58 protein-coding genes and 1 pseudogene (2 of these 59 cut by a window edge) are annotated in these 57,428 nt (G+C 64.0%); 34 read left to right on the top strand and 25 right to left on the bottom strand.

Features of this window, described 5'->3' with window-relative positions; all coding sequences use genetic code 11:
- Nucleotides 1-172: pseudogene (locus MKK62_RS09810) on the top strand (IS3 family transposase) (its annotated part extends 719 nt beyond the left edge of the window); the annotation flags it as partial.
- Here the strand turns inward: MKK62_RS09810 and MKK62_RS09805 are convergent.
- Entirely contained in the window at nt 143-769 is a 627-nt protein-coding gene (locus tag MKK62_RS09805; RefSeq protein WP_240261258.1) for a TetR/AcrR family transcriptional regulator, read from the bottom strand. The pseudogene MKK62_RS09810 and the gene MKK62_RS09805 overlap by 30 nt on opposite strands.
- A gap of 168 nt (nt 770-937) precedes the next feature.
- Between MKK62_RS09805 and MKK62_RS09800 the strand changes: the two genes are divergently transcribed.
- From MKK62_RS09800 to MKK62_RS09740, 13 genes are all read left to right on the top strand, one after another.
- On the top strand, nt 938-1,663 hold the full coding sequence (locus tag MKK62_RS09800; RefSeq protein ID WP_240261259.1) for an alpha/beta hydrolase: 726 nt from the start codon (nt 938-940) through the stop codon (nt 1,661-1,663).
- A gap of 132 nt (nt 1,664-1,795) precedes the next feature.
- Nucleotides 1,796-2,281 carry a peroxiredoxin family protein gene (locus tag MKK62_RS09795; RefSeq protein ID WP_240261260.1) on the top strand — a complete coding sequence of 162 codons (486 nt, stop codon included), beginning with the start codon at nt 1,796-1,798 and terminating at the stop codon, nt 2,279-2,281.
- A gap of 93 nt (nt 2,282-2,374) precedes the next feature.
- Entirely contained in the window at nt 2,375-3,406 is a 1,032-nt protein-coding gene (locus tag MKK62_RS09790; protein WP_240261261.1) for an NADH:flavin oxidoreductase, read from the top strand.
- Nucleotides 3,407-3,446: 40 nt separating this feature from the next.
- Nucleotides 3,447-4,892 (top strand): dihydrolipoyl dehydrogenase family protein, encoded by a 1,446-nt coding sequence (locus MKK62_RS09785; protein WP_240261262.1) that lies wholly within the window; start codon nt 3,447-3,449, stop codon nt 4,890-4,892.
- A gap of 187 nt (nt 4,893-5,079) precedes the next feature.
- On the top strand, nt 5,080-6,018 hold the full coding sequence (locus tag MKK62_RS09780) for an NADP-dependent oxidoreductase (RefSeq protein WP_240261263.1): 939 nt from the start codon (nt 5,080-5,082) through the stop codon (nt 6,016-6,018).
- Between the two features lie 283 nt (nt 6,019-6,301).
- Nucleotides 6,302-7,465 carry a glutathione-independent formaldehyde dehydrogenase gene (locus MKK62_RS09775; RefSeq protein WP_240261264.1) on the top strand — a complete coding sequence of 388 codons (1,164 nt, stop codon included), beginning with the start codon at nt 6,302-6,304 and terminating at the stop codon, nt 7,463-7,465.
- Nucleotides 7,466-7,564: 99 nt separating this feature from the next.
- On the top strand, nt 7,565-8,128 hold the full coding sequence (locus MKK62_RS09770; RefSeq protein WP_240261265.1) for a type 1 glutamine amidotransferase domain-containing protein: 564 nt from the start codon (nt 7,565-7,567) through the stop codon (nt 8,126-8,128).
- Nucleotides 8,125-8,619, top strand: coding sequence for a hypothetical protein (locus MKK62_RS09765; protein WP_240261266.1), 495 nt, complete (start codon nt 8,125-8,127; stop codon nt 8,617-8,619). The genes MKK62_RS09770 and MKK62_RS09765 overlap by 4 nt, the downstream gene beginning before the upstream one ends.
- Nucleotides 8,616-9,791 (top strand): zinc-dependent alcohol dehydrogenase, encoded by a 1,176-nt coding sequence (locus MKK62_RS09760; RefSeq protein WP_240261267.1) that lies wholly within the window; start codon nt 8,616-8,618, stop codon nt 9,789-9,791. The genes MKK62_RS09765 and MKK62_RS09760 overlap by 4 nt, the downstream gene beginning before the upstream one ends.
- A 62-nt stretch (nt 9,792-9,853) precedes the next feature.
- Nucleotides 9,854-10,273 (top strand): GlcG/HbpS family heme-binding protein, encoded by a 420-nt coding sequence (locus MKK62_RS09755; protein WP_240261268.1) that lies wholly within the window; start codon nt 9,854-9,856, stop codon nt 10,271-10,273.
- A gap of 289 nt (nt 10,274-10,562) precedes the next feature.
- The gene (locus MKK62_RS09750; RefSeq protein ID WP_240261269.1) at nt 10,563-11,576 is read left to right on the top strand and encodes a helix-turn-helix domain-containing protein; all 1,014 of its coding nucleotides are present in this window, start codon (nt 10,563-10,565) and stop codon (nt 11,574-11,576) included.
- Nucleotides 11,577-11,708: 132 nt separating this feature from the next.
- Nucleotides 11,709-12,539, top strand: a complete 831-nt coding sequence (locus MKK62_RS09745) for an MBL fold metallo-hydrolase (RefSeq protein WP_240261270.1) — start codon at nt 11,709-11,711, stop codon at nt 12,537-12,539.
- A 153-nt stretch (nt 12,540-12,692) separates the two neighbouring features.
- The gene (locus MKK62_RS09740) at nt 12,693-13,460 is read left to right on the top strand and encodes an enoyl-CoA hydratase/isomerase family protein (RefSeq protein WP_240261271.1); all 768 of its coding nucleotides are present in this window, start codon (nt 12,693-12,695) and stop codon (nt 13,458-13,460) included.
- Between the two features lie 28 nt (nt 13,461-13,488).
- Here MKK62_RS09740 and MKK62_RS09735 read toward each other — a convergent pair whose 3' ends face one another.
- Nucleotides 13,489-14,154: an NIPSNAP family protein gene (locus MKK62_RS09735; RefSeq protein ID WP_240261272.1), complete on the bottom strand. Its 666-nt coding sequence runs from the start codon at nt 14,152-14,154 to the stop codon at nt 13,489-13,491.
- Nucleotides 14,155-14,162: 8 nt separating this feature from the next.
- Nucleotides 14,163-14,735 (bottom strand): carboxymuconolactone decarboxylase family protein, encoded by a 573-nt coding sequence (locus tag MKK62_RS09730; protein ID WP_240261273.1) that lies wholly within the window; start codon nt 14,733-14,735, stop codon nt 14,163-14,165.
- 78 nt (nt 14,736-14,813) lie between these two features.
- Between MKK62_RS09730 and MKK62_RS09725 the strand changes: the two genes are divergently transcribed.
- The gene (locus tag MKK62_RS09725; RefSeq protein ID WP_240261274.1) at nt 14,814-15,488 is read left to right on the top strand and encodes a GntR family transcriptional regulator; all 675 of its coding nucleotides are present in this window, start codon (nt 14,814-14,816) and stop codon (nt 15,486-15,488) included.
- Nucleotides 15,489-15,537: 49 nt separating this feature from the next.
- On the opposite strand, the gene MKK62_RS09720 is transcribed toward MKK62_RS09725, so the two are convergent.
- From MKK62_RS09720 to MKK62_RS09680, 8 genes are all read right to left on the bottom strand, one after another.
- On the bottom strand, nt 15,538-16,272 hold the full coding sequence (locus MKK62_RS09720; RefSeq protein WP_240261275.1) for an SDR family oxidoreductase: 735 nt from the start codon (nt 16,270-16,272) through the stop codon (nt 15,538-15,540).
- 54 nt (nt 16,273-16,326) lie between these two features.
- On the bottom strand, nt 16,327-17,328 hold the full coding sequence (locus MKK62_RS09715) for a nitronate monooxygenase (protein WP_240261276.1): 1,002 nt from the start codon (nt 17,326-17,328) through the stop codon (nt 16,327-16,329).
- A gap of 66 nt (nt 17,329-17,394) precedes the next feature.
- Nucleotides 17,395-17,787 (bottom strand): tautomerase family protein, encoded by a 393-nt coding sequence (locus MKK62_RS09710; protein ID WP_240261277.1) that lies wholly within the window; start codon nt 17,785-17,787, stop codon nt 17,395-17,397.
- A gap of 17 nt (nt 17,788-17,804) precedes the next feature.
- Complete coding sequence (locus tag MKK62_RS09705) at nt 17,805-18,788, bottom strand: NAD(P)H-dependent flavin oxidoreductase (RefSeq protein WP_240261278.1); 984 nt, start codon at nt 18,786-18,788, stop codon at nt 17,805-17,807.
- A gap of 30 nt (nt 18,789-18,818) precedes the next feature.
- Nucleotides 18,819-20,228: an MmgE/PrpD family protein gene (locus MKK62_RS09700; RefSeq protein ID WP_240261279.1), complete on the bottom strand. Its 1,410-nt coding sequence runs from the start codon at nt 20,226-20,228 to the stop codon at nt 18,819-18,821.
- Nucleotides 20,229-20,490: 262 nt separating this feature from the next.
- Nucleotides 20,491-21,660 (bottom strand): YceI family protein, encoded by a 1,170-nt coding sequence (locus MKK62_RS26520; RefSeq protein ID WP_350355753.1) that lies wholly within the window; start codon nt 21,658-21,660, stop codon nt 20,491-20,493.
- 177 nt (nt 21,661-21,837) lie between these two features.
- A complete protein-coding gene (locus MKK62_RS09685; protein ID WP_240261280.1) occupies nt 21,838-22,374 on the bottom strand; it encodes an RrF2 family transcriptional regulator in 537 nt (178 codons plus the stop codon).
- A 78-nt stretch (nt 22,375-22,452) separates the two neighbouring features.
- Nucleotides 22,453-22,833 (bottom strand): DoxX family protein, encoded by a 381-nt coding sequence (locus MKK62_RS09680; protein WP_240261281.1) that lies wholly within the window; start codon nt 22,831-22,833, stop codon nt 22,453-22,455.
- A 281-nt stretch (nt 22,834-23,114) separates the two neighbouring features.
- On the opposite strand from MKK62_RS09680, the gene MKK62_RS09675 reads away from it, so the two are divergent.
- Both MKK62_RS09675 and MKK62_RS09670 read left to right on the top strand, forming a co-directional pair.
- Nucleotides 23,115-23,600 carry a MarR family winged helix-turn-helix transcriptional regulator gene (locus MKK62_RS09675; RefSeq protein ID WP_240261282.1) on the top strand — a complete coding sequence of 162 codons (486 nt, stop codon included), beginning with the start codon at nt 23,115-23,117 and terminating at the stop codon, nt 23,598-23,600.
- Between the two features lie 164 nt (nt 23,601-23,764).
- The gene (locus MKK62_RS09670) at nt 23,765-24,457 is read left to right on the top strand and encodes a histidine phosphatase family protein (protein ID WP_434085080.1); all 693 of its coding nucleotides are present in this window, start codon (nt 23,765-23,767) and stop codon (nt 24,455-24,457) included.
- A gap of 88 nt (nt 24,458-24,545) precedes the next feature.
- Here MKK62_RS09670 and MKK62_RS09665 read toward each other — a convergent pair whose 3' ends face one another.
- Nucleotides 24,546-25,163, bottom strand: coding sequence for a TetR/AcrR family transcriptional regulator (locus MKK62_RS09665; RefSeq protein WP_240261284.1), 618 nt, complete (start codon nt 25,161-25,163; stop codon nt 24,546-24,548).
- 101 nt (nt 25,164-25,264) lie between these two features.
- Between MKK62_RS09665 and MKK62_RS09660 the strand changes: the two genes are divergently transcribed.
- The 7 genes from MKK62_RS09660 to MKK62_RS09630 all read left to right on the top strand — a co-directional run bounded on the left by MKK62_RS09660 (nt 25,265) and on the right by MKK62_RS09630 (nt 34,615).
- Entirely contained in the window at nt 25,265-26,596 is a 1,332-nt protein-coding gene (locus MKK62_RS09660; protein WP_350355751.1) for a cytochrome P450, read from the top strand.
- Nucleotides 26,586-27,917, top strand: coding sequence for a PucR family transcriptional regulator (locus tag MKK62_RS09655; protein ID WP_260060478.1), 1,332 nt, complete (start codon nt 26,586-26,588; stop codon nt 27,915-27,917). Before MKK62_RS09660 ends, MKK62_RS09655 begins: the two co-directional genes overlap by 11 nt.
- Nucleotides 27,918-28,027: 110 nt before the next feature.
- Nucleotides 28,028-28,987, top strand: coding sequence for a fumarylacetoacetate hydrolase family protein (locus MKK62_RS09650; protein ID WP_240261287.1), 960 nt, complete (start codon nt 28,028-28,030; stop codon nt 28,985-28,987).
- A 12-nt stretch (nt 28,988-28,999) separates the two neighbouring features.
- The gene (locus tag MKK62_RS09645) at nt 29,000-29,692 is read left to right on the top strand and encodes a VOC family protein (RefSeq protein ID WP_240261288.1); all 693 of its coding nucleotides are present in this window, start codon (nt 29,000-29,002) and stop codon (nt 29,690-29,692) included.
- A 3-nt stretch (nt 29,693-29,695) separates the two neighbouring features.
- Nucleotides 29,696-31,492 carry an FAD-dependent monooxygenase gene (locus MKK62_RS09640; RefSeq protein WP_240261289.1) on the top strand — a complete coding sequence of 599 codons (1,797 nt, stop codon included), beginning with the start codon at nt 29,696-29,698 and terminating at the stop codon, nt 31,490-31,492.
- Nucleotides 31,489-33,825, top strand: coding sequence for a thiamine pyrophosphate-binding protein (locus MKK62_RS09635; RefSeq protein ID WP_434085046.1), 2,337 nt, complete (start codon nt 31,489-31,491; stop codon nt 33,823-33,825). Before MKK62_RS09640 ends, MKK62_RS09635 begins: the two co-directional genes overlap by 4 nt.
- A 31-nt stretch (nt 33,826-33,856) precedes the next feature.
- Entirely contained in the window at nt 33,857-34,615 is a 759-nt protein-coding gene (locus MKK62_RS09630) for an SDR family NAD(P)-dependent oxidoreductase (protein ID WP_240261290.1), read from the top strand.
- Nucleotides 34,616-34,638: 23 nt separating this feature from the next.
- Here the strand turns inward: MKK62_RS09630 and MKK62_RS09625 are convergent, their stop codons facing one another.
- The 4 genes from MKK62_RS09625 to MKK62_RS09610 are packed head-to-tail and all read right to left on the bottom strand — an operon-like array spanning nt 34,639 to nt 39,477.
- Nucleotides 34,639-35,829, bottom strand: a complete 1,191-nt coding sequence (locus MKK62_RS09625) for a cytochrome P450 (protein WP_240261291.1) — start codon at nt 35,827-35,829, stop codon at nt 34,639-34,641.
- Between the two features lie 17 nt (nt 35,830-35,846).
- A complete protein-coding gene (mhpA, locus tag MKK62_RS09620; RefSeq protein ID WP_240261292.1) occupies nt 35,847-37,424 on the bottom strand; it encodes a bifunctional 3-(3-hydroxy-phenyl)propionate/3-hydroxycinnamic acid hydroxylase MhpA in 1,578 nt (525 codons plus the stop codon).
- Nucleotides 37,421-38,359 carry a fumarylacetoacetate hydrolase family protein gene (locus tag MKK62_RS09615; RefSeq protein ID WP_240261293.1) on the bottom strand — a complete coding sequence of 313 codons (939 nt, stop codon included), beginning with the start codon at nt 38,357-38,359 and terminating at the stop codon, nt 37,421-37,423. The genes mhpA and MKK62_RS09615 overlap by 4 nt, the downstream gene beginning before the upstream one ends.
- The gene (locus tag MKK62_RS09610; protein ID WP_240264226.1) at nt 38,356-39,477 is read right to left on the bottom strand and encodes a VOC family protein; all 1,122 of its coding nucleotides are present in this window, start codon (nt 39,475-39,477) and stop codon (nt 38,356-38,358) included. Before MKK62_RS09610 ends, MKK62_RS09615 begins: the two co-directional genes overlap by 4 nt.
- 131 nt (nt 39,478-39,608) lie before the next feature.
- Here MKK62_RS09610 and MKK62_RS09605 point away from each other — a divergent pair, with 131 nt between their 5' ends.
- Both MKK62_RS09605 and MKK62_RS09600 read left to right on the top strand, forming a co-directional pair.
- On the top strand, nt 39,609-40,328 hold the full coding sequence (locus MKK62_RS09605; RefSeq protein ID WP_240261294.1) for a TetR/AcrR family transcriptional regulator: 720 nt from the start codon (nt 39,609-39,611) through the stop codon (nt 40,326-40,328).
- Nucleotides 40,329-40,377: 49 nt separating this feature from the next.
- A complete protein-coding gene (locus MKK62_RS09600; RefSeq protein WP_240261295.1) occupies nt 40,378-41,148 on the top strand; it encodes a 1-acyl-sn-glycerol-3-phosphate acyltransferase in 771 nt (256 codons plus the stop codon).
- 60 nt (nt 41,149-41,208) lie between these two features.
- Here the strand turns inward: MKK62_RS09600 and MKK62_RS09595 are convergent, their stop codons facing one another.
- From MKK62_RS09595 to MKK62_RS09585, 3 genes are all read right to left on the bottom strand, one after another.
- Nucleotides 41,209-41,586, bottom strand: a complete 378-nt coding sequence (locus MKK62_RS09595; RefSeq protein WP_240261296.1) for a hypothetical protein — start codon at nt 41,584-41,586, stop codon at nt 41,209-41,211.
- A gap of 80 nt (nt 41,587-41,666) precedes the next feature.
- Complete coding sequence (locus MKK62_RS09590; RefSeq protein ID WP_240261297.1) at nt 41,667-42,242, bottom strand: DUF308 domain-containing protein; 576 nt, start codon at nt 42,240-42,242, stop codon at nt 41,667-41,669.
- Between the two features lie 111 nt (nt 42,243-42,353).
- On the bottom strand, nt 42,354-42,971 hold the full coding sequence (locus MKK62_RS09585) for a TetR/AcrR family transcriptional regulator (protein WP_240261298.1): 618 nt from the start codon (nt 42,969-42,971) through the stop codon (nt 42,354-42,356).
- A 389-nt stretch (nt 42,972-43,360) separates the two neighbouring features.
- Between MKK62_RS09585 and MKK62_RS09580 the strand changes: the two genes are divergently transcribed.
- Both MKK62_RS09580 and MKK62_RS09575 read left to right on the top strand, forming a co-directional pair.
- The gene (locus tag MKK62_RS09580) at nt 43,361-44,710 is read left to right on the top strand and encodes a SulP family inorganic anion transporter (protein ID WP_240261299.1); all 1,350 of its coding nucleotides are present in this window, start codon (nt 43,361-43,363) and stop codon (nt 44,708-44,710) included.
- A gap of 4 nt (nt 44,711-44,714) precedes the next feature.
- A complete protein-coding gene (locus MKK62_RS09575) occupies nt 44,715-45,488 on the top strand; it encodes a pyridoxamine 5'-phosphate oxidase family protein (RefSeq protein WP_240261300.1) in 774 nt (257 codons plus the stop codon).
- 30 nt (nt 45,489-45,518) lie between these two features.
- On the opposite strand, the gene MKK62_RS09570 is transcribed toward MKK62_RS09575, so the two are convergent.
- Entirely contained in the window at nt 45,519-46,796 is a 1,278-nt protein-coding gene (locus MKK62_RS09570) for a PPE family protein, SVP subgroup (protein WP_240261301.1), read from the bottom strand.
- Between the two features lie 454 nt (nt 46,797-47,250).
- Here MKK62_RS09570 and MKK62_RS09565 point away from each other — a divergent pair, with 454 nt between their 5' ends.
- Nucleotides 47,251-48,639, top strand: a complete 1,389-nt coding sequence (locus tag MKK62_RS09565) for an FAD-dependent oxidoreductase (RefSeq protein WP_240261302.1) — start codon at nt 47,251-47,253, stop codon at nt 48,637-48,639.
- An 83-nt stretch (nt 48,640-48,722) separates the two neighbouring features.
- On the opposite strand, the gene MKK62_RS09560 is transcribed toward MKK62_RS09565, so the two are convergent.
- Both MKK62_RS09560 and MKK62_RS09555 read right to left on the bottom strand, forming a co-directional pair.
- Nucleotides 48,723-49,598: an alpha/beta fold hydrolase gene (locus MKK62_RS09560; RefSeq protein ID WP_240261303.1), complete on the bottom strand. Its 876-nt coding sequence runs from the start codon at nt 49,596-49,598 to the stop codon at nt 48,723-48,725.
- Nucleotides 49,599-49,845: 247 nt separating this feature from the next.
- Complete coding sequence (locus MKK62_RS09555) at nt 49,846-50,805, bottom strand: LysR family transcriptional regulator (protein ID WP_240261304.1); 960 nt, start codon at nt 50,803-50,805, stop codon at nt 49,846-49,848.
- 110 nt (nt 50,806-50,915) lie between these two features.
- Here MKK62_RS09555 and MKK62_RS09550 point away from each other — a divergent pair, with 110 nt between their 5' ends.
- Nucleotides 50,916-51,431, top strand: a complete 516-nt coding sequence (locus MKK62_RS09550) for a TetR/AcrR family transcriptional regulator (RefSeq protein WP_240261305.1) — start codon at nt 50,916-50,918, stop codon at nt 51,429-51,431.
- A gap of 41 nt (nt 51,432-51,472) precedes the next feature.
- Here MKK62_RS09550 and MKK62_RS09545 read toward each other — a convergent pair whose 3' ends face one another.
- The 3 genes from MKK62_RS09545 to istA all read right to left on the bottom strand — a co-directional run bounded on the left by MKK62_RS09545 (nt 51,473) and on the right by istA (nt 54,793).
- Complete coding sequence (locus MKK62_RS09545) at nt 51,473-52,078, bottom strand: carbonic anhydrase (RefSeq protein WP_240261306.1); 606 nt, start codon at nt 52,076-52,078, stop codon at nt 51,473-51,475.
- 424 nt (nt 52,079-52,502) lie between these two features.
- Nucleotides 52,503-53,228 (bottom strand): ATP-binding protein, encoded by a 726-nt coding sequence (locus MKK62_RS09540; protein WP_240263800.1) that lies wholly within the window; start codon nt 53,226-53,228, stop codon nt 52,503-52,505.
- Between the two features lie 47 nt (nt 53,229-53,275).
- The gene (gene istA / locus MKK62_RS09535) at nt 53,276-54,793 is read right to left on the bottom strand and encodes an IS21 family transposase (protein WP_240258325.1); all 1,518 of its coding nucleotides are present in this window, start codon (nt 54,791-54,793) and stop codon (nt 53,276-53,278) included.
- Between the two features lie 377 nt (nt 54,794-55,170).
- Between istA and MKK62_RS09530 the strand changes: the two genes are divergently transcribed.
- From MKK62_RS09530 to MKK62_RS09515, 4 genes are all read left to right on the top strand, one after another.
- Nucleotides 55,171-55,638 (top strand): nuclear transport factor 2 family protein, encoded by a 468-nt coding sequence (locus tag MKK62_RS09530; protein WP_240261307.1) that lies wholly within the window; start codon nt 55,171-55,173, stop codon nt 55,636-55,638.
- A gap of 183 nt (nt 55,639-55,821) precedes the next feature.
- On the top strand, nt 55,822-56,652 hold the full coding sequence (locus tag MKK62_RS09525) for an alpha/beta fold hydrolase (RefSeq protein WP_240261308.1): 831 nt from the start codon (nt 55,822-55,824) through the stop codon (nt 56,650-56,652).
- An 8-nt stretch (nt 56,653-56,660) separates the two neighbouring features.
- Entirely contained in the window at nt 56,661-57,347 is a 687-nt protein-coding gene (locus MKK62_RS09520; RefSeq protein WP_240261309.1) for a cysteine hydrolase family protein, read from the top strand.
- A 13-nt stretch (nt 57,348-57,360) separates the two neighbouring features.
- Nucleotides 57,361-57,428, top strand: the start of a protein-coding gene (locus tag MKK62_RS09515; protein WP_240261310.1) for an MBL fold metallo-hydrolase. The gene runs 775 nt beyond the window's last position; 68 of the gene's 843 nt are visible here — the first part of the coding sequence; the start codon lies at nt 57,361-57,363; its stop codon lies off the right edge, out of view.

The raw sequence follows: 57,428 nt of genomic DNA, 5'->3' as shown, positions 1-57,428 counted from the left end.
GTTCAAACACGAATACTATTACCGGCATGTGTTCGCAACGAGGGCGGAACTCGTTGCAGCAGTTGACAAATGGATGAACTACTACAATAATCAGAGGCGTCATTCGGCGATTGGAATGCTCAGTCCGGTCGCCTACGAACAATCACTCAAGGCAGCCACGCAAGCTGCATAACCCCTGTCCACTTTTCGGGGGGAACCTCAGTCGGGAACTGCGTGTCGTTTGCGCCATCAGCAGTCCGCCTTGCAAGGCGGTCATCATCGTCAAGGCCAGCTCATCGGCATCAGCCTCCGCGGCAATTTCACCGTTCTCGCGCATCGCGGTGAAGCCGCGGGACAGAAACGACTGCCAGGTCGAGAAGGAGCGTACGAGCTCTTGCCGAGCCGACTCTGACCGATCGGCGAGCTCGCTGACGAGCGAACCTAGTGGACACCCGCCGATGCCGTGGGTTTCGCGGACCATGCTCACCAGGTGAGCGCACCAGCGTTGCAGCCCTTCCCACGATGTGAGTTCTTCCAGTTCTGGCTCCTGCGCCGAGATGACCTGGCCCAGTTGGGTCCTGATGACTTCACCGATGAGCGCGTCTTTGTTGGCGAAGTAGTGGTACAGCTGCGACCTGCTAGTACCGGTCGCGGTCATCACGGCGTCGAGACTTGTCCCGGCAACGCCGTGCTCCCGGACCAGCGCTGCCGCGCCTTCCACGATCCGGGCTCTAGTTGCCGCGCCGCGCGACGTCAACTTCGCGGCAGGACGAGGCTGCTTCGATGCCACCGCAGCACACTATCCGGAATTGGAATTGTCAGTCCAGTTTTCCTTGAGGATGCTGTTGGCATGCAAGCGCGGCAATCCATTTTGCGCCGGTCACATTCGGCCCGGCACAATGCATTTCGCACATACGGGCAGCTAGTGAGTCGCCGCGCTGGTGGTTGGGGAGCTTGAGTGGCTACCAAGATATCGACGCCTACGATCGTGCTCGTCCACGGCGCCTTCGAGGACGGTTCGATATGGAACAAGGTGATCGAGCGGCTGTGGGATGACGGTTTTACACCTGTCGTGTTCGCCAACCCTCTGCAGGGTGTGGCGGTCGATGCCGCGTACCTTCGGAGCGCTATCGCGGGGATCGATACCGCTCTGGTGTTAGTGGCTCACTCCTACGGTGGAGCGGTGATCACCCAGGCCGGTGACGATGCAAGGGTGAAGGGCCTGGTGTATGCGGCCTCTATCATGCCCGCCGCGGGTGAGGCGGCCAGCGATTTGCTCGGCCGGTTCCCAGGAAGTTCATTCCTCACTTCGGTGCACGAGGTTCCCTTCATGTTGCCAGACGGAACAAGCGGTTCTTACCTGCTCTATCAGTCCGACAAGTTCCACAGTCAGGTCGCTGCCGATGTCCCAGAAAGGGATGCTGCATTGATGTGTGCCACTCAGCGACCGATGAATTTGGCAGCGTTGACCGAGAAGCTGTCCTCCGCCGCGTGGACCACGAAACCTACCTGGCAAATCAGAACCCTGCGGGATCTCGCTATCCCGCTGCCGGAACAGGAGTTCGAAGCCGAACGTGCCAAATGTTCTGTCAAGGAAGTGGATTCGTCACACGCGGTGACGGTGTCGAATCCAGACGTGGTGGCAAATGTCATAAGAGAAGCCGCACACCTCGCGAGCCGGTGACGACGCCGCCGCCCCACAAGGGCGCCCTCCGTGGGAGGGGCGATTAATGCCGTTAAGGCTGAAAATGGGATTGCCAGTCCAATCCTGTGTTTGCATCATGGCTAACAGTTGCGCCCGCCTGGAGGGAATTCGATGTCGCGATTGCATTACGGCCAGCCGTTTCCTGAGCTCGCCCTTCCGGCCGTGGGGGGTGGCACCATCTCGTTGCCGAGCGATCTCGCCGGATCCTATGGCGTCGTCCTGATCTACCGAGGTGCATGGTGTCCGTACTGCAACGCCCAACTGAGCGCGTTTTCTCGTGCACTCGATGCCCTTCACGAGGTCGACGCGAAGGTGGTGGCCTTGTCGGTCGACGACGAGCGCACATCGACCGAGCTGGTAACCAAGCGTCGGTTGGAGTTTCCGGTCGGTCACAGCGCCGACGCCACCAAAGTCGCCGGGCTGGTAGGCGCCTACGTGAACGACGACCCGCGCTATCTGCAGTCGACCGGCTTCGTGTTGGCCCCCGATGGGACGACACTGCTGGCTGTCTACTCGAGTGGAGCCATCGGGCGGCTGGTCGCTGACGACGTCGTCGGCTTCATTCGGTATCTGAGCAAGCATGCGGTAGCCCGCTAAATGTCCGAGCAGCATCCCACGCACTTTCAACGTCTGTTCACGCCAACAACAATCGGTTCCGTTGATCTCGAGAACCGGGTGGCCTTGGCGCCGATGACGCGAATCAGCGCCACCGCCGACGGCCTGCCCACCCAACGAAGCCGTGACTACTACCGGGTCTTCGCCGAAGGTGGCTTCGGTCTGCTCATCACCGAAGGAACCTATATCGACGAGCACGCCAGCCAGGGCTACTTCAATCAGCCCGGTATCGCGAACGATGCTCAGTGCACTGCGTGGGCTCGAGTCGTAGAGGGTGTCCATGAATCGGGCTCGAAGATATTCCTGCAGTTGATGCATGCGGGCAGCCAGTCACAGGGCAACACCTACCTGAAAGCCACCTGGGGGCCCTCAGCGGTGCGTCCGGAGGGCGAGCAACTGGCCATGTACCGCGGTTCAGGACCGTTCCAGGTTCCCGAAGCGATGACGCACGAACAGATCTCGCAGGTTCGTACCGCTTTCGTCAATGCGGCACGCCTAGCCCGCGATGCCGGCTTTGACGGCGTGGAAATCCATGGAGCCAACGGCTATCTGATTGATGAATTCCTCACCGATTACATGAACACCCGCAGTGACGACTACGGCGGCAGCATTCACAATCGAGCCCGTTTGGCGGTGGAGGTCTGCAGCGACGTCGCGAGCGCCGTCGGCGCCGATATCGCCGTCGGCATACGCATCTCTCAGGGCAAGGTCTCTGATAGCCGTCACACCTGGGCGGGTCGCGAAGATGACGCTGCGACGATTTTCCGCGCGCTGGGCACCAGCGGCATTCATTACATTCACACGACCGAATACCGCGCTCTTGCACCGGCGTTCAGCGATGCCGAAGCTACGCTGGCAGGCTTGGCCAAATTACACAGCGGATTGACGGTGATCGCGAACGGTCACCTGGACGACCCACGTGATGCGACCAGCATCCTCGAATCCGGCTCCGCCGACGTCGTCGCCTTGGCGAAAGCTGCGCTGGCGAATCGAGACTGGCCCCGACGAGTCGCAGCGGGACGGCCGTTGGCGCCTGACGTGCCGCCGGACCTATTCGGACCGATCGCTGACATCAAAGACTGGGAACTCAAGCCCGTGGAAAGCTAGGAGCGCCAATGACTTTCGCCAACGGTTGGGAGCGGTAGGGATGGCCGGCACGCCACTGTACGACGTCATTGTCGTTGGCGCAGGCCCTGTGGGACAGACAGTAGCCACACGGGTTCGGGCACAGGGCCTTTCGGTCGCGTTGATCGAACGGGAACTCGTCGGCGGCGAATGCTCGTACTGGGGATGCGTACCGAGCAAGGCCATGCTGCGACCGGTGTTGGCGCTGAGCGATGTCCGCCGCGTTGACGGCGCCCGGCAGGCGGTCACTGAACCCGTCGACGCGTCGGGAGTTTTTGCCCGCCGTGACCGCTACACGACCAACTGGGACGACACCGGCCAATACGACGCGCTGACCGCGCTGGACGTCGACGTCATCCGCGGCCACGCCCGCCTTCTCGGGCCCCGGCACCTCAGTGTCACCCATGCCGGTGGCGCCGATCAGATACTGACGGCACGGCACGCCGTCGCGATTTGCACCGGCAGCACCGCCTCGATACCGGACATTCCCGGTGTGTCAGAGGCTAATCCGTGGACCAACCGGCGAGCAACCGACACCCATGCCGTACCGCGCAGACTCGCCGTCGTCGGTGGCGGCGGCGTCGGCGTGGAAATGGCCACAGCGTGGCAAGGATTAGGTTCACAGGTGACTCTCCTGGTCCGCACGTCGCAAGTCCTGCCACGCATGGAACCTTTCGTCGGTCGGCACGTCGCGCAAGGACTCATCGGCGCCGGTGTCGATGTGCGCACGGACACCCACGTCACCGCTTTGCGCCGAGAGGAAGCCACCGGCCCCCTCGAGGTGACGCTGGGCAGCGGTGCGACCCTGACCGTCGACGAGATCCTGTTCGCCACCGGGCGCACTCCCAACACGACGGATATCGGACTCGACAACATCGGGCTTACGCCGGGATCGTGGCTAGAGGTCGACGACGGCTGCCTGGTGCAGGGAGTCGAAGGCAGCTGGCTCTACGCACTCGGCGACGTCAATCACCGAGCGCTACTGACCCACCAGGGCAAGTATCAAGCCCGCGTCGCAGGCAATGCGATTGCCGCACGCGCCCACGGCCGGCCGCTAGACACCAGTCCCTGGGGTGCCCACGTCGCGACAGCCGACACCGCCGCCGTACCGCAAGCGTTTTTCACCGATCCAGAGGCGGGCGCGGTCGGTCTGACCGCCGCCGAGTGCGCCGATCGCGGATACCGTTGCAAGACAGTTGATGTCGATATGGGCGCCAGAGTGCCGGGAGCGAACTTTTTCGCCGACGGCTACACCGGGCAGGCTCGGCTCGTTATCGACGTCGACCGCAACGTGCTATTGGGATTTTCATTCGTCGGGCCAGGTGTCGCCGAACTCCTGCACGCCGCGACCGTTGCCATCACCGGCCAGGTCACCCTCGAGCGGCTGTGGCACGCGGTGCCGTGCTTTCCCACCATCAGCGAAGTCTGGCTCAAACTGCTCGAGTCGGCCCGAGACTCCCTCGGGTAAGCCGAGCGCTTCGCCGGATGAGTAGGCGGCCAGCTACTTAGCGCCGCCGCAATCACCCCGCGTCCGGTCGCTGGTTCACCGCTGTGTCGACGGTCACGCCGGCCGTCGGGAATTGCTTCGATACCGAAGCATCTTATGTCTTCTACGAGCTGCTTCGATATCGAAGCAAACAAGAACGGAGGAGATCATGAAGGCAGTGCGATACCACCAGTACGGCGCCAGCGACGTGTTGCGCTACGAGGACGCGCCACACCCGGTGCCTGGTGCACAGCAGGTCGTCGTCAAAGTAGCCGCCACTTCGTTCAACCCGGTCGATGCCGGTATTCGGGGCGGCTACCTGGCGCAGGTGTACGAGGTCAGCTTCCCGCACATTCCCGGGGTCGACGTCGCCGGCACGATCGCCGAGATCGGTGACGGCGTGCGGGGTTGGAACGTCGGCGACGCCGTGGTGGCGTTTCTCCCGCTCGACGCCGACGGCGCCGCCGCCGAGTACGCCGTGGTGCCGGCCGACGCGCTTGCCGCCGCCCCCTCTTCCGTGCCGTTGGCCGACGCTGCCGCGTTGCCCGAGCCGGCTCTGACGGCTTGGCAGGCATTATTCGAGATCGCTGGGCTCACCGCCGGGCAATCGGTGCTCATCAACGGTGCCTCCGGCGCGGTCGGTGGCTACGCGATCCAGTTGGCCCAGCAGGCGGGGGCGCGGGTCACCGCGACCGCCAAGGACCGCGACGCCCAGCGGCTGCGCGCCCTCGGCGCCGAGCGCACCGTCGACTACATCGACTACGACCAGTCGCCGATTCATGTCGAGGGAGCGCCGTTCGACGTGGTGCTCAACCTGGTTTCCACCACCGACGAGCAAACCGACGCCCTGATCCGTCTGGTAGCCGACGGCGGATTCCACGTCGGCACAATGGTTTTCGGCCCCAAGGACCCGCCGCGCGGCATCCGCACCCAACGCGTGTTCGTCCGCAGCGACGCCGCCCAACTCGCCGAACTGGTCGAGCGCGTCGACCAAGGCCGGCTACGCATCGAGGTGGCCGACCGCCGGGCGCTGGCCGAGGCCGCAGCCGTGCACGCCGACTCCGACAACGGCCGCCTGCACGGCAAGATCGTGTTGACCGTCGAATAGCTCGACGGCATCGCAGGACCCGTCTCGCGATTTGTGCGTTTAGCGTCGCGCCGATGGGGCATCCCGGTTGGGCGCAGGTCGCCGCATGAAGAAGCACAGAAGATTGGCTTCTGCGACCATCATCCGCCAGCTGAGCCCATCGCCTGGACAGGGTGACTTTTCCGGCTGACGAAACCAACTGGCTCACCGCCTGGCGACTAGTCGTGTTGCGTCGTCAACCCCGGCCGCGATCCGTTCGGTCGGGACCATCCTCTCCGCAGAAACCGTTCCCAGGAGGCTCACCGTGAAAGCGATTGTGTACGACGGACCCCGTCAAGTCAGCGTCAAGGACGTGGCGGACGCAAAAATCGAGCGGCCCACCGATGTCTTGGTGCGGATTACCACTACCAACATCTGTGGGTCGGACCTGCATATGTACGAGGGCAGAACCGATTTCGAGACTGGCCGTACGTTCGGCCACGAGAATTTGGGCGAGGTCGTCGAGGTGGGAAAGGGTGTCGACAAGGTCAAGGTGGGTGAGCGAGTCTGCCTGCCGTTCAACGTCTCCTGCGGATTCTGTAAAAACTGCGAACGAGGCCTCACCAATTACTGCCTGACCACCCAGCCGGAACCGAATATGGCGGGCGCGGCGTACGGATTCGCCGACATGGGGCCGTGGCAGGGCGGGCAGGCGGAACTGCTGCGGGTGCCCTACGGCGACCACAACTGTCTACGGCTTGGTGAGGACGCGGTGGACAAAGAGACCGATTACGTGATGCTCGCCGACATCTTCCCGACGGGTTACCACGCCACTGAATTGGCCGGGGTAATTCCTGGGGACTCGGTGGTCATCTACGGCTCGGGACCGGTTGGCCTGATGGCGGCGCTGTCGGCAACGATCAAGGGCGCGTCGAAGGTGATGGTGGTGGACCGCCACCCCGACCGGCTGCGACTGGCCGAGGAGATCGGCGCCATTCCGATCGATGACTCCAAGGTCGATCCCGTCGAATTCGTGTTGGAGCAGACCATGGGTCTGGGTGCCGACCGGGGTTGCGAGTGCGTGGGTTACCAAGCGCACGACCCACAGGGCAACGAGGATCCGAGCATGACGCTGAACAGCCTGGTGAAAGCGGTGCGGTTCACCGGCGGCATCGGCGCCGTCGGCGTGTTCGTCCCGCAGGATCCTGGCGGCGTGGACGACATGGCCAAGCGGGGTGAGGTGGCCTTCGACTATGGGCTGCACTGGTTTAAGGGCCAGACCCTCGGCACAGGACAGTGTCCGGTCAAGAAGTACAACCGCCGCCTGCGCGACCTGATTGCGGCCGACAAGGCCAAGCCGTCTTGGATCGTGTCCCACGAATTGGGCCTTGACGAGGGTCCCGACGCCTACCAGCACTTCGACAGCCGCGACGACGGCTGGACCAAGGTCGTGCTGCACCCGAACGGCTTCCACAAGAAAGCCAGCTAACGGTCTCTGATCCCTCCTCCACACGCTGCCCTACAGCGGCAGCACGACGGCCTGCCATAGAGGCACGCCGCAAATCCCCCTCTTTGAAAGGAATTCACAATGTCAGACGAGTTGCACGGGACACGGGTCGCGATCCTGGCGGCAGACGGCGTCGAGCGCGTAGAGCTGGAACAGCCGAGACAGGCTTTGCAAGACGCCGGGGCCACGATCACGCTGCTGTCGTTGCATGACGGCGAGATCCAAGCTCGCGACCACGATCTGAAGGACGCGGGCACGTTTTCGGTTGACGCACTGGTGAAGTCGGCGTCGGTCGATGAGTACGACGCGTTGTTGCTCCCCGGCGGCACGGTGAACCCGGACCAACTGCGTCTGGACTCCGACGCGGTCGCCTTCGTCCGTGACTTCGTGTCCTCCGGCAAGCCGGTTGCCTCGATCTGCCACGGACCGTGGACGCTGATCGAAGCTGGTGTCGCGAAGGGCCGAACTCTGACCTCCTTCCCCAGCATCCGCACCGACCTGCGCAACGCCGGCGCCAACGTCGTGGACGAGGAGGTGGCCCGCGACGGCAATCTGATCACCAGCCGCTCGCCCGACGACCTCCCGGCCTTCTGCTCGGCGATCGTGGAACTGTTCAGCCACGCCGGTGCGAGGAGCGGCTCATGACCAACACGGTGAGCAAGATTGCGCAGGCGGGGCTCGACGGCGCCGGCCAGTTGATCCACCAGCTGCAGCGCAGGCTCGGCGGCGACGGCAATGGAGCCGCGGACGCCGAGCCACGATCGCGGTGGCACAGCGTAACGATCAACAAGAGTCCCGATGAGGTCATGCTGGCGGGTCGGCTGCCCGACCCACTCCTAGCGCTCGGTGACCGTATCGAGGTGCAGGTCCGCATTGCCCCAGGCGACAAGGGCACCGAACTCGCCGCTCGGCTGCGCCAACCGGAGCCCGGCGGCCCGGCCTCGGTCGGCGCGCGACTGTCCGGTGACGATCCTCGCCAGCAGGTCCGGGCTGCGCTCCGCCAGGCCAAACAGCTCATCGAAGTAGGTGAGGTGTTGCGGGTCGATCCCGCACCGCACGGCACCCGCAGTGCCGCCCCAACCGGCAAGCTCGTCGACTTGGCGACCCGGCGCGCGGGTGGGGAGGGACTGCTGTGAAGGCTCTCTGCTGGACCGGCGTCAACGAGACCTCCGTGGAGACCGTCGACGACCCGAAGATCCTCAATGACCACGACATCATCTTGAAGGTCAAGCTCTCGACCACCTGCGGATCAGACCTGCACCTGCTCGGCGGTTACATCCCGACGATGCGGGCCGGAGACGTGCTCGGGCACGAATTCATGGGCGAGGTGGTCGAAGTGGGCCCGGCCGTTCGCAACCACCAGGTCGGCGACCGGGTGGTCGTCGGCTCGTTCATCGCCTGCGGACAGTGTTGGTATTGCACACACGAAATGTTCTCGCTGTGCGACAACGGCAACCCGAATCCCGCGCTGACCGAAGGGATGTGGGGGTCGGCGATCGGCGGCTGCTTCGCCTACAGCCACGCCCTCGGCGGCTACGCCGGCAGCCACGCCGAGTACATCCGCGTTCCCTACGCCGACCATGGTGCATTCGCTGTGCCCGACGGGGTCTCGGACCTCGCGGCGCTGTTCGCCTCCGACGCCGCCCCGACGGGATGGACCGGCGCCGACGGCGCCGGCATCACTCCCGGAGACACGGTCGCGGTGTGGGGTGCCGGCGGGGTCGGGCAGATGGCCGCCCGCGGTGCCATGTTGATGGGCGCCGAACAGGTCGTCGTCATCGACCGACTGCCTGAACGCCTGGCACAGGTTCGACAGCACATCGGCGCCGAGACGCTGGACTACACGCAGGACAGCATCGTGGCCGAATTGAAGGAGCGCACCGGTGGTCGCGGCCCGGACGTGGTGATCGAGGCAGTCGGCATGGAGGCCCACAGCAACGGGCCGGCGTACCTCTACGACCAAGTCAAGCAGCAGCTTCGGCTACAGAACGACCGCCCGACCGCGTTACGGGAGGCCATCTACGCCTGCCGCAAGGGGGGCAGCCTGTTCATCCTGGGCGTCTTCGGTGGCGTCGTCGACAAGTTCCCACTCGGCGCAATCATGAACAAGGGGATGACCGCGCGTGGAGCGCAGCAACACGGGCAGCGCTACATCCCGAGGATCTTGCAACACATCGCCGACGGTGAACTCGACACCGAGCACCTCGCCACCCACGTCCTGCCGCTCGACCAAGGCCCAGCCGCGTACAAGATGTTCAAGAACAAAACGGACGGCTGCGTACGCGCTGTGTTCCAACCGACCGGGTGAGACAGATCGGCGAGCATGCGCTCGCTAATCGTCCCCACCAGACTGATGGAAGAAGGTGAAGCATGACTGTCACTCATACCTCGGTGTCGCTCGACGATGCCCAACGCGTCATCGCCGCCGGATTGTCCAAGGCCGAGGAGATCGCCTCGCCGTCCAATATCGCGGTCGTCGACGCTGGCGGAAACCTGGTCGCCCATGCGCGGATGGACGGCGCCTGGATCGGCAGCATCGACATATCGATCAATAAGGCGTTCACCGCACGGGCACTCGACATCTCCACGGAAGAACTGGCCGCAAACGCCGCCCCCGGCAACCAGTTCTACGGAATCCACGTGTCGAACCGAGGCCGAATCATGATTTTCGCCGGCGGAATCCCGCTACAGCAAGGCGGTCAGATCGTCGGCGCGGTCGGCGTCAGTGGAGGAACCGGGGACCAAGATAAGGCCGTGGCACAGGCGGCCGCGAACGCGTTTGCCCCATGACCGACGTCGCCTCGACACGCCGCTTCAACGCCCAACCTTGATCGGTCACTTTGCAGCACAACGTACTTCGGCGGAGCGACGGCAGGCGTGGCGGGTCTGGCTGAAAGTGATCGAAGATCGGCGTGCTTTGATCGGCTGCTGGCGCGAGCACTCGGTAATCCTTATGACGCCTTGAACAGTGATTTCGATCAAGTCACCGCTTGTCTCGACGCAGCCGCTACGGAACAGCATCGTTCGGAATTAGGTAGAGTCATGTCGCAAGTTGTCCGCCGCTTGAAGGGGGATTCCCGTGGCGCGCGACCCCTTAGCCGTGGCCCTGGTCATTTTCGATCGAGCGCCGATGTTCGAGACCTCCGTGCCGATGTCGGTATTCGGCATGGACCGATCATCAACGGGTGCACCGAAATTCAAGTTTCTGCCGGTCGCAGGCGAGGACGGACCGCTCACCACGACCGGCGGCTTGGTCGTCACCGCGCCCTACGGACTCGAGGCCCTGCAAGACGCATCCATCGTGATGCTGCCCAGTTGGCGTGATGTACACGAGCATCCCCCGCAACCGGCTTTGGACGCGATCCGGGCAGCACATGCCGACGGCGCCATCCTGGTGAGTTTCTGTCTAGGCGGCTTCGTTCTTGCGGCGACCGGACTCCTTGATGGCCGGCGCGCGGCATCTCACTGGTTCTACGCGCCCACCCTGGCCAGAATGTACCCGGCGGTATCAGTAGATCCCGATGTGCTGTTCGTCGACGACGGTGACATCATCACCGGAGCGGGGACCGGCGCTGCGCTGGATGCCTGTTTACACCTCGTCGCCCGCCAATGGGGGGCACGCGCCTCCGCGGCGATCGCCCGACGGATGGCCATGCCACCGCGACGAAGCGGCGGCCAACCACAAGTCCTCGACAAGACACTACCCATGCCACAACCTGGAAAAGCATTCTCCGACATCATGTCTCACGTCGTGAAAAATATAGACATGCCGATCGACGTCAACGCACTTGCCCGGCGCGCCATGATGAGCCGGCGCAGCTTCGACCGTCAATTTCGAGCTGTCACCGGGATGTCCGCGCTGCAATGGATCCTGCAGCAGCGGGTCCTGTTCGCTCAGTGCCTACTCGAAGACAGTGACGACTCTATCGACACCATCGCCCAGCGGTCAGGTTTCGGAAACGGAATCGCGCTGCGCCGCCACTTCCGTCGTCAGGTGGGTATGAGCCCCCTGCAATACCGCCTGCACGCACAGACCAAACACAATGCGCCGCTTCATGACATGGGCGGCACCCTGTTACGCCCGTCGTGCTGATGCATCCACCCAACCACGACACCTGGCTAAACCGCTTCACCGCCAGCTCATACTGGACCGGTGGCCGAATCCGACCGATTTGTGCCATCGCCGATCTCACGCTCGACACCCCGGGCCGCCAATGATGGGTTGATGACGCCGGCGGCAGCGACACATTCGCTGACTGATCGAACTGCCCTGACCATCACCATCATCGGTGGGCCAACTGCGTTACTCAACATCGGCGGAGTAAATCTGTTGACCGATCCCACCTTCGACCCACCCGGAGCGCATACCGTTGGCCAGCGCACGCTGACGAAAACATTGGGCCCCTCGATCGCCGCCGAGGACATCGGAACCGTTGATGCGGTGCTGCTGTCACACGATCAGCATCCTGACAATCTTGATGAAACCGGTCGCCGAATCGTACTGGCAGCACCGTTAGTGCTCAGCACCGCCGCAGCCGCAAAACGTCTGGGCGAACCTGTCCAGGAACTCCCCGTCTGGCGAACCCGCGAGCTGTCAACTCCTAGCGGCGAAAAAGTACACATCACCGGCGTTCCCGCCCAACACGGCCCACCCGGAACTGAGCACATCACCGGAGAAGTACGCGGTTTCGTGCTGCGCGCGCCCGGTGCGCCAACCGCATACATCAGCGGCGACAACGCCTCCCTGCCAGTCGTCCGCGACATCGCCGATCACTGCGGGCCTATCGATGTTGCCGTAATTTTCGCCGGGCGGGCGCGAACATCGCTGCTTGACGCGTACCTCACTTTCAGCGCCGACCAAGCGGCCGCCGCAGCGCAGATCCTGGGCAGCCAAATTGTGGTTCCACTGCACGTCGACAGCTGGGAGCACCTGACCGAAACCCGACAAGCCATCGAGCCCGCTTTCGCCCACCGCGGCCTGAGTGATCGCCTGTTCCTCCTCGAGCCGGGAGTGTCGAAGGCTTTCGCCACGCCCCTGAACGCTGAGCACACCTAGCCGCTAACGACCCGCCTTTTGCGCGTAAGTGGAAGGAGGAAATGAGAGACGCGAGGGATGGCTCCACCGAAGCGCTATGCCCATCGCACCCGAGTCCCGAATTAACCCTTTGCGAACGATGAACAGGAGTTCACGATGAGATCGCGTCTCAGCGTGGCGAAGACCGGCCCGGTCGCCACAATTACCTTCGAAGGCGATCCTTTTCACAAAGTGGAGACGACTTTTCCCGCCGAACTCGCCGCGGCCCTGTCCCAAATTCGAGCGGCACCAGAGGTTCGCGCCGTAATTCTTCATGGATCAGGCGACCGTTTCTCTGGCGGCGCTAATATCGCCGTCTTGCCAGAACTCGAAGACCCCAGCCGGGCCCGAAGCTGGCTCACCTCACAGCACTCAGCAATCGCTGAGCTCGCGGGGTTTGGTTTACCGGTCATCGCGGCAGTGCACGGCTTGATCCCCGGCGCAGCGATGAACATTGCCCTGGCCGCAGATTTCATCGTCGCCGCGCGCGATGCGACATTTCGCCAATCCTTCATCAAGATCGGGCTCGCTACCGATATGGGTTCGCTGACCCTGCTTCCTCGTCGCGTCGGCCATCACAGGGCGCGCCAGCTGTCCTATACCGCCAGACCGGTCGGAGCTGACGAAGCCCTCAGTATTGGACTTGCCGACCAGGTCGTCGACCCCGACGAATTAATGGATGCAGCAACGGCATTGGCGCACGAGCTAAGTCGGTTACCTTTGGCCGCTTTCGCCGCGACCAAGGCCGCGTATACCGCCACGCAGGGCTTGAGCCTCACCGAATCTCTCGATATCGAACAACGCCTTCAGATTCCCGTCATGGCGACGGCCGACTACACAGCGGGCACAACGGCATTCCTTACCGGAGTCGAGGCCCATTTCGGCGACCGGCCGACGCCCTAACGCACCTCTCGCCGCTCTGTAACGACGCCTAGTGCAGGGGTGAGTCGGGCAGCGGCCAAGCCATCGTGGAGGTGGCCTGCAAGATGTGTTCGGGGCCGCCCGGCGGTGGCCACATGCCCGCGTCGACGAGGCGCTGGCGGACGGCTACTCGCTCGTCGAGCCCCGGAAACGGCCAGATGTGGACGATGCGCGCTGGCCCGTCGAGCGCATACATGACGACGGCAATCGGATCAACGAGATGGCGGCCTGGAAGTTTGATTCGCCAACCTTCGATAGTCGCGGGTATACCGCCGGGGACGAGGTGATAGTCCCGGATTTCATAGACCGAGCCGAACTCACCCGTGGTGACTCGCGGCATGAAAGGAAACGGTGCGAAGCTCTGCATCGTCAGGTCGGTGAGGTGGTTGCCGGCGCCGAACGGCCGGGAACTGCGCGCCGCGCGCATCCGCTCGGCGGCCAACTCAGCGTCGTCCTTGAATTCGCGCAGCACATAGATGCGCCCGAGAACGCCATGTTCGGCCTCCCATTTGCCGAGCAGGCGACCTCGGGCGTCCGACGACGTCAGCCACGGGTCGATGCCGGTTTTCGCAGCGGCGGCATCTGGCAGTCGAAAGGCCAAGGTGGTCAGTTCGTAGCGGAGCGCCTGCTCGGCGGGGCTGACGTCGTCCCCGGTGATTTCGACCGGTTTGCTCACGCGCTGATTCACAGCGGTGACGTCCGGTCGCCGATCTTGTCGGTGGTCTCCAAGGGAACGCGGGTCGCGTTCAGGAAGAGACTGAGCAGGCTGAACCAAGCGATTGTCGTAATGTACTTGCGCGTCAGATCGGCACCGAAGGTCTCCAGGAGACCGGAAAGGGTGTCGTCGGCCAGAGTATGTGTGGCGCCGTACATTTCGTCGGCGGCGCGGCACAGCAGCACGTAGTCGTCGGCGATTCCCCGCACGGCACCGTCCGCGGCGATGGCGTCGATCTCTGCCGGCGTCAAGCCGGCGTTGGCAGCCATCTTCTCGTTGGCCTGCCACTCGTAGGGGCTGTCGAGGACGACGGCTGCTCGCAGGATGATCACCTCGCGGTGGCGCGCGTCAATGCCCTCGGCACCGAACACGGCACGCACCATGCCGACCAACCCGGTGAACATGTCGCCGGTCCCCGCCATCATCCGCATCACGTTCAGCGTCGTGAGCGGGTCGTAGTCGGCCCCGACGACCTCGCGCGCCACCTCGTGCTCAGGCAGCGGTACCGCGACGGTTGCGCGGTAGGGCTGTGGTTTCGCCACAAGACCTCCTCTTCCAGGTCGACACCTGGACATCGACCAAAGACGACTACTGCATGCAGTCTGTATACAATGATAGCGATGACCCGTGACCGCGAACAAACCGAGTCCGCTTACCGTCGGCTTCGCACCTGGATCGACGAATGGACGCTCGAGCCGGGAGCCGTCCTCGGCGAAGTTGATCTGGCCGCCCGGCTGACTGTCAGCCGGACTCCCCTGCGCGAGGCATTGGCACGCCTTCGCAGGGAAGGGCTGGTCGAGCAAGCTCCCGGGCGTAGCGCCGTGGTGGCCCCGGTGTCGATCGAAACCGCCGTGCATCTCTATCAAGCGCGCGAAGCACTGGAGAGCTACGCGCTGGCTTTGGCTGCTCGAGGACCAACTGGGCACCTTTTCGCGTCAATCGCTGAAGAGCTCGACCTGGCGCTGGCTGCGTCCGCCGGGCCCGAGCGTGCGTACGAACTCACCACTTCCTTCGACGCTGCTCTCGGAAAGGCTTGCCAAAACCCGATACTGGCAACGATGCTCGAGGAACTCAACGTCCGACTCGCTCGACTGCGACGCCTTTCACACGACAAACCCGACCGAATCCGTCGCGCCTTGGAACAGCGCGTGACGATCGCGCGTGCAGTAGTAGCCGGAAATGGCGATCTCGCTGCGACGCTCAACAGCGCGCGGTTACGCGAGAGTCTAGAAGTGGTTGTCGATGCACTCACCAACACCCTGCTCGGACCAGTCGTCGATCAGCCCCTGCCATGACCATCGGCGCCTGGCGGTTTCGATGGCGTTGCAGCGCAGATACTTTGCGCTATTTCTGCGCCGTGGAACGGATGACGAGTTCGTTGACATCGACATCAGCCGGCTGCTCGATCGCATACGCAATAGCGTGCGCGACCGCTGCCGGATCGAGCGCCAATTCGTCTCGGCGAGCGGTCATGTCGGCCCTGACCTGATCGTCCGGTACCGAATCGACGAAATCGGTATTGACAAAACCCGGCGAGACCATCGCGACGCGGATCGTTGGACCGGCTTCTTGTCGCAGCCCATCAGTTAGCGTGCGAGCCGCGGCTTTAGTGGCGGCATACACCGCCTGGCCCGGCACGGTCCGGTACGCCGCCGTGGAGATGACATGAACAAACTGGCCACTGTCCTGGGCCCGGAAAATGGGCAGCGCCGTGGCGATTCCGTACAGCAGCCCGCTGAGGTTCACAGCCACCATCCCGTCCCAGTCTTCGACGCGCAGGTCATCGAGAGCCGAGACGGGCCCGATCCCGGCGTTGCCTATCCAGACATCGAGTCGGCCGAATCGGCTCTGGGCGAGTTCTGCGAGGCGGATGTGATCGCCTCGTTGCCGAACATCGGTGACTGCCACGTCCACTTCCGCTCCGGCTGCCTGCAAGCTCTCCTTGAGCGCTTCGAGGCGGTCCCGCCGCCGCGCGCCAAGCACGACGCGATGACCGCGTTGCGCGAGCAGCCGAGCCGTGGCGGCACCGATCCCCCCACTGGCACCGGTGATCGCAATAACCTTCGAGGGTTCAGCCACGAGTACCTCCTATGTCGGTCGGGCCGAAAGGCCTCGCACGTCCGATCCCGCGGATCACAGTCGGGCGGCCAGTCGGCGCAGGATGTCAGCGGTGGATTCGGCGGTGGCATGCCGATAACCTCGGCCTGCCCACAGATTTACCAGCTCGGGTTGACCTGCTGCCGCCGCCGCTTTGCGCAATGGGCTGGTGAGATGGTGTATCGCGGGATAGCCAAAGGGCGCGTCGGCGTCGAAGGTGTCGATGAATCCGTTTCGTAGTCCTCGTGCGGGGCGTCCGGAGAAGCAATGGGTCACCACGGTCTCTGTGCGTGCCGGATCAGCGAGTGCCGCCTGGTATGTCGAGGAGGCGCCGCTCTCGTCCGACCGCAGCAGCACTGTGCCGACTGCCGCGGCGGTCGCCCCCGCCCTGATGACGTCGGCAACGGAGTCAGCGGTGGCCAGTCCACCTGCCACGATCACCGGCAGTGACGTCTGTGACCGGAGTTCGTGGACCAGCTCGACAATGCCGATCCGCGCGGGTTCGGCCAACGGTGACAGTGTCGCCGAATGCCCGCCCGCGGCGGGGGCTTGTCCGATCAGCACGTCCACCCCTGCAGCCTGTGCTCGCGCCGCTTCTGCTCCTGTGGTTACCGTCTGGGCGACGACACTGCCCGCGTGACGCAATCTCGCGATGACGTCTTGTGCGGGGATGCCAAAGGTGAACGACACCATCGGCACTGGGTCGTCGAGAAGCAGGTCGATCTTGGCGTCGTAGCCGTCGGTGTCCTCGATCGGTTCCGGGGGCAGCTCCACACCGAACCGCTCGGCACGCTGTCGTATCAATGCGGCGTAGCGACGGTAGGCATCACGGTCGACGGGCAATGGGTTCGGCGCGAATACGTTGACTCCGAACGCGATTCCCTCTGCGCTGACCTGAGCGATTTGCGCCTCGAGATCGCCCACCGTCTTGTAACCGGCGGCAAGTGTACCCAGGCCTCCGGCGCGCGCGGCGGCGATGACCATTTGCGGAGTCGTCGGTCCACCTGACATGGGTGCAGCGACAAGCGGAATAGACATCGCGAAGTCGTCGAGCAACGCGTCAGCCTCACTTTCTCCTTTATCCCTGATGCTTGTTGGCAGCCTTCAACTCAGCTCCCCGGTCAGGAACTGAGCCCGTCCGTGTCCGAAAGACCAGTCCTCGTCGCCATTTTCAGAGATCGACACGATCAAGTCGCTCGGGTCGAGTGCGCACCGGGTGGCCAGGTTGTCGCTGAGCAGTTGGTAAAACCGCTGTTTCATGGTCGCAGTACGCCTCCTGCTCACGACGTGCACAATTACGAGGGAATCGGATCGATCGATTCCCAAACCGGTATCCCAGGCGACGACTTCGTGAGTCGGATGGGTACGTACCACTTGGTAGCGGTCGCGGACGGGTACGCCGAATGCCTCGACGACCGCATCATGGACCGCATCGAGCAATACCCGGATGGCCTCGGGTGCACGACCTTCGATGAGGTCGACGTATATCAAGGGCATCGCTGTGGTCCTTCGCGTCAGACTGTTTCGTGTTCCGGCGTGTGGCGGTTGAGAATTTGGCTCGCGGTGGCGACCATCTCGTCGATGATCGCCGCGACGGGCTGCACCTCGCGGATCTGACCGACCGCTTCTCCAACGACCACGTCGGCGAAGTCGTAATCTTCGTCCCGCCTGGCGTTGAGGAAGCGGGTGCGTTGCGCGTCGATGTCGGCACGCAACTCGTCTTCATTGCCATGCCACCGGTCGGTGAAGCTATTGCGCAACGTGCGGATGGTGTAGGGCGCGGGCCATTCGAGCTGACGAACGATGTCGAGCGCGTTCTGACGGACGGTGTCGTCACCGGAGGCAGCGAGTGCATGTTTCTTGGCGGCCAGCGGAATTGGCGACTCTGCCGCGGCCCAGAATCGTGTCCCGATCACAGCTCCGTCGGCGCCGAGCGCGAGCGCGGCAGCCAGGGAGCGGCCGTCAGCGACGCCGCCCGCGGCGAGCAACAGGGTATCGGGGGCGTAGCGGTCGAGCAGGTCGGCCACCTCTGGGATCAGGGTAAAGCTGGACCGGTGCGCCATCCCGTGGCCGCCGGCTTCTCCACCCTGGGCAATGACGGCGTCGGCGCCGATGTCGATGGCTCGGCCAAGCTGCTCGAGCGTCTGGATCTGGCAGATCAGCGGGATGCCCGCGCCGCGAATGGTCGGCGCAAACGTACTCTCGTCTCCAAAGGACAACACGATCGCGGCGGGTCGCCGGTCGATGACCTTCGCCAAGTTTTCAGGATGGTCCCCGAGTGCCCAGGTGATGAAGCCGACACCGAGCCCGTCGATTGGTCCCGTCGCGAGCTGGTCGTCGAGCCAGGGTTGTGTGCCATAGCCAGCGCCCAGAATTCCTAGGCCACCGGCGTCGGCGACCGCGCGGGCGAGCTTCCAGTCGGACACCGTCGCCATGGGCGCCAACGCAATCGGGTGCCTGACCCCGAAATGTGCGGTGAATCGGGTGGGCAGTGTCATGATGTTCGACCTCCTCGGTTCTGATTCTCGTCAGAGGCGGTGGCGGGTGCGTTCCCGCAGCGGCGTTCGACTGATCTTGCCTAACAGGCTGGCGAGCTCGCTGACCGGGATCGAATCGATGGCGTCGACGCCGGCGATGATGTCGTCGCGCAGCGCCCGATCGCTGAAAGGCTCGGCCAGCCAATGAAATTTCTCGACCACCTTGTCCCAATTAAACGGTCGGGTCGGTGACCCTTCGAAGTCGTCTTGCTCTCGATCAAACGTGCGGCCGTCGCGTGTGCTCAGGTGTACACGAACTGCGGTGCGCCGCGGGTAGGCGTCGGTCAAATCGTCGGCGGGGCGCACGGTGACCCGCTGCATCATCCGCTGAACATCGGGGCGGCGGACCCGCTCCGTCTCGAGCTGGGCTGGTCCGACCGCGCCGTCGACTACGGCCACCGCACTGAGGTACTTGAGGTTGTAGTCAGCCTGCTCCTTGGTGTCAGCGTGGTCTTTTGGGCCGTACAAGCCGCCGCCCGCGAAGTCGAATGCCCCTTGGAAGACATCGACGGTGATCGTGTCGACGTCTTCGTCTCGTAACCGGTATTCCGAGCACAGGGCCAACACGGCGTCAATTACCGCTTGGCCGTGGATGAGTGAGCAGTACTGCTTGAGGTACGTCTGCTCGACACTGTCGAGCCGGCGATCGTTTACCTCGAAGTCGACATGCTGATCAAGCAGACGGTCGAGCCCGTTGGGGCCGTCGAACACGGCGTGTGGCCCGGTGATGCCGCGGGAGGCCAACATGGTCACGTAGACCGCGCGCATGCCGGTGATCGCCGGTGAGATCCCTTTCCAATTCGACACCGGCTCGGCATGTACTGCAGCCAGTGACACGTTATCCACGGTCGTTGCGGCTATGGCGTTTGCCGTCGCGTGCGCGTCGAGACCGAGCAGCCGCGCGGAACCCGCGCTCGTCGACATGGCAAGTTGCAGCGCATGATTGAGCCCCTGCGCCATCAGCGGAACCTGGGCGCTGAAGCGGCACTGGACCTCATACGCGAGAGCCAGCGCGAGCAGGAATTCGGACCCGCGAGCCCCCACATGTTCAGCGACTGCGAGCACGGTGCCGAAATTGTCGGCGGGGTGGCACAGACCGCCGGGCGTGAGATAGGTGTCGAGAAGGTCCGGGTAGCGGACCAGGACCGTGTTGAAGAACGCCGCCTGGTCGACTGAGACGCGGCCGCCGCCGACCAGCGTCGCGGTGGGCGCACTGCTGAATTGTTCGGTCTGGGAACGAATGTCAGCGATGAGTTCACCGTCGAGGGCGCCGATGGCGCATGCCAGGCTGTCGAGCACATTGCGCTTGAGCGCGTCGCGTGCCGACGGACTCAGATCCTCGGACTCAGCGGACACTACAAACCGCGCCAGCGCGTCGACGGTGGAAGTGTTCACCTTCATGATGACTCCCCCGCCGCGCTGACTATCCGGCGCCGGTCGAGGCAAGCTTCGCCTAGCACTTGTGAGTCCATGAATCGTCCCTTCCGCTCGATGCTCGTGACAACGCTCGCGCTCAACGGCTTTCACTCGGGCCGTTCAAGCTCGCGTGGTGACGCACCAGGGCTTCGTAGAACCAATGGTACACGTTAATGTAGATGCTGTATATCCATATTAACGGGATACCGCGATGGCTGTCCTCGCTCGATGGAGTCGGCCAAGAAGGTCAACCGGCTCTGACGGCCTGCATATCCAGACTCAGGGCGACCGTGTGACCGATTGCCAGTCCTCCGCTATCTAATGGCGTGTTTATTGTGATCCCGAAATCCCTGCGATCCAGAGAAGCGGACGCTTGGAAGCCGGCGACAGGCCCACGATTCATTCCCGCACTCAGTCCGTTGAAAGTCAGGAACAACTCGACCGGTTTGGTGATGCCCGCGAGTTGAAAGTCGCCTGCGACACGGTAATCACTGTTGAGTCGGTGAACGGAGGTCGAAGTGAACCGCGCCGTGGGATGGTTTGCCACGTCGAAGAAGTCGGCTCCGCGAAGGTGTTCATCACGCGCGCCGTTGCCCGTATCGACGGATGCGACATTGATATTGGCGTTCACTGAGGGGGCTGCTCCACCAGCTACCTCTATCGTGGCGTTGAAGTCGCCGAATCGGCCGCGGACCTTACCGACGGAGAAATGGCTGACCGCGAACGTGATCGACGAATGCGCAACGTCGACTTGCCATTCGCCGGCCGGCAGTTCGTTCGGCGCCCACACGTCCGACCCTGAGCTGTTCACCGGATGCCCTACCGGTTCGCGCAGGGCATGTAGTCCGGTGAGCGGTCCGTCGACCTGCATGAGCCGTCCCATCGACAGCGGCCCGAGGTCTACAGGTGCATATCCCAAACTCACTGCGAGGCTGTGGAATTGGTCCTTGGCGGCACTGTGGTCGCCCGCATAGAACAATATTCGGCGTCCGCGATCGGTCAGCGGGTCAGCGGCGATCACGGGCCCATACATGTTGTCGAACGCTTTGATGACGTGTGCGTCCGGCATCAAGGCCGCGATGAATTCGCTTCCCCCGATGGGGATCTGCTCGACAACCGCGTGCGGCGGTGGGTCGGCCCACTGATTGGTCGCATCGACCAGGATCCGGCCGGTACGCGCCGGCAGTGCGGCCAACGCCTCGCACACCTGTTTCCAGTTGACGGCAAGCACCACGATATCGGACGCCCCCGCGTCGGCCACCGTCCCGGCTGTGGCGCGGTGGCCGATGTCGGCGACGATATCGGCGAGAGTTTCAGGACCGCGACTGTTACTGAACACGACGTCGTGACCCGCCTCGACCACACGAAGGGCGATCGCGCGGGCCAACGTACCTGAGCCGATTAGACCGATTCTCACTAGATTCCTCTTCCAACGGCCTTGGAGTTGCGGGGCGGCCCACAGCAGTTCGCAAGCCAGCGCAGTGGCGCCTACTCCATCTCGGCCGTTACTACTCGGCGTGAATTAGATGATGTATCAACCAAACTCTAGATAGAATTGATTGATGCGTCAACCTTCAATGAGGATGAGGGTCAGCTAACGGCCGTCGTTGCTGCGACTCTGACGCCTCGTGCGGGTGGGGGGCGCGGGTTGCAGTCCGGCACGCGCATGCTGGCCCAACCAGCGAACTACTCGGTCTACCGAGGGCTTCGAGGTGTTAGCAACAAGATCGGCGAGCGTTGTCTTCGCTAATGAGTCCCGGTAGGCGTTCTCGGCGTCGGCCATCACAACCGCGATCCGGCAGGGGACGCGACACTGCTCTCGCGACAGGCCGACCGGGCCACGCTGACGAATTTCCGCGCACCGAAACGTCCGCTCGGTACCGCTGAGCGCCTCCACCACGTCGAGCACCCGAATCTTTGATGCGGCCCGCGAAAGTCGGTACCCACCTGCATTACCAGGAACCGATTCCAGCACCTTCGCATTGACGAGCGACTTGAGCACCTTGGCGAGGTAGGGCTCGGGCAAGTCGAAAAATTCTGCCAGGCGACGTCGCGCCAACGGGGTGCCGTCACTTTGCGCGAGTAGCCAACAGCAGTGCAGTGCCCACTCGGTACTCGGCGGCAAGTTCATCGATCAATCATAGATGTCTGTCATCCATGAAGCTCCGAACCGCGGCCAGCAGCTGCCCGCTAAACCTCGTCAGCGGGCTCAATGAATAAGTTGGGCGATACGTCCGGCAGCAATGAATGCTGCCAGCGCCGCGAAGGCTCCGTTGACCGGCCATTGCTTGTACTCTTTGCGGCGCCCGTGGAATTGCGCGGCACCGAGCTGGAGCAGGACCAGGCCGATCGCGGCGGCCGGTGTCAGCACGACAGCGATGCCGGTGGCCCACGGAAGGATGAGCCCGAGCGCGCCGGCGACTTCTACGGCGCCGATCAGTTTGATCGCCGACTCGGAATACTCTTCGGTGACGGCCGACAGGTTGGGGTTTTCCGCCAGTCGTTCCTTCGGCAACGCGACTTTCATGCCGCCGACAGCCAGATAGGCAACTGCAAGTAGTCCAGAGGTGATCCAGAGGGCAATGTTCACGGGGTATCTCCTCAATAGGCTGATCAGCGTGCGTCTCGCGTACCAGTCGTGCCACGTCGCAAGCTGGTATTTATTGATGCGTCAACTAATCTAGGAGAGATAACTTTATGCGTCAACTATTCTTCGGTATCCCGTTGCCGGTCCGCCAGAATCGTGCGGTCGCCGCGCGCGTTGGTTTGACGTCCCACGTTCGACCTCAGATAGTTGATACTTAAACTAAAGTCCAAGGGGGAGGGCGAGGAAAAGATGGGCAAGCACCACTGTCCCAGCGCCGGGCGGCGATGAACGCCTCGAAGGGGTCTTCGACACATGGCACCGAGTGGCTGAACGATGGCGAGCAGGGGGCCTGGCGCCAGTTGATAGCCATGCTGATGGCACTGCCGGCCGCCCTCGAGAGCGACCTTCAACGCACCACCGGTGTAACGATGTTCGAATACATGGTGCTGGCCAATCTCTCAGAGGCCGAGGATCACACGTTGTACATGTCTGAACTTGCGCGCCGGGCGAACTCATCTCTGTCGCGTTTGTCGCACGTCGTTGGGCGCATGGAACGTAAGGCCTGGGTTCGCAAGCGGCCATGCCCCGACGACCGGCGCGTCAGCGAGGTGCGTCTTACCCGGTCGGGGATGAGAACAATCGTCAAGGCGGCACCTTTTCACGTTGCCAAAGTGCGGGAGTTGGTGATCGAGCCGCTTAGTGCGGCTCAGCTGAAGAACTTGGCCGAGGCAGCGTCGGCCATCACTCAACGGATCGACGCCACCAGTTAGCCGACTGGCCTGTCTTCGTTGTCTCCACAATGTGCTTGGACATGCAGTGGGTAGGAGCGCGCTACCATCACGGCATGGGCGTGAGCAGCGAAAAGGTCTGACCCGTGGATCGCTTACAGGCCGCATCAGTGACCGATAATCACGCTCGGCGACGCCATCGTTCGATCGCAGCAAGGATCTTCGGGGTCTGTGTCACGGCGCTGCTCGAGATTGGGATCTCTCCGCTGGCGGGAGCCGACGATTCGCACAGCGTGACACTGACTCTGGTACGACATGCGGAGTCGACGGCGAATGCGGCCGGTGTCATCGACACGTCCACACCGGGACCTGGCCTCAGCTCCCGCGGGGAGTGTCAAGCGGCCCAGGCGGCTGGACCACTCAGCGCGCATCACTATGACGGTGTCTACGCCTCCAACATGATTCGCACTCAACAGACGGCGGCCCCGACGGCACAGGCCCTCGGTGAGGGAACCGAATTTCTTCCGGGCCTGGGTGAAATTGAAGCGGGCACATATGAGGGGCACCCCGGGGCGGACGTCTCCGCATACCTGGCCGCGCCGACGAGCTGGGTTCACGGGGACCGCGCAGCGCGCATCCCGGATTCGTTGGACGGCAACGAGTTCGAAGCGCGCTTCAACTCCGCGGTGCAGCGAATCTACGACAGTGGGCACACCAATCCTGTTGCGTTTTCACACAGCGCCGCGATCATGGCCTGGACGCTGATGAACACTCGCAATTCCGACCCCGCCCTGATGACCACTCGACCATTGCCCAACCTGGGTCGCGTCGTTGTGATCGGAAGTCCTAAGCAGGGCTGGACGCTCACCGAGTGGGATGCCGACTCTGCATCCTGCTGACGACGGCACGGTGAACGGCGAGGATCAACACCGATAATGGCCTGACTTGTAGCAACACCATTTTCGCCCGGCTCCGCGAGAACCGTTGTTAGGCGGACGGGTTGATCAGTGCGATGGCGCTGCGGACCGCCTCCTCGGTGACGTCGGCCAGGGGTTGGTCGTGTTCGACAGTGTGGGCCGCTAGTTCTCGAAGGCCGCCGATCAACAGCACGGCACGGGCGTGGGGCACGGGATCGATTCCGATCGACTTCAGCTCCTCGGTATCGCTGAGCGCATGCACCAGCTCGACGAATTGCCCCATCGCGATGCGCTGCAGGGAACGGGCCGAGGGACCGAGTCCCGGAACATCGCGTATCCAGGTGAGCGTGAGCGGGCGACGACGTTCGGCCCAGTCGAACCAGGTTTCCACCGCTTGGCGTACCTGGGTCTGCCACGATGCGCCCGGGTCGACCGCGGCAGCGACCGCGGCAAGGTTGGCGTCATTGGTCTCCGACAGCAGGGCAACCAGGCACGCCTCCCGGTCGGAGAATTCGGCATAGAACTTCGACTTCGAGGTCCGGGCCCGCCGGACCACATCGGCCACCATCGTGTTCGCGTAGCCGACGTCGGCTATGCACTCGGCCATCGCCTCCAAGATGCGGCGCCGGTAGTCCTCCGAATTCCTGCCGGCCGGTTGCGCGTGCCTGCGTTCCTCCACCGCGTCCACCCCACGTCCCTTCTGCCATTCCGATCGTAGAGCCAGCGCAGTGGCACGTCGGTACATTCATGTACTACTGTCGGGCCAGTACACAGATGTACCAGGGAGGGATGATGGCTCAGCTCACCAGCGAACCGGTGCGGTTGCCGCCCGGCGTGAAGCTGCCGCGCGTCGTTCAGGGTGCCGCGATAGTGATCGACCGGCCGGCCGCGCTCGAATATGCTCGTCGGCGCCACGGTCCGGTGTTCAGTGTGTCGCTTCCCCTCTTCGGCGACAGTCTGGTGCTCAGTGACCCCGCCCTGATCAAGGAATTGTTCACTGCTGGCGAGTTAGTGGAGACGGTCACCAACCTGGGCGACGTCATTGGTCCAGGATCGTCGTTCAGCCTCAATGGAGCGCCGCATCTAGCGCGCCGCAAGCTGCTGATGCCGCCGTTGCACGGCAAGCGGATGCCCCTATACCAGAAGATCATCGAGGAAGAGGTCGCGCGCGAGTTGTCGACCTGGCCGGTGGCGACGCCGTTCGCGACGCTTCCCTCGATGATGCGCATCACCCTCAACGTCATCCTGCGGGCGGTGTTCGGCGCCGACGGACCCGAGCTCGCGGCACTGCGAGAAATCCTTCCGCCGGCGGTGCTGCTCGCATCCCGGCTCACCGTGCTGCCGCCGGCTTTGCGCCGGGATCTGGGTCGCTGGAGCCCGTGGGGACGTTTGGAACGAATGCGTCGCCGGTGCGACGAGCTCATCGGTTCGCTCATCGAACGCGCCAGGACCGCACCTGATCTCGACGAGCGCACCGACGTGTTGGCCATGCTCGTAGCCGCCAGAGACGAGGACGGCCGGCCGATCCCCGACGACCACATCATCGACGAACTGCAAACGCTATTGGCCGCCGGACACGAGACCACCGCCACCACGCTGGCCTGGGCTGTCGAGCGGCTACGCCGCCACCCCGAGGTGCTGGCGAAGCTGGTGGCGGAGATCGATGCGGGCGGTTCGGATCTCTTGCAGGCGACGGTGTGGGAGGTGCAACGCAGCCGTCCGGTGATTCCCTTGGTTCTGCGGGTGACCACGGACCGCATGAGACTCGGCGACTGGGTTCTGCCCAAGGGGCACACCATGATCGCCAGCATCGCCCTGTCGCACAGCTCCCCGGCCAACTACACCGATCCGACGCGCTTTGATCCCACCCGCTTTCTCAACAACAAGCCCGACACCAGCTCATGGATCCCCTACGGCGGAGGCTTACGCCGTTGCGTCGGTGCGGCTTTCGCCAACAACGAAATGCTCATCACCCTGCGCGAGCTGCTGCGCACCTATACTCTCGAACCCACCAACGAGCCTGACGAAAGACCAAGATCCCGAGGCATCGCCAATGCACCCGCGTCCGGAGCCGTCGCCGTCGTCCACCGGCGCAATGCCCCACGGCGCAGTGACTCCTGAGGACCCGGTCGTCACAAACTCAACGGAGCGTCCCTGGTTCGCCGCCCTCGAACCTCAACGGCAACAGGCTTTTCCGGCCGATTCGACGCTGCCTGAACGCGTCGAGGAACTCGCTGCCCTGCTCGGGCCCGGCCCGGCCGGCTGGGCTGTCGAGCTGGGCGCATTGATGGCAGCCAGCATCACGACTGCGATCCCTGAGCTGGCGGTGGACGCGGTGGCCGAGGAGGTCGCCCGAGGGTGCGAGGGGGTAGCTCTGGCAACGCTTTGCGCGCTCGCGCTCGATGACCACGTGGCATTCGCGGCGATGCCGGAGGTGCTCACCGGCCCGATGGAGGTAGTGGCCCGCGGCATCGGGATCGAACACATGCTGCGTAGCATCCACGTCGCGCACGCCACCGCCGCCGGGGTGCTCCTCGACGTCGCCGAACGCGTGGTGCCCGAGCCACAGCGCTTGAGCGAGATGAGGCGCATCAACAAGGCTCTTTTCGGCATCGTCGATCTCCTGACCGAACGCATGGCCGCTGAGTACGCCCGTGCGCACGAGGCATGGTTGACCAGCTCAGTGGCGCTGCGTATGGAGATCGTCGAGAATCTCCTGCAGGGCAATGCCGTTCCGATGGAGAGGGCCACTCGGGTTCTCGGGTATGACCTGAGCCGCTGGCACCTGGCCGTCATCGTCTGGACCGGTGCGGGCATGCCCGCCGAGCCCACCCAGCTCAGAGCCGCAGCCGCCGAGGCACTTTCGAGTGCAGGATGCGTCTCGACCCTAATTCTTCCCGTAGGGGCGCAGCGCGTGTGGGCGTGGGGTTCACGAACGTCGCATCCGCCGGAGTCGGTAGTCCCAACCACGCCGCCGCCTGCGGGCGTGCGCATCGCGATCGGACTAGCTGGGTCTGGCGTCGCGGGATTCCGGGACAGCCACCGGCAGGCCGCCGAGGCGGCGCGCATCGGCGCGATGTCGACGCAGGACGCCTGGTCGTTTCGCTATCAGGACCTCGACGTGGTTGCCATGCTCAGCACCGACCTGCCCGCCGCCCGGGCCTTCGTCGCTCGAGAACTCGGCGATTTGGCCGGTAGCGCGGAGTCCGTCGCCACGGTTCGTCACACCCTCAAGTGCTACCTCGACCGCGACAGGAGTTTGGCCGCGACGGCCGCCGATCTGCATGTCGCACGCAACACCGTCGCCTATCGGGTGCAACGCGCCGAGCAACTTCGCGGCCAACCTCTGGCCGATCGCCGGCTGCAGTTGCACGCCGCCCTCACGCTTGCGGAAGAACTCGGCCCCGCGGTTCTGCAGCTAGCACCGTCGCCGTTGGACTGACATCCAATGGAATGAGGTCAATTATGGACTCCAGCCCAGGCTTCAAGTGGTCGCCGCCCAGTTGACTAAGCACCGAGCGCTGTCGATAACGAGCAGAAGTGGAGAAGCCGGTGGTAGTGCAGCTCGTCCGATACCGGGACAATGAGCACATCTCATGGGGCGTCGTCACCGGCGACGTCGTCTCCCCACTCACCGGGCAGTACGAGAGCACCGCTGACCTCATCGAGCGCGGCGAATCCGACTGGCGCGTAGCGGCGGCCGCACCGGCTGACGTGGTGCTGCCCGACGTCGAGCTGCTCTCCCCGGTCACCACGCCGTGCCGGGTGATGTGTCAGGGCGCAAACTACCGTCAACACGCGATCGAGTCCGGGATGGACCCCGACAACCGCGCATTCAACTTGTTCTTCGACAAGACCGACGCCTCAGTCACGGGACCGCACGATCGGGTGGTTCGTCCCGCCCACGTCACATTGCTCGACTACGAGATCGAGCTGGCCCTGGTCCTGCGCCGATCCGTCGAAGCGCCAACCACGGTCACCGTCGAAAATCTGCACGAGTACGTCTTCGGCGTCACCATCGCCAACGACTTCTCCGCCCGCGACGTCCAGCTACCACAGGGGCAGTTCTTGAAGGGCAAGAGTTACCGCGGCTTCTGTCCGCTGGGGCCCGTGCTGGCCGTGCTGGAACCCGAGGACTTCGCCTTGCTCGACGACCTCGAGTTACGGCTGGAGGTCAACGGCTCGCTGCGCCAAAGCGACAACACCGCGAACATGCTCTACCGGCCCGCCGAGACCCTGACCGAGTTGACCGAGTTCTGCAACATCAGCCCCGGTGACGTCCTACTCACCGGCACCCCGCACGGGTGCATGGCGGCCTCCCCGCCCGCGTTGATCCGCCGGCTCGCAACCGCCCTGCTGCCCGAACAGACCCTATGGGCGGCATTTATCAAGCAGAACCAGCGCAAGCCCTATCTGCGCCCCGGTGACATCGTCACCGCGTCGATACGCAACGCCGCCGGGACTCTCGATCTGGGCACTCAGCGAAACGTCATCGTCGCCCCGGGCAGATAGGAAAGAGTTACGTTGAGCGCCACACCAAGTCCGCTGCAACCGCCCGATTCGGCCGGCTCCGACGACACCGCCTCCGGCCCTCCCGATCTCAGTGACCTCCCCGACCGGCTCGTGCCGGATTTCATCGCTCACTGGGTGGTCAAGACCTCTCGCAGCGCCGAAATGATCGAGTGGTACGGGCACGTCTTCGGTGCCCGAGTCGTCCACGAAGACAACCAGATCGCCTTTCTCACGTGGGATCACGAAAGCCATCGGTTGGCGCTGGTGAAACTTCCCCCACCGTTGCGCTACGTCTTCCCGCTGTCGCGGTGGCGCCGCAAGACCTACGGCATCGACCATCTGGCGTTCACCTTCACCTCGGTCGAAAGGCTGCTACTGACCTATGAACGGCTGAAGAAGGCGGGGATCACTCCAGTCTGGTCCATCAACCACGGGCCCACGACCAGCCTGTACTACGAGGATCCCGAAGGCATTCGGCTGGAATTTCAGACCGAGAACTTCCCCACCGCCCAGCAGACCGCCGAGTACTTCGCCAGCAACGAGTTCAGTGAGAACCCAATCGGGACCAACATCGACCCGGACTACCTGCTCGAACAGCTCCGCGCGGGAGTACCTCACGAGGATCTGCTGACCCGCGGCGCGGGCACCCGGCCTGGCACCAAGCCCCGCTCCAACAAGCGCGCGATTACCTGGAAGACATTGTGAGACATGGACACTGACTCAGTCGTGATCGTGGGCGCCGGCGCCGCCGGGTCGACCCTGGCTTTGCTGTTGGCCCGCTACGACATTGCATGCACCGTTGTCGAACAACGCACCGACCCGCGTCTGCATCCTGCCGCGCACGTCATCAACGCGCGCACCTTAGAAATCTGGAACCGGGCCTCCCCCGCACTGACGCGCGCCCTGGAATCGATCACTCCCCCGATCGACACGGTCAACATCATTCGTTGGTGTACCGACGTGCGCACCTCCCCACTCGGAGAGATCGACCTGCTGTCCCAACCCGACCGGCTTGCCGAAGTGCGTACGCACAGCCCGTATCTCATTTCCCACATCGGTCAGCACCTACTCATGCCGTTGTTGTGGGATGCCCTCGAGAACGAAGCCTTGATCGACTTCCAGCGGGGCTGTTGCGCCGAGATGGACGGCGAGAGGCTGATCCTGCGCTCGGCAGGATCTCAACCGAAGGTGGTGTCACCGCGGTACATCGTCGCCGCTGACGGGGCGAACAGCACGTTGCGCGACGCTGCCGGGATCACCATGCAGGGCCCGGTGCTGGCCAACATGGGCAGCGTCTTCTTCCACGCGCCCGGGATGTACAGCGACGGCGCGGACCGTCCACTGCTCAGCTGGATTTACCATCCTCGCTTCAGCGGGGTGATGATCGCGCACGCCGACGACGACTACGTGCTGATGACGCCCTATCTCCACGGGGCGCAACTGATCGCGCGCGACAGCCACCGATTTTGGGATCGCGTTCTGCCCAAAGTAATTGGCTCGACACCGTATCGGATCCGGTCGACGGGTACCTGGACCATGACCTCGCAGCTCGCCGATCGATTCCGCCGCGGACAGCTCCTGCTCATCGGTGACGCCGCCCACCGCTTCCCGCACACCGGCGGCTTCGGACTCAACAGTGGCGTACAGGACGCCCACAACCTGGCCTGGAAGCTGGCGGCAATAGTGCGTTCGGGGGCTTCAGATTCTCTGCTGGACACCTACGAGACCGAACGGCGCCCTGTCGTCGCGCGTTTCGCCGAGCAGAGCACGAACAATCACTTCACACTCGATCACGTCACCGAGCCGCTGGGCATTACCAATCGGTCTCTGCACCAAGCGACCGAACTCGCGGGAAAGCTTCGTCTGAATAGAGTTCCCGACCGAATGGTCGCGGCCGTCGCCGACGCGTTGACCTACGCCCAAACTTCGCGCACAAAAGCACTTTTGCGCCGTGGCGCCCGCGGTCAGCGACTGCGCCAGCACATCATTGATGCCGTCCCGGGCCAAGAGGAACATTTCGTGGCCAGCGGCCTGGAATTCGGCTACGCCTACGCCAGTTCGCTCATCGACGCCTCCGAGGGGCGCTGTCCCGACAGCGATGTCGCGTTCTACCAACCTACGACCCATCCGGGAGCGCGGCTGCCGCATGCGTTCGTCACCACCCAGGACGGTTTGCATGTATCGACCCACGAGGTCCTCGCCGATACGGGGCTCACGTTGTTGACCGCTGACCCGCAGGGCTGGAGCGCAGGCCTCGCCGGGGCGCCGATGACGGTGCCGCTCACCGTGGTGGCCCTGAGCGCGGCGAACACCGACGACCGCGCCGCGTTGATCGAACTGTTCGAGGTCGGCGACCGCGGCGCCGTCGTGGTCCGGCCCGACGGACACGTGGTGTGGCGCAGCAGTATTGGTGCCGCGGCGGCCGATGAACTTGCTGATTTTGTCGGGAGCGCGTGGGCCGACGTCTACCCGACGTGGGTGCCGGACTTTCAGGAGGCACCGTGACCATCGCTCATCCGTTAGGCTCGGCCCCTTCCCCGCACGACCGGAACACCACGCCGGATCTCGATCTGATCGCCTCGCGTGTGCTGTGGTTGTCGACGGCGATGGTGCACCACGCCAACCGGATTCGACCGAATCCCAGCGGCTTGAAAGTCGGCGGACATCAAGCGTCGTCGGCCTCCATGGTGGGCATCATGACAGCGCTGTACTTCGGGCAACTCCGGCCCGACGACCGGGTCTCGGTGAAGCCGCATGCCTCACCGGTACTGCACAGCATCAACTATCTGCTCGGAACTCTCGACGAGCGGTATATGACGACGTTGCGGGAATTCGGCGGCCTGCAAAGCTACCCGAGCCGCTCCAAAGATCCCGACCCGGTCGACTACTCCACCGGGTCGGTGGGAATTGGTGCCACTGCTCCTATTTGGGCTACATTTGCGCGCCGCTACGTCGACACCGTCTTTGGGGGCGCCGGAACGGGACGCCAATACTCCCTGGTGGGTGACGCGGAACTCGACGAGGGCGCGGTTTGGGAAGCGGTGATGGACCCGACCGTGCAGGAACTTGGCGAGATCGTCTGGATCGTCGACATGAACCGCCAGTCCTTGGATCGCGTTGTGCCCCATATCGCCTCCCAGCGCCTGCAGGACGCGTTCGCCGCCGCGGGTTGGCAAGTGCTCACCGTAAAATTCGGAATGCTGCTCGAAGAGCTGTTCCGCCGGCCCGGCGGCGATGCGCTGCGTACCCGCATCCTGACCATGCCCAACCCCGAATATCAGCGCCTGCTGCGCTGTTCGGCTCCCGAACTACGCTCTCGGCTACCAGGTAACGGCTCGGATGCCGCCACCGTCGCCGCCGTGATCCAGGACCTCGACGACGCCACCCTGTTGAAGGCGATCGGCAACCTCGGCGGCCACGACATCACCGCAATGCAGCGGGCCTACGACCAGATCGACGACTCCCGTCCCACCATCATCCTCGCCTACACAATCAAGGGGTACGGACTACCCACACAGGGGCATCCGCAGAACCACTCCTCGCTGCTGACCGATGAACAGTTCGTTCAGCTGGCCCATACATTGGGCGAAGATGCTCAAAATCCCTTCCGGCGCTTCGATCCTGACTCCTCAGCCGGGCGGCTCTGCGAGCAAACCGCCACACAGTTACGCCGGGCCGACATGCGCACCACCGAACCACCGTCGGTGCCGGTCGAAATCGGGCGCACCCCGCCAGCAGTGTCTAACACCCAGAGCGCATTGGGGCGCACGTTACTCGATCTGACTCGGGAGGCACCCGAGGTCGCACGTCGAGTGGTCACGGTGAGCCCCGACGTCAGCTCGAGCACCAACCTCGCCGGGTGGCTCAACAAAGTGGGCGTGTGGTCGCCCTCGGAGCGGCCCGACTGGTTCGCTGACGACGCCGACTCCATCATGCATTGGCGGGAAAGCCCGACGGGGCAACACATGGAACTCGGCATCGCCGAAGTCAACCTGGTGGGTCTGCTCGGGGAGCTGGGTGCCACCTGGAGCCGGTGGGGCCAGCCGTTGCTTCCCATCGGTGTCCTCTACGACCCGTTCGTCGAGCGCGCGCTCGAGCCGTGGTCGTTCGGCATCTACGCCGGCGGACAATCCATTCTGGTCGGCACCCCGTCCGGAGTCTCCCTGGCCGCCGAAGGCGGTGCGCACCAGTCGATCAAGACGCCGTCCATCGGCATCGAACAACCGGGCTGCATTAGCTACGAGCCGGCTTTCGCCGCCGAAGTCGAGTGGATCCTGCTGCACTGCCTCGGCCTTTTGGGACGCCCCGACGGAACCTCGTCCTATCTTCGGCTGTCCACCCGACCCGTCCGCCAAGAGCTGGCAGGCATCCCCCAGGATCCCGCCGCCCGCGAACGGCGGCGCCGCCACGTACTCGCCGGCGCGTACACGCTTCGCCCGGTCGCCACGCCGACCGTCTGCATCGCCGCGATGGGCGCCCTGGCCACCGAGGCCAGCGACGCCGCAAACCGGCTCGCCGACATGGGCATTGACGCCGAAGTCGTCTGTGTGACGAGCCCGGATCTGGTCTATCGCGCGCTGCAGAGCCGCGACGGGCTGACCGAGGCGCCTTCCTGGATCCTGGGCCAGGTGTTTCCCGCCGAGCGATCCGCACCCATGGTCACCGTGCTCGACGGGCACCCGCATACGCTGGCCTTCCTGGCCACCATCAATCAGGTGCGCTGTAAATCGTTGGGGGTGACCACGTTCGGGCAGGCTGGCGACCTCGACGCGGTGTACCGGTACCACGGCATCGACGCCGACAGTATCGTGCGCGCCGCACTCGACGTCACTTCGTGAAACGCAACCCCTGCGAAAGCCTAGGAGCTCCATGAGCCGTCGCCTCGAAGGCCGCACCGCACTGATCACCGGATCGGGCCGCAACATCGGGCGCGCGATCGCTGCACTGTTCGCCCACGAGGGCGCCAACATCATCGTCAACGGACATCAGGACAAAAATGCCGTCGACGACACCGTGCGCGAAATCGAAAATCTGGGCGGCGCAGCGATCGGCATCATGGCCGATGTGGCTGACCCCGACGCGGTTGCCGCCATGATTACCGAGGGCACAGCGCGTTTCGGCTCGATCGATATCGCCGTCAACAACGTCGCGCGACGCAAACGTCAACCACTGGAAGAGATTTCCATCGCCGACTGGCAGGAAACCATCAATTACAACCTCAACTCGGCGTTCTATGTCATCCATTACGTACTCCCGAGAATGCGGCAGCACGGCTGGGGTCGCATCATCAACATCGCCGGTTACGATGCCTGGACCGGGCACATCTCTCAACGCGCACACAACGTGACTGCCAAGGCCGGCATGCACGGGCTGACCAAAGCCGTCGCGCGGGAAGCCGGAGTCTGGGGCATTACCTGCAACACCGTTGCGCCCGGGGCCATCAACACCGTTCGTGACAAGTCGCAATACACGCACGTGGACACCGGCGCGATCGCCGAGCGCCTGGCCATCAAGAAGATCGGCGATCCCGAAGACATCGCGGAGGCATGTCTGTTCATCGCTGGCGAGTCGGGCAAGTTCGTGACCGGTCAGGTCATTCACGTCAACGGCGGCGAATTCATGCTCTGAGCCCGACGCTGGGGCTACCGAGTTCAGGCCGCGATCAGCCGCACCGGCAGGTGTTCGTGACGATGGATGATGTTGTTGACCGCCCAGGTCGGCTCCGCGGTCACCTCGATGCGCTCGACGGCCTCGGTGAGGGCCTTGAGCATCGCCGTGGTCTCGAGCCGCGCGAGGGCTTGCCCGGCGCAGGCGTGCGCGCCGTTGCCGAACCCGACGTGGCGTCCGGCGTCGTTGCGGATGTCGAAGACGTCGGGAGCATCCCACTCACGCTCGTCACGGTTGGCTGAGGCGTAAAGCACCAGCACACGGGCGCCAGCACTGATGGGAACACCGTCGATCTCACTGTCGTGCAACGCCTTTCGGGTGAAGGCCCGCAGCGGGGACTCGTAACGCACAACTTCGTTGACGGCGTTGGGAATCAGCGAGGGATCGCTTTTGAGCAGTTCCCACTGGTCGGGGTATTGGGCGAACAGGTAGATGGCATTGGAGATAGCGCTGATGGTGGTGTCCAGTGACGGTGCGATGTAGTCAATCATCAGCGGCGGCACTTCGTCGACGGCAAGGTTGCCCTCGTCGACCGCAGTCAGGAGTTCATGGGCCATGCTGCCGGGTAGCACGTTGCGGTCGCGTACGACCCGGCGCGCGAAGCGCAGCATCTGCAGGCTGCGCGGTACGGCTTTGAGAGCTTGCAGGTTCGCCGGCCCGAGGATGTCGAAAGTTGCTGCGCCCCAGCCGAGTAAGCGCGTCCGTTGATCGCGGGGCCACCCCACCAGGTCGGGCACGACGGCCAGCGGCAGCGCGGTGGCGAGATCGGCGACCGCGTCCACCTGTTCGCGGCGCACGGCGTCCTCGACGATGGTGCGGGCTTGGGTGTCGACGTCGTCGCCGAGCGCGCGCAGAGCACGAGGCATCATGCGGTGTGCGAGAAGTTTTCTGCGCCGGTCGTGGTCGGCGCCGTCGCTGTTGAGGGTGGTGCCGCGTGACAGTCGGTTGGCCAGCGGGTTGGCGGCGACGCCGTGTCCGGACAGGAACTGGCCGTCGTCGCGCAGGGTGGCCTTGCATGCGGCGTAGCGCGGCAGGGCGTAGAGGCGGTGGCGGGCCAGCCAGACGACGGGCCCGAGATCACGCAAGGCGCGGTAGTGCGGGAGGGGGTCGAGAATCGCGGCGCGGGTGTAGATGTCGGGCCGGTACACCGGTACATCTGCGGGGCGACGAAACACGTGGACTCTTCCTATTCCTAGCCGGCCGAGCCGGTATGTAGCGAGGTGTCCGACGCCTGGTCGACCAGGAACAGCGGGACGGCTCGGCATAAGGTGGTGAGGTTGCGGCCGGCGATCATGACGGTGCGGTCGGGTCGGATCACCGCGGCCTTCACGTGGTGGCGGTTCAGCCAGTACGCCAAGTCCGATCCTGCGGAGGCGTGGACCGCGCGGGCACCGCGCGTCGCCAAGATGTCCTGCTGCGGCGAGGTCAGCTCGACGGTGGTGATCACTCCGAAGCCGGTTCCCAACGCGTCGTCGAGGCGACAGCCGTTGCCCAGTAATGCGTTTGGGCAGAGTCGCCCAGTGATACGGCGGGTGGCCAGAGTGCGCTGGACCAGCGCCGAGGACCGTAGCGGCGGGGTTTGCGAATCTGTGACCTTCGCCCGTAGTCCCGGCACCAGGTGCACGCGGGGCAGCACGACGGCCCGCGCGGCCGCGCCGAGCCGGCCACCAAACGTCATGGCGCGTCCGACGTTGAGCGCCAACGCGATCATCGCCCGAGCATGGGGCCGTCGCTCGGCCTCGTAGCTGTCGAGCACCTTGGGCGCGAGACCTCGGCGTTGGACGGCGGCGATCTTCCAGGCCAAGTTCGTCGCGTCGCGCAGTCCGGCGCCCATGCCCTGACCGATGAACGGCGGGGTGAGATGGGCCGCGTCGCCGAGCAGGAAAATGTTCCCGCGCCGCCAGCGGTCGGCGATCTGAGCGCGGAAGGTGTACTCGGCGGCCCGCATCACGCGCAGGTCGGCGTCGGCAACGTGTCGCGTCCACGGGGCGATCAGTGGCCGCAGGGCGGCCAGGGTGGCGTAGTCGTCGACCGATTCGTGATCGAGCAGCGCGAACTCCCAGCGGTATCTTGTGGGCCCGATACGCATGTAGGTCCCCGCCCGCTGCCCGTCGCAGACCTGATGCACGCCGTCCCACTGCTGCAGGTCGGCCGTGGTGGCAATGTCGACGACCAGCCAGCGCTGGTCGAATTTGAGGTTGCGCATCGACGCGCCGATGGCGCCGCGCACCGTGCTATTGGCGCCGTCGCACCCCAGCACGTAGTCGGCGCTGATCACCGAGTCGATGTGGGTCATGCGGTCTCGGATCCGCAGGTGCACCGCGCCTGCGGGTGCACTTGCGGCAACCCCGAGCACTTCGACGTCACCGCGGAACCGGGCGTGCGGATAGCCGGCGAGGTTGCGGCGGAGCAACTCCTCGAGTTCGGGTTGGTCGAACATGCTTGCTGCCGGAAAGCCGTTCTGGGTCACCGGGGTGTCGCGCCGGAATTCGGCCAGCACCTTCAGGTTTCGGTCCACCAAGCGCAGACCGGCGGCTGGACGGGAGATCGCGGCGAAGTCTTCGGCGATGCCGAGCCGGGCCAGGATGCGGTAGACCTCGTCATCGAGATGCACGGCCCGCGGTTGCGGATAGACCTGCGGCCAACGGTCCAGCACCAGGGTGTCCACACCGTACTGCGCGAGCAAAGTCGCCGCGGTGATGCCGGTCGGACCGCCGCCCACAATCGCCACCGAAACGTGCTCGGCGGGAGCGCCATGGGGGGCGCTCATGCGTGGCGCACCGCCAACCTCTGGGCACCGAGGTCGATGGCGCCGTCATCGGTGGCAATGGACGCCTCGACGACGTCACCGTGCTGCAAATACTTCGGGTTCTTCGCCTGACGTGAGAAGAAAGCTTTCCACTTGACGGCCGGCGGTAGCAGGTTGCCGATGATCTCGATCGGCTTGGGCGGAGCGGTCAGCGCGGTGCCGGCCGGGGTGCCGGTGAGGATCAGATCGCCGACCGCGAGGTCTTGAAATCGTGTCAGCGATTGCAGAGCTTGTAACGGCCGGTAGAGCATGTCGCCCTCGACGATCGAATTCTGGCGTTCCTGACCGCTGACACTCAGCCGCAGGCGCAGGTCGCCGAATCGGGCCAACTCGGACGGCTCGACGAGTAGCAGCGCGGGCCCCACCGGGGTGAACGTCGGGTACGACTTCGCCTCGTAGAACTGCGTTTGCGGCAGTTGGATGTCGCGGGCGGACACGTCATTGGTGATGGTCAAACCGGCGATGTACTCGGCCAGGTTCGCGTCGGTGATAGTGGTGCCCACCGGGATGTCGCGCCCGACCACCAAGCCGATTTCGACCTCGTAGTCCAGCAGCTGAACATGCGGCGGGCGGACGATCTCGCCGAAGGGTCCGGTGATGGAGGCCGACGACTTCCGAAAAAAGGTCAACGGCACCGTCTTTGGGTCCATGCCGGCATCGACGACGTGGGACTCGAAGTTGGTCATCTGGGCGACGACGCGGCAAGGGGTGGTCACCGGTGACAACAGTTGCAGTTCGTCGACGGCGACGGTGCCGCCGGTGGCGGCAGCCGCGTCGATGGCAGCTCTGTCTGCGAGGAGTTCGGCCGTGGTCGCGGCGTTGGTATCGATGTGGGCAGCGCCGGTGGCGTGTTGCACCCACCAGCCCTCTGCGGTGCGAAGGACGGAAATGGTCACGAGACAGCTACTTTCAGTAATCCGATAAGACGGTTGAGGTCGAATTCGTTGTCCGCGCGGAGGGCGGAGAGCATCGCGGTTACCTGATGGCGGGCCGCGCGGGGGTCGGCGTCGAGGAAGTCTTTGGTCGCCGGTGGCCCCCACTGCGCCAGGCCTGATGCGGTGAAGGGGGCCCAGCCGGGTTCGAGGGTGTTGTCGAACATGTCGCCGTCGGTGAAGTGTTCGACGAGGAAGCCGTCCGGGTCGCGCCAGTAATCGAACAGTTGGCTGCCCTGGATGTGGCGACCGATACCCCAGGACCGGTAGTAGCCGCGTTCACGCAGGTATTCGCCGCCGGCGGCCAGTGCGTCGAGATCGCTCACTTCGTAGGCGGAGTGGATGTAGCGGTTGGCAGGACCGAGCGCCAGGGCCAGAGTGTGGTGGTCGGCCGGGATGGTGCCGCGGTCGCAACGGATGAAACTCATCGCCGGCCCGCGGGCGCGCTGGCCGGGGAAGAACAGGAAGTCGCTGACGATCATCCCGAAGGTGTCCAGATACCAGTTGAGTGTGCGCAGGTAGGTGGTGGACTGCAGCACGACGTGACCGAGGCGTTGCACGCGGGCGGGCACGCGGGCCGGCCGCACGGTGGCGTTGATCCGCGCGTCATCGGGCCCGGTGTTGACGACCTGCGAGGCCTGAGCGGGTTGGGCCGGCAGCTCGTGGAGACCGGCGACGACTTTGACCGGCATGCCACTGGGATCGGTCAGACGCACCGCGACTCCCCCGATCGATTCGGGAAGTGGCTGCAGTGAGGCGCCGGTTTTGTCCGCCAGCCTCACCAGATCGACCTCGTCGTCCGCGCGCAGGGCGAGCCCGGCGAAGCGGGTGCGGTGCCCGCGACGCAGCACGACGCACGGCGAACCGGCGTTGGTGCCGCGCAAATGCAGCTGTTGGGGATCACGCAGGGCGATGCCGAACCCGAAGGCCCGGGCGAAGGCCTCCGCGCGGACCAGGTCGGGCTTGTCGAACTCCAGCCAGGCGATGTCGGCGACGCGGATGATCGGATCCCGCGACCGGCCGGCATGTTCGCCGCGCAAAGCGCCCCGATCGCTGTGCAGACCCGCGTGTCGATCGCTCATCGGCGTCACTGCCTGTGCCACGCCCTGCCTCCTCCATTTCGATCTGACGAAATCGTCACATACGTATGAAAGCTCAGTCAAGTGTTCTGACGATATCCTCAGAATTGAGTGGGACTGATAACCTGTTGCGCATGGACGTGCCCGAGCGAGATGTCGAGGAGTTGTCGAATACGCCGGTCAACCGCCTGGAGCGACGCAAGCTGCGCACCCGCAACGCTCTGGTGCGGGCCGCCAAAAGTTTTATCGCGCAAGGTAAAACCAGCGTTCCGATCCTGGAGATCACCCAGGCCGCCGATGTGGGTATGGGGTCCTTCTACAACCACTTCTCCAGCAAAGAGGAATTGTTCGCCGCAGCCGTGACTGAAGCCCTCGATGACCTCGGCGCCCTGCTCGACGGCTTCACCGGATCGATCTCGGACCCAGCCGAGGCCTTCGCCGCCAACTATCGCTTGAGCGGGCGGCTGTTTCGCTACCGGCCGCAGGAGGCCGCGCTACTGCTTGCGCACGGGGACTCGCTCATCCTGTCTGACCGCGGATTGTCTCCGCGGGCGCGACGCGATATCGCCGCTGCGATCGACGAGGGGCGGTTCACGATCGGCGATCCCGAATTGGGCTTGGCCATCGCCGGAGGCATGTTCATCGGCTTGACTACCCTGCTGCGTGAGCGTCCGGAGCGCGAGACCGACGCCACCGTCGATGCCGTGACCGAACGCCTCCTGCGCACGCTAGGCATGACGCCAAAGCAGGCCAGCACGCTGTGCCGCAAGCCGCTGCCCGACATCTCGTCACTGCGCGAATCACCCGTCGACTGGCCCACCCCCATGGCATCCGACGCCATCGAGCCCAACTGAGGAGTCTGCATGCGATCGCCTCGCACATTGACGTGCAACGGTTTTCGGCGTGACTGAAGAGCCGGCGATTCCGCAGCCTGGCTGGCTCTCGGCGGCGATACAGACCTACCTGCGGGTCTATCACCGACACGAAGTCCGCATCGACGCTCCAGTTCCCGACAGGCCCGTACTCTTTGTCTGCAACCACGGCTTCGGCGGAGTCATCGATCTTAACGTCGCGGCATTCGTGGCAGCACGTGCGGCCGCCGGCGTCACCCGGCCCACCACCGCGATGGTGCATCAGATCGCCTGGACACTCGGTGTCGGATCGCTCGTCGAACGAGTTGGCGGGACGCCTGGCAGCCGACAGGCCGCCGACGCAGCCTTCGAAGCTGGTCACAACGTTCTCGTCTTTCCGGGTGGCGATGTCGATGCCGGGAAGTCGTGGCGCGAGCGCAACAAGATCAAGTTCCACGGCTCGGGATTCGCCCGTTTAGCCCAGGCCCACGGTGTGCCGATCGTGCCGGTGGTGACCGCCGGGGCAGGTGAGTCGTTGGTAGTCCTCAGCGATGGTCAGGCCGCTGCCCGTGCGCTTCGGCTTCCGAAGTTGTTGCGCGTCAAAGCTCTTCCGGTCAGCGTGTCGATTCCCTGGGGCCTGAACTTCGGCGTGGTCGGTCTGGTGCCGTATCTACCGCTGCCCACCAAACTCGTCACCGCGGTGATGCCGGACATGATCGGCGATGCGGATGAGTCTCCCGAGGACTTCGCTGAGCGCGTCCGGGAAGCCATGCAGGCTCGGCTCGACGCCTTGACTGCGCGGCGCACACCGCTGCTCGGGTGACCAGTCACTGTTCGTGCTCGGCGTCGCGTGCTGCGCAGCAACGAGGTGCCGCGGCGGGCGTCAATGCCTGATCGGGCCCGCCTGCATCTCCATAAGCCAGCACGCGAGTCCGAGCGCCAACTGGAGCAGGTAGCCGACCACCGGAATGAACCACGCAGTTCGGTTGCGGACGATCCGGAGAAGGGTCAGCGCCGCGGTGCTTACCAGCAGGACCCCACCACCCACACTGTCCACCCAGATCGCTCGATTCAGCCAGGCCGGATCTCCGCACGCCTGGTAGGCGCACGCGTCGGTGCCCATTACCAGTAGGCCAAGGACCATCAACGTGCCGCACAACAACACCGGCTGCCCGAGCATCAGCAGACACGCAACGACCGCGTCGACGACCTGCAGACGAGGCGTGGAGTTGCTATGCAGTTTCGGGCCGAGGTCGGTCATGGTGCCATCCTCACCGATAAGTGGGTCCGTCGCTGACGTTACGGTCCGCTGAGCGACGCAGCTGGCACCGTCGCGTCCCGTCAACGCCGTGCGCGCCGCACCTCACCGACGGCTATCGCCGACGCGGCAATCAGGAAGTAGAACGCGCCGAACGCAGCGTAGGGGGCGATGACCGTAATGTGCGGTGCCTCTGGGGCGTTGGCCTTGAGCAAGAAACTGATACCAGCTCCTGCCGATTGAATTCCGCTGATGATCATGGGCCACTGGCCGCTTGCGCTCTTCCAGCGGCGTGCAGCGGTGGCGAGTTGCAGGAGGCCTGACAAGGCTGCCCACACCCCGAAGACGCGCAGGACGTCATTCATGCTGTGCGTCAACGCGACAGCCACCGCGATGGTGGTAATCGTGCTCACTGCGGCGTTGAACGCTTGCGTCCCATTGCTCAAGATTCCGCCGTTGCGTTGCGCGTCAACGACATTGGCTATCGCGTCCCACGCGGGGTACACGAGCAGCAAGGCAACGACGATCGCCGAGTGGGCGGCGAAGATAAATGCCAGGCACACCCACACGATGGAGAAGGCAGCCCTCGTGAGGTAATAGCGTTTCAGCCACCCGGTGTGTGCGCCGACAGCCTGCGCACCGTCGATTGTCTTCGTCATGTCTGCTCCTATTGATGAGTGCGAACAGCGCCGACCCGCGTGTTCGCTGCTGAAGCCCGCCAGCGGCGAGCCCACGAAGCGATTCCTCTTCGCTTCGACGTGTGGGGGCGACTACCTAGTAGTAGGTTGGCTCCGGGTGGCGGTCGAAGATGGCGCGCGCAACCTTTCAAGCGCAGGTTGGGTGATGTCAGTGAAGGCCTGGGCGTCGCCGTAGGCCCGTGCGGACAACATCGCACCATGAACGGTTGCCATCAGCATTTCGGCCTCCGCACGGGCGTCGCCGGCGACGACGAAGCTCCCCTGACGAACTCCTCGCTCGATAACTGACGCCATCCATCCAGCAAGAGCACGGAAGTACCCTCGTAACTCCAAGGCGATCTGCTCCGGCAGGACCGGCATCTGCGTTGCTAGCAATGCGCATAAACAGTAGGAAGTTTCGGGTTTGTCGATGCACGCCTGCCAGTACCCCACGTAGTCCTGGAGCTGGTCCACCGGGTCCGACCGGTGCCGCTCGATCGCTGCGATTCCGGCCTCCGCCTCTGCTCGGTATTGCCTAACGAGAGACAACACGAGGTCGACCTTCGTCGGAAAGTGATGGTGAATGCTGGCCTTGCGGATGCCAACCACTGCGGCGATGTCGGCGTAGCTGAAGCCCTGATATCCACCGGCCACGATCAACGAACGCGCGCACTGCAGGATCGCCTGTGCTGTCGACGGGGCCGGAGTCATGACGATTAGCCTACCTTCTAGTAGGTAGTGTGTCTACACTAGCGCTCGTAGAGTTACGCGGGGTCTTCATGTCTGACACCTCGGGCCCTGATCGGTACGCGTTCGCGAGATGACGGCTCGGGAGATGTCGTTGATCCCCAACTCCTGGGGTCGCTCGATGTGATTCGGTTTGGCGCGTTCAACGCCCAACCCTCACGCAGGGTTGCCGCGCCCGTCCATTTAGTGTCGTATTCGATTAGTGCAGTCCGGAAAAGCGATCAATAGCAGCGACTTTCGCCGACTGGGGGTCACAATGCGCCGGTATAGTGAAGGTCTCGAAGTGGCGGTCGCCCAGACAGTTCGCCCCAATGCGGAAGCCCAGAATTGCACTACAACAACGGTATTCGGCCATGAATCCCTCACACCGGGAGGGACCCGCTGATCAACAGTCTGTGCTCGCCGCGTTGCGCTTACCGCGCCGGCTGGGACGGGAGCTGCTCGCTGGATTGGTTGTGGCGCTGGCTTTGATCCCCGAAGCGATTGCGTTTTCGATCATTGCCGGTGTCGATCCGCGAGTGGGGCTTTTCGCCGCGTTCACCATGGCGGTCACGATCGCGGTCCTGGGGGGCCGGCCGGCGATGATTTCCGCGGCTACCGGTGCGACCGCCTTAGTCATCGCTCCGGTTTCGCACCATCACGGGGTCGAGTACCTCACCGCCACCGTCGTTGTTGCCGGTATCTTTCAACTCATTCTTGGAGCCGTGGGCGCTGCGCGACTGGTAGAGAAGATCCCGTCGCCCGTCGTAGTGGGTTTCGTCAACGCGTTGGCCGTCCTGATTTTCCTGTCGCAACTGCCTCAGCTACGCGGTGTGCCGTCGACGGTGTATCCGATGGTTGCGGTCGGCGTCGCAGTGATTGTCGGGACCTCGAAGGTGACTACGGCCGTTCCCTCCCCTCTAGTCGCCATCATCGCGCTGACCGCGGCCACGGTGTGGGGGCAGCTCGCTGTGCCGACCGTCGGCGACCAAGGCCAGCTCCCGGTGGGCCTGCCGCACTTATCATTTCCCGGCGTCCCGCTCACCGGTCACGCGTTTGTGACGATCGCTCCCTATGCGCTGGCGATGGCCTCGGTCGGACTACTCGAATCACTGATGACGGCGAAAATCGTCGACGACCTTACCGCCTCCACCTCCAACAAGACGCGAGAGGCACTCGGGCAGGGCTTCGCCAACGTTGTCACCGGTTTGTTCGGCGGCATGGGCGGATGCGCCATGCTCGGTCAGACCATGATCAACGTCAAGATCGGCGGTGCACGCACCCGCATATCGACTTTCGCCGCGGGTGGCTTCTTACTGCTGTTGGTATTGGAGCTGGGGACGCTGGTCGCGCGGATACCCATGGCTGCGCTAGTAGCGGTGATGATCATGGTTGCCGTCTCCACGATGGACTGGCACAGTGTGGCGCCGGCAACGCTGCGGCGTGCCCCGAAGGCCGAGACCTTTGTCATGCTGTGCACGGTGGTCGCAACCATCGGGACCGACAACCTTGCCGTCGGGGTCGCAGCGGGGCTATCGGCGGCCTGGGCATGCGCTGTGGCTACCGGCTCTAGGTGGCGAACAATTTTGCACCGGGTCGGCAACACTGTGTCGACCAACGGTGAGAGCGGGAAGGCGACACACGATGGCGGCATCCGGATTTCACGAAGGCGAAATTGCGACTCAGCGCCGAGCGGGGGTCCAGGCCACGGCGAGTCGCCTTGAAGGCATGCTCGAGCCGCCTTACTTGTCGGGCGGAGCTGCCACATTCCTTGCCCAACAACGCTTTGCGGCACTGACCGCCCGGGATAGCGCAGGGCAACTGTGGGTGTCACCGCTGTCCGGGCCGCCCGGATTCCTGCAGGCATCCGGAGAGCACCTGCGCATCGCGACCGCGCCGCGCATCGGTGATCCGCTGCATGCACTGCGCCCGATGCAACCCGTCGGGATGATCGCCATCAACTTCAACGCCCGTCGACGCTTGCGGGTCAATGGAACACTCGTAGCGGCCGGCGGTGACGAACTTGTCGTGCATGCAGACCAGGCGTACGGCAACTGCCCCCAATACATCCACCGGCATGCCGTCGACGATCAACGACTCCGCGCGACGCCGACGCACACGCCTACGTTTGATTCGTCACTGAGCCGGGACGCGCAGGCCCTGATCAGCACTTCAGACACGTTCTTTCTCGGCACGATTCACCCGACCCGCGGTGCCGACGCCTCACATCGGGGTGGTCCCCCGGGATTCGTGCGGATCGAGTCACCGACGACGTTGTGGTGGCCGGACTATCCGGGTAACAACATGTTCAACAGTTTCGGCAATCTGGCCGTCGACAACGCCGCGGCGCTGCTCTTTATCGATTTCACGTCGGGCATGTCTTTGCACCTGTCGGGATCCGCTCAGGTGATCTGGACCGATCCCGGCGCCGAGGGTGATGATGGAGGGGTGGGCAGGCTGGTGACATTCGCCCTCGATGCCGCCGTCGAAGTGAATCCCTAAGCGCGACCGCTGATCCGCCGCACGTTGCTCTTACTCACCGAGGATCCGCCGCTTCTGACGGTCGAACTCGTCGGTAGTGAGAATCCCTGCATCGCGCAGCTGAGCCAAGCCGACGAGCTCGGCTACCAGACCGCGGGATGCGGATTGGCACGTCTGGGTGCCTGTTGCTCCGGCTAACGATGTCCGCCTCGACGGCGGCGCCGCGTAGCCGCGTCTGGCGCCGGCAGGGCCTGCCCACGTCACGCCGGCCGGCATTCCGTTTGTGCCCGTCACCACCGTGCCCGAGTTAGTGTCGGCAATCGGGGGGATCAGCGACGTCGCTGCCACAGTCCGTAGGTTCAGTGCGCTCGTCGCCCAGTTCGGTGGCACCGAGAGTCCGCCGATCGAGTTGGCCTGTGCGACCGTAGCGCTCAGCGACGCCGGTGTCCTCACGGCAACCGGCGCCAGTCGGTCGACGCGGTCGAGGATTTCGTTCTCGGTCGCTGAAATGCTGGTTCCCACATCGAGAATCGCGCGGTTGGCGTCGGATGCAGAGTTCGAGGCCATGTAGGAATTGGCTAAGCCCACCGTCGACATCGTGGTGTTCGCGGGGCCTAGGTATCCCAGTGGTTGCGTGAAGCCCAGAGTTTGCAGGATGGTGCTGATTCCCGATAGCGGCGAGCTCGCATCCGCGACGGTGCCGGCTGGTGTGGTCAGGTTCTGGAGTACGGCCGGTAGCGCAGAGGTAAATCGCGAGAGCGCGTCGCTTTCCCCGTTTCTCGCCGCATCGTTGCCGGGAGAGGAGAAAGGGGTGAGCGCTGCGGCATCGGCCGATTCGGCGGCGTACTGGTACATCGCCACCGCATCCTGGACCCACATGTGGGCGTACTGCGCCTCCGCCTGAGCGATGGCCGCACTGTTCTGGCCGAAGAGGTTGCCGGCGATCAGGGCGACGAGCAGTTGGCGGTTCGCCGCGACAACTGGGGGCGGCACCGTCTGCCAGAACGCGGTCGCGTAGGCATCTGCCGCTTGCTGTGCGCGCGCCGCGGTCTGGTCGGCGAGCTCGGCCGCTGCATAGAACCACGCGCTATGACGAGTCAGGGTGCCGGCCATCGCCGAAGAGGTTGCGCCCCGCCATGCCGTGGTCACTAGCGCCGATACTTCCCGTGAGATGGAACTCGCCGCCAGACGTAGCTCGTCGCTAAGGTTGCTCCACGCGTGGGCAGCGGACTGCAGCGGCCCCTGGCCAGGGCCGAGATACATTCGTGCAGAGTTGATCTCGGGGGGCAACGCCGCGAAGTCGACGAGCATCACCGTTGCGCTGACCATGCCACAGCAATCCAGATCACAACCTCGGTCGCACCGGGTGACCACCGGGCGCCGGCACAGCCATCCGTCACAGCTCCACCTCCCCAGGACGCGGATTCCAGAGTGGGTGAATGAGCCCGCGAGAACAAGCGGCAGTTCGCGATGGCAGTGATTGTCACGAGCGATCAATGGACGTCAGCTGCGACACTCCCCCGAGCATCCCCGCGGCGCAACAGGTCGTTCGCATGCAAACCGCCTGTGTCAGAACAGATCTCGACGTAGCCCGTATTCACTTATTGGAGCGTGCGATCACAGCCATAGTCCTTTGCATCTTTTTCTGCGGCCTTCCCGTCGTGCATGTTGCTAAGCATCAACAGTTCTCGCCACTTTCGCGGTGGTGATGCTGAATTTGGACCGGCAACGGATCGCCGCGACGCACAGATCGGAAAGCTAGACATGACGACAGTCGGATCCCATGACCACTGATGCTGTGCGCGACGAGCTGGAGGTAGACCTGGCCGTCATTGGCTTCGGCAAAGGCGGCAAGACGTTGGCCGGAGTGCTGGGCACACAGGGTTGGCGGGTGGTGATGATCGAGCAATCGCCGCAGATGTATGGCGGAACGTGCATCAACACCGGGTGTGTTCCGACGAAATCGCTAGTATTTCAATCCGAGCACCTTAACCGGGAAACCGCGCACCACAGAGCGTTTCGGGCAGCGGAGGCCGCGACCACCCGACTGACGGACTCCTTGCGATCTATCAATTTCGCCGCTTTAGACGAACTCGACACGGTGACGGTGCTGACCGGACGGGGATATTTCACCGACCCTCATACCGTGCGCGTCGAGACGCTTAGCGGCCCGCATGTCACGGTCAACGCGCGATGGGTGGTGATCGACACCGGCTCGCAGCCGGTCTACCCACCGATTCCCGGATTGAGGGATACAGCCGCGGTATATGACAGCGCCGAGATGCTCGGTCTCGACGAGCTGCCCGACCGTCTGACCGTTCTCGGCGGCGGCTATATCGGGCTCGAATTCGCGGCGATGTTTGCGGCCTACGGTTGCGCGGTGACCGTGGTCGAACGCGGCAGCGAGGTGCTCGCCCACGAAGACGACGACGTCGCTAAAACCGCTCGCGAAATCCTGGCCAGCTGCGGAGTCGCTATCAAAACCGCCGCGGATGTCACCGCCGTCGACCACTCGGTGCACGGTGTGACGGTGCGCTACCTCACCAGCGGCGCAACCCGCAGCGTCGATGCCGATGCCGTGCTGGTCGCGCTGGGTCGCCGCCCGGCCACTGAGAACCTGGGACTCGACGTCGCAGGTGTTGCCGTCGACAGTGCCGGCGCCGTAGTCGTTGACGATGTCCTTCGGACAACCCAGCACCACATCTTCGCTGTCGGTGACGTCAATGGCGGACCGCAGTTCACCTACATTTCCCTCGACGACTACCGCATCGTGCTCTCGCAGTTAGCCGGTGACGGAAAGCGAAGCACCGCTGGGCGTCTCGCGGTGCCCTACACGCTCTTTATGACCCCTCCCCTGGCGCGCGTGGGACTGACCGAAAAGGCTGCGAGGCAAATGCACGCGATCAAAGCCGCGGCGATGCGGGTTGCCGACATGGCGACCATGCCGCGCGCGCGCATCGTCGATCAGACATCGGGAATGATGAAGGTCGTGGTTGATGCCGACACCGATGAAATCCTCGGGGCGGCGTTGCTGTCATACGACGCGCACGAAGTGATCAACACCGTCGCCCTCGCTATGCGGCACGGCATTACCGCTGGCGAACTGCGCGACGCGATCTACACCCATCCCTCGATGACCGAGGGCTTCAATCAACTTCTCAGTTCACTATGAGATGGGTACTGGGCGCGGAAGGTAGGTGCGGCCCGGCCCGGCTGAACGAGCGCCGAACCGGGCCGTACCCCCGCAAGGCGGCGTTACAGCTTGGCTAAGAAATCGCGGATGTAGCCGCTGATCTCTTCGCCGTGAGATTCCAGCGCGAAATGGCCGGCGTCGAGCAGGTGGAACTCACCATTGGGCAGGTCACGCTTGTACGCCTCGGCGCCTGGGGCGCTGAAGATTTCGTCGTTCTTGCCCCACGTGACCAGCAGTGGCGGCTGGTGAGTGCGAAAGTACTCCTGGAACTTCGGGTAACCATCGAGGTTGAACTGATAGTCCCAAAACAGTTGCAACTGAATAGCAGCGTTGGCTTCGCCATCCAGGTTGGTGGCTTGGTCGAGTTGCCAGGCTTCGGGGGCGAGCCGATCGAGGCGGTCCGCGGGTACTCCGTTGGTGTACTGCCATTTGGTGGCTTCGGGGGTGAAGTACTCCCGCACCGGTATCTCGTTCTCCGGCGTGCGATCCTTGGCGTAGGTGAACAGCCGGTCCCAGAACGGCCTGGCGAACCCTTCCATGTACGCGTTGCCGCTTTGCGTGATGATCGCCGTGATGCGCTCCGGGCGCGCACTTGCGATCCGCAACCCGATGGGAGCGCCGTAGTCCTGGATGTAGATGGCGAAACGCTGCAGGCCCAGATGCGTGATCAGCTTTTCGGTGATCTCGGTCAGTCGATCGAAACTATAGGTGAATTCGTCGACCGTAGGCTTGGCGGAGTTGCCGAACCCGATGTGATCCGGCGCAACCAGGTGGTAGCTGTCGGCCAGCGACGAGATCAGGTTCCGGAACATGTGTGAGCTGGACGGAAACCCGTGTAGCAGAAGCAATGTCGGGTTCGACGGATCACCGGCCTCCCGGTAGAACACATCAAGGCCGTCGATTGAGACTGTATGAAACCGTGTGCCGAATGAACTCATGATTACCTTTCAACCGTGATGGGTGACGATCTACAGACTGCGGTCACCTCAGCCATGAAAAAAGGGGAAATACGTTATCGCAGTCATTGCCCCACCCGATCAATCCCGAAGTGCCTAAGCGGATTCCGTCACGTCGCCCGCGGAAGCTCCCACCACCGATCACCGGGCCGGCGACCCTGCTCCAGATGACCTCGACCACGTTACGTACACCGCTATACTCCCCAAATCTGCTGTCGGAATACGTTATTCATCGCCGGTCGCGATCACCAGCTGCCGTGGGATCGCGATGACGGAGGTGGTCCGGTTGAGTGACCCAGCCGGACGGCACGTCGACTGACAGTGCGAGGTGGACGAAGCGCCCGACGGCGGGTGTAGCGGCGCGGGCGGGGTTCCACTGCAGCGTGTAGGGCAATACCAGCGCAGGGGTTACCGGCCTGGCTACGCTATTCGGATCGGGAGCCACCATCGAGGGGGTGGTCAAGATCCAGTCCACCTCCGGCTGCTCTGTCCACCGGCGAGCGAAGAGGTCTGTGTCGGCAAGCTCCACAGTGAGCGGAAGAACCCCTGCCGCCTCCAGCGCCTGTAGATGTGCTCGTGCCCACGCCGGGAACAACGCCGAACTGTGCATCCCGCGCGTCTCACCGGCGAGGTCGGCCAGCGCGATCGAGCTGCGCCCGGCGAGACGATGACTTGCTCGCACGCTCACCAGCAGGCTCTCCCCACAAAAGACTTTGCCGATAACCCCAGGGGGATCGGGCAGCCGGGCACATGAAATCGCGACGTCGACCCGACCGTCGGCCACTGATTGCTCCAGGTCTGGCAGCCACATACGCCGGATGACCAGGTTCACATCAGGTGCGTGGCGTTCTAGCGCGGCGGCCAGGTGCGGCGCTAACACCGGTGCTACCGGAGGTGTGATACCGACCCTAACCGTGCCGGCATGCCCTTCGCTGACGCGATGCACAGCGGCGCAGGCGGATCCGACTTCATCGAGGATGTTCTTGGCGCGGCCCAACAACTCGGTTCCCGCCCCGGTGAGCGACACTCTGCGTGTCGTGCGGACCAACAGCGGTGCACCAAGCTCGCGTTCCAAACGTTGGACCAGCGCGCTTACCGCAGGCTGGCCCATATGCAGTTTCTGAGCGGCGCGGCCGAAATGAAGCTCGCTGGCCACCGCCACGAATGCCTCTAGCTGACGTAGCTCCACGCGCCGCCCAACCCATCCATCACGGTCCCTATCTATCGATAGATAGATGCTTCAAAAGTACGAGGCGGGGTATCGTTTGTCAAAACCGACCTATCGATAGAGAGCCAGGCATGGGAGACACCGCTGAGCGGTTGATGGACCTGGCGGAGAGTCGCATACGAGAGGCTGGCTACAACAGTTACAGTTTTCGAGACCTTGCCGCCGAGCTCGGAATCAAGAGTTCCAGCGTCCATTGGCATTTTCCGACGAAGTCGGCGCTCACCGCCGCCGTGATGAGGCGGTACACGGATCGGGTACTAGCTGCAGTGGACGATGCGACCGCGCGCGGAGTCGGCGCCGTGGCCGCCTACCACGACGTGTTCCGGACGACCTTGCGCGCCGACGGGTTCATCTGTCTGGGCGGGGCGCTGGGAGCTGAGACAGGAGCCCTGCCGCCCGAGGTCGCCGACGCTGCCCACGATTTCTTCGAGCGCATCACCGCCGATCTGGCTCGCCGAATTGGAGGACGCGCCGCGAAGGCGCGCGCCCACAGCGTGATTGCGACACTGGAGGGAGCGATGATCCTGGCCCGCGCCCTTGGCGACACGGCCGCCTTCGACCGCGCTACGGCTAGCCTGTTGACGTGAGGAGTCCGGTCGCGAAATTCTCATTCGCGACGGAGATCAGCTCACGTGGACGGCCGGATGGCCACATCGAGGAATGCGTCGCGGTCGATGTCGTAGACGTAGCCCGTGATGTCCACACTGCGTGGTATTGCGGGCGAGGACCGAAGCAGCTCGACGTCATGGTGCAGCGACGCTTCCAAATGTGTGATAGCCAAATCGTCACGGTCGTAGACCGTGGCGATGTCGACTGCCTGCTCCTCCTGGTAAGCGTGCAGGAGGCCCGAGGGGGTGAAGCTGCTGGTTCCGCAATTGGTGTGATGCACCACCGCGACGTGACGCAGGCCGAAAAGGTGGTGCCCGATGGTGATTGAACGCAACGCATCGACGGCACGACCGCCGGCAACGACCACCGGCATGATCGTCGCCGTTCCGCCGACCTTCTTACCGTCGTCGTCATACACGACCTGACCCGGGTACACCTCGCCGGGCAGCAACGTCGACAGTGCGTAAGGAATCTTCGCCGCTCGCGGGTCGTAGCAGAAGATTGCAATAGTGCTCAACGGCACCGCAGCGTGGAACGCCGCTCGCACCGCCCGTTCGTCGTACCCGGGTGACTGCGAATACACGTAACGGTCTAGCCCTGTTGGTTCCTGTGCCGTATTTCCCATCGGCCTGCCTCTCTCTTTGCGGTCGACACCCACGACGCATGTGATGCAGCGGCGCGCTCGACTCGACATAGACTGCGCGCCGCATGATTGCCCATCAAGGCTTGTCCCGTGATCACACTGATCGGTTCGCACGATCGATGGCCTCTCGCTGCGTTGTGTGTCGGATTCACGCTTAGTGCGCGTCGCGAGTCCAGATCACGACCGAGTTGGCGTCGCTAGCTGACGAAAGATCCAGCACCGCAGTATGTTCGACCGGATTGATCCGGTACGAGCTGGTGATCATCGTCACCTTATGTCAATGGACAGCTGAAACTGCCCGTGGGCGGACATGAGAACTGCCCGTAGGTGGCCAATAAGAACTGCCCAGTGGCGGACACGAATCTGCCCATTAGGGTGTGTCCGCCACCGGTGGTTGAGGCCGTTGTCAGCTCAAGGGTTTGACTCCCTTCCCGTGCAGGGCTTGGGCCAGCCGCACGGAGTCTCCGCTGGTCTGGCACAGGTGCGCGTGATGCAGCAGCCGGTCCACGGTGGCAGTCGCCAACGTCTTGGGCATCAGCTCATCGAAACCACTGGGGTGCAGGTTCGATGAGATCGCCACCGAGCGCCGTTCATAGGCGGCCTCGACGATGCGGTAGAGCCCTTCAGCGGCATCGGCACCGACGGGCAACAGTCCAACGTCGTCAATCACCACGAGCTCGGCACGCACGATCTTGGCCACGGCCTTGCCCAACGAATCGTCAGCGCGGTGCGCCCGAACCAGGACCCCGATCTGCTCGAGGGTGAACCACGCCACCGGCATCCCGGCTTCGATGACCTTCTGCCCCAACGCTTCGAGGAAGAACGTCTTGCCGGTGCCAGCGGGCCCGCAGACCACCAGGTTCTCCCGACGACCCACCCACTCCAGGGTCTGTAGCGCCTGCTGGGTCGGTAACGGGATCGACGACGCATTGGGGTCCCACACGTCGAATGTCTTCCCGGTCGGGAAGCCGGCGGCTTTGCGGCGGGCGGCCAGCATGGACCGGGCCCGGCCGGCGGACTCCTCGGTCAGCAGCGCTTTGATCACCTCGGTGGGGTCCCAGCGTTGAGCTCGGGCAGTGGCCAGCACGTCGGCGGCGATCGCGCGGGCGTGCGGCAACCGCAGCCCACGCATCAGCGCTTCGACGTCGGCGGGTAGCGACGCGGTGGTCGTGGTGGTAGTCACGCGATGCCTGCCTCGTCAGCGTCGATAACGTTGCGGCCGAATAAGTTCCACCCACTGGTTCCTTGCGCCAGGGAGGTGTCTTCGTCGGCGCCGCGGCGAGTGGTGTCCATGCCCTTGCTGGCGAGGATGGAATCAAGGTCACCGGTGGCGAAGCGACCGTGCACGCCAGCATGCCCGAGCGCCCAGTCGACATCGGCGCGGCCGGTTAACGCCGACAGTTCCACCGCGTGGGCCATCTTCTGCAGGATCCGTTCGGTGCCGACGGCGGCGGCTTCTTTGAGCCACACCGCCGCACCCGGCCCCAGCGCCAGGAAGGTCTGCTCACTGACAGTGCGGGCCCGCACCCGGTAATCACCGGGCACCTTGTCCCGATGCTCAGGGAAGTGGTCATCGTTGATGGCGGGACTACCGGGGGCGGCGCGGCGATGCCGCGCCACCTCCACCGGGCCGCCGCCATCAAGAGCGCAGATCACCACCTCATCGGTGCCGTCGTGGTCACGGATCCACACTGTCTGGCCCAGAAGAGTTGCGGGCAGCGAGTATTGGCAGTGGTCGAAGGTGACCATCGGGGTGTTGTCGGGAACCCGGCGGGTCACCCCCAACGCGGCGGTGTGGGGCAGGTCAGGAACCGCGTGCAGGGCCGGGCGTTCCTGAATGAGCATCTCGGCCGGCCGGCGTCCCGTGATCCGGTGCACGCGGGCGTTGATCTCGGTGGTGAAACCGGCGCATGCGGCTTCGACGTCGGCGAACGAGTCGTACTGCGGCAGGAGGTTGGTCTCAGTAGGCACGATGTCGGCTTTGGCGAGCTTCACCGCGTTCTCCACCCCACCCTTGGTGGCTGGGTCGGCGGGTTCACACGTCAGCACCGAAAGGCCGTAGTAGCGGCCGAAGGTGACCGCGGCCCGGTTGCGGACCGGAACTCCGGCGATGTGTCCAGTGGTGACGGTCTTCTCGTTGTCGGTGAGCAGGTAGGTCGGAGCACCACCGACGATGCGAAAGATGCGGTCCAGGCCGGCGAAGACACTGGGTGCGGTGCGGTCCCGCAAAGCCACCACGACGCGGTAGCGGCTCCACGCCAGCCACGCCACGAGCAGCACGATCTTGCGGCCGGCGACAAGGGGGCCGTCGGCGAAGTCGTACTGTAGCCACAGTCCTGGCTCGGTGATCCAGGGCCGGTGCACGCGTGTATTGCCAAGGCGCCATTGCGCTTTGATCTCCGCCAACGAACGGCGGGTGGTGCGGTCGGTGCCGGTGTAGCCCAACGCCACCAGCTTGTCGTGGGCTTTGTCGCCGCGGATCTTGCCCTTCGAATCAGCGACCCAGGTTTCCAGCAGGTCGCGCCAATCATCGATCATCCGGGCCCGCCGCGTGGCCGGGGGCAGCCCAGCGTTGCGATCCTCGACCGCTTTCTTCACGGTGTGGTGCGAGCACCCACACAGCTCGGCCGCGGCGCGGTAGGACCCGGTCAGGTCGTAGGCATTGAGTATTTCCATGAGTTCTCCGTCAGACTTCAAGTAGGTCTCTCCTGGGGTTGTCGGGTCGACTAGGCATCGACATCGAAACCGCAGGAGAGGCCGCCCCAGCGCAGACGCGCCGAACGACATCAAGTAGGTCTGGGCAGATTCATGGCCGCCTGCGGGCACTTTCGTATCCGCCGGTGGGCAGTTCTTATTGGCCGCGAACGGGCACTTTCATGTCCGCCAGTGGGCAGTTTTTCATGTCCGCCGACACCTTACGGCCCATCGAGTCGTGAACGATATTTCACGCCACACCGGGCATTAATCGACAGCGGCAATTGCAGCCATCCGGTCTTGGTCGTTGTTCTAGTCACAGCGCTGCCGCAATCTGGTTGACAGCACACTGCGCCGCTGCTGCCGAAAGGTCTCCCCGAATGACTGAGTCCCGCCCACCGTTTCCGCCCTACGACTTGGATTCGGCCCTGGCCAAAGTGCAGGCCGCTGAAGACGCCTGGAACACCTGCGATCCCCACCAGGTGAGCCTGGCGTACACACCTGACAGCGCATGGCGCAACCGCGGCCAATTCATCAGCGGCCGCGACCAAATCGTTGAGTTTCTCACCGCCAAGTGGGCGAGAGAGCTCGACTACTCGTTACGTAAGAGCCTGTGGGACTTCCACGACAACCGGATAGCGGTGCGCTTCCAGTACGAGTGTCGCGACACCAGCGGCCAATGGTGGCGCAGCTACGGGAATGAATTGTGGGAGTTCGACGACAACGGGTTGATGCGCCGCAGGGAGGCCAGCATCAACGACGTCCGCATCGATGAGTCCGAGCGCCGCTATTTCGGCCCGCGGCCCGACAGCGAGCGCGGACCGAGCCGCGATATCCCGCTGCGCTGACCCGGTATTTCACACCCGCCCATACGGCAGAAAGCAACGTACCGTGTTCGATTCATCAGCCTCGACGATTGCAGTCATCGAGCACTGGCTCTTTTTCCCAGCCAGACGGCCAAGCACAGTAAGGGCCATGAACGGGTCGACCGCGCGGTTCAATGCCGGTGTAACGGCGACGTCGGAGGCTCGGTGAACCGGGTGACGACGCGTGACGGCGTCGAGATCTATTATAAGGACTGGGGTTCGGGCCAGCCGATCGTCTTTAGCCACGGCTGGCCGCTGTCGGCGGACGACTGGGACACCCAGATGCTGTTTTTCCTCGGACACGGCTACCGGGTGATCGCCCACGATCGAAGGGGCCACGGACGGTCCAGCCAAACCGGCGAAGGCCACGACATGGACCACTACGCCGACGACCTCGCCTCGCTGGTCGACCATCTCGACTTGCGGGACGCCATCCTGGTGGGCCACTCCACCGGCGGCGGCGAAGTAGTCTGCTATCTGGCGCGCCACGACCAAGGCCGAGTCGCCAAGGCAGCGCTGCTCAGTGCGGTCCCACCGCTGATGGTTCAGACCGCGACAAACCCCGGCGGCCAACCGGTCGAGGTGTTCGACAGGCTGCAAGACCAGCTCGCCGCCAACCGATCGATCTTGTACCGGGAGTTGGCCTCCGGGCCTTTCTATGGCTTCAACCGGCCGGGCGCAGCTGCCTCGGGTGCGATCGTGAGCAACTGGTGGCGGCAAGCCATGATGGGTAGCGCGAAGGCTCATTACGACGGGATCGTCGCGTTCTCACAGACCGACTTCACCGAAGACCTCGAGAAAATCACGGTTCCGGTGCTGGTCATGCACGGTGACGACGACCAGATCGTGCCATACGCCGCCTCGGGACCCCGGTCGGCGCAGCTGTTGAAAAATGGGTACCTGAAGACCTATCGCGGTTATCCTCACGGCATGCCGACCGTTCACGCGGACGTCATCAATGCCGACCTCCTGGAATTCATTCGGCAGGGGCGGTGACGACGATCGTGACGACGCAACCGGCGCCTCCCTTCGCATATAGTCCCTCCGACACCGCCATCGTCGTCATCGATCCGCAGAACGACGTCCTGAGCCCCACGGGTAAAAGCTGGGAATTGGTGCGCGACAGCGTCATCGAGAATCAAACGGTCGAGCATCTCGCCGAGATTCTCGAGGCGGCCAAAACCGCCGGCTTCACGCTGTTCATCTCGCCTCACTACTTCTACCCCACCGATCATAGCTGGCTGTTCAGCGGTCCTCTGGAATCAGATGAGTTGCGCACCAATGCCTTTAGCCGCACAGGGCCGTTGAATCTGGACGGCTTCGCTGGTTCAGGTGCGGATTGGATCGATCGACTCAAGCCGTTCATCGACGACGCGGCGACCGTGGTGGCCAGCCCTCACAAGGTATGGGGCCCCCAAACCAACGACCTCGTACTCCAACTCCGGAAACGCTGCATCAGCAGGGTGGTTCTGTGCGGCATGCTTGCCAATATGTGCGTGGAGTCCCACCTGCGGGACCTGCTCGAGCAAGGATTCCAGGTCGCGGTCGTCCGCGATGCAACCGCCGGCCCCCGTCATCCGGTCCACGGCGACGGCTATCAGGCGGCGCTAGTGAACTACGCATTCCTGGCGCACGCCGTCCCGTACACCGAACAGGTCGTCACAGCCATGAAGACGCAATTACCGAAATAGCATGGGAGCGCAGATGAACTCGCTTGAGCTGTTCGGTGAAGAGAACGCTGACTTCACCGAAGGCCACGTTTACTTCATCGG

The organism is Mycobacterium paraterrae, assembly GCF_022430545.2.
Classification (GTDB): Bacteria; Actinomycetota; Actinomycetes; order Mycobacteriales; family Mycobacteriaceae; genus Mycobacterium; species Mycobacterium paraterrae.
This window is presented reverse-complemented; position numbering and strand designations above follow the sequence as displayed.

Coding starts and splice junctions, on each gene's coding strand:
- MKK62_RS09795 (WP_240261260.1), top strand. CDS start 1,796: ATGTCGCGATTGCATTACGGCCAGCCGTTTCCTGAGCTCGCCCTTCCG.
- MKK62_RS09790 (WP_240261261.1), top strand. CDS start 2,375: ATGACGCGAATCAGCGCCACCGCCGACGGCCTGCCCACCCAACGAAGC.
- MKK62_RS09785 (WP_240261262.1), top strand. CDS start 3,447: ATGGCCGGCACGCCACTGTACGACGTCATTGTCGTTGGCGCAGGCCCT.
- MKK62_RS09780 (WP_240261263.1), top strand. CDS start 5,080: ATGAAGGCAGTGCGATACCACCAGTACGGCGCCAGCGACGTGTTGCGC.
- MKK62_RS09770 (WP_240261265.1), top strand. CDS start 7,565: ATGTCAGACGAGTTGCACGGGACACGGGTCGCGATCCTGGCGGCAGAC.
- MKK62_RS09765 (WP_240261266.1), top strand. CDS start 8,125: ATGACCAACACGGTGAGCAAGATTGCGCAGGCGGGGCTCGACGGCGCC.
- MKK62_RS09755 (WP_240261268.1), top strand. CDS start 9,854: ATGACTGTCACTCATACCTCGGTGTCGCTCGACGATGCCCAACGCGTC.
- MKK62_RS09745 (WP_240261270.1), top strand. CDS start 11,709: ATGACGCCGGCGGCAGCGACACATTCGCTGACTGATCGAACTGCCCTG.
- MKK62_RS09725 (WP_240261274.1), top strand. CDS start 14,814: ATGACCCGTGACCGCGAACAAACCGAGTCCGCTTACCGTCGGCTTCGC.
- MKK62_RS09715 (WP_240261276.1), bottom strand. CDS start 17,328: ATGTCTATTCCGCTTGTCGCTGCACCCATGTCAGGTGGACCGACGACT.
- MKK62_RS09710 (WP_240261277.1), bottom strand. CDS start 17,787: ATGCCCTTGATATACGTCGACCTCATCGAAGGTCGTGCACCCGAGGCC.
- MKK62_RS09705 (WP_240261278.1), bottom strand. CDS start 18,788: ATGACACTGCCCACCCGATTCACCGCACATTTCGGGGTCAGGCACCCG.
- MKK62_RS09700 (WP_240261279.1), bottom strand. CDS start 20,228: ATGAAGGTGAACACTTCCACCGTCGACGCGCTGGCGCGGTTTGTAGTG.
- MKK62_RS09685 (WP_240261280.1), bottom strand. CDS start 22,374: ATGAACTTGCCGCCGAGTACCGAGTGGGCACTGCACTGCTGTTGGCTA.
- MKK62_RS09675 (WP_240261282.1), top strand. CDS start 23,115: ATGAACGCCTCGAAGGGGTCTTCGACACATGGCACCGAGTGGCTGAAC.
- MKK62_RS09660 (WP_350355751.1), top strand. CDS start 25,265: ATGATGGCTCAGCTCACCAGCGAACCGGTGCGGTTGCCGCCCGGCGTG.
- MKK62_RS09640 (WP_240261289.1), top strand. CDS start 29,696: ATGGACACTGACTCAGTCGTGATCGTGGGCGCCGGCGCCGCCGGGTCG.
- MKK62_RS09630 (WP_240261290.1), top strand. CDS start 33,857: ATGAGCCGTCGCCTCGAAGGCCGCACCGCACTGATCACCGGATCGGGC.
- mhpA (WP_240261292.1), bottom strand. CDS start 37,424: ATGAGCGCCCCCCATGGCGCTCCCGCCGAGCACGTTTCGGTGGCGATT.
- MKK62_RS09610 (WP_240264226.1), bottom strand. CDS start 39,477: ATGAGCGATCGACACGCGGGTCTGCACAGCGATCGGGGCGCTTTGCGC.
- MKK62_RS09605 (WP_240261294.1), top strand. CDS start 39,609: ATGGACGTGCCCGAGCGAGATGTCGAGGAGTTGTCGAATACGCCGGTC.
- MKK62_RS09595 (WP_240261296.1), bottom strand. CDS start 41,586: ATGACCGACCTCGGCCCGAAACTGCATAGCAACTCCACGCCTCGTCTG.
- MKK62_RS09590 (WP_240261297.1), bottom strand. CDS start 42,242: ATGACGAAGACAATCGACGGTGCGCAGGCTGTCGGCGCACACACCGGG.
- MKK62_RS09585 (WP_240261298.1), bottom strand. CDS start 42,971: ATGACTCCGGCCCCGTCGACAGCACAGGCGATCCTGCAGTGCGCGCGT.
- MKK62_RS09580 (WP_240261299.1), top strand. CDS start 43,361: ATGAATCCCTCACACCGGGAGGGACCCGCTGATCAACAGTCTGTGCTC.
- MKK62_RS09575 (WP_240261300.1), top strand. CDS start 44,715: ATGCTCGAGCCGCCTTACTTGTCGGGCGGAGCTGCCACATTCCTTGCC.
- MKK62_RS09570 (WP_240261301.1), bottom strand. CDS start 46,796: ATGGTCAGCGCAACGGTGATGCTCGTCGACTTCGCGGCGTTGCCCCCC.
- MKK62_RS09565 (WP_240261302.1), top strand. CDS start 47,251: ATGACCACTGATGCTGTGCGCGACGAGCTGGAGGTAGACCTGGCCGTC.
- MKK62_RS09560 (WP_240261303.1), bottom strand. CDS start 49,598: ATGAGTTCATTCGGCACACGGTTTCATACAGTCTCAATCGACGGCCTT.
- MKK62_RS09550 (WP_240261305.1), top strand. CDS start 50,916: ATGGGAGACACCGCTGAGCGGTTGATGGACCTGGCGGAGAGTCGCATA.
- MKK62_RS09545 (WP_240261306.1), bottom strand. CDS start 52,078: ATGGGAAATACGGCACAGGAACCAACAGGGCTAGACCGTTACGTGTAT.
- MKK62_RS09540 (WP_240263800.1), bottom strand. CDS start 53,228: ATGCGTGGGCTGCGGTTGCCGCACGCCCGCGCGATCGCCGCCGACGTG.
- MKK62_RS09530 (WP_240261307.1), top strand. CDS start 55,171: ATGACTGAGTCCCGCCCACCGTTTCCGCCCTACGACTTGGATTCGGCC.